53 protein-coding genes, 5 tRNA genes and 1 pseudogene (1 of these 59 cut by a window edge) are annotated in these 56093 nt (G+C 66.6%); 20 read left to right on the top strand and 39 right to left on the bottom strand.

Annotated elements, in window-relative coordinates; genetic code table 11:
* Positions 1 to 481 carry the end of a ribonuclease D gene (gene rnd, locus ACPEH8_RS05675; protein WP_153165167.1) on the top strand. It extends 599 nt beyond the left edge of the window, so the window shows 481 of its 1080 coding nt (coding positions 600-1080); its start codon lies off the left edge, out of view; the stop codon is at positions 479 to 481.
* A gap of 149 nt (positions 482 to 630) precedes the next feature.
* Positions 631 to 1803 carry a serine hydrolase domain-containing protein gene (locus ACPEH8_RS05670; protein ID WP_262072395.1) on the top strand — a complete coding sequence of 391 codons (1173 nt, stop codon included), beginning with the start codon at positions 631 to 633 and terminating at the stop codon, positions 1801 to 1803.
* 144 nt (positions 1804 to 1947) lie between these two features.
* Here ACPEH8_RS05670 and ACPEH8_RS05665 read toward each other — a convergent pair.
* Positions 1948 to 4245, bottom strand: a pseudogene (locus ACPEH8_RS05665) (TonB-dependent receptor); the annotation flags it as partial.
* A gap of 398 nt (positions 4246 to 4643) precedes the next feature.
* On the opposite strand from ACPEH8_RS05665, the gene ACPEH8_RS05660 reads away from it, so the two are divergent.
* Positions 4644 to 4719 (top strand) — tRNA-Ala (locus ACPEH8_RS05660).
* A 72-nt stretch (positions 4720 to 4791) separates the two neighbouring features.
* Here the strand turns inward: ACPEH8_RS05660 and ACPEH8_RS05655 are convergent.
* Positions 4792 to 4959 carry a hypothetical protein gene (locus tag ACPEH8_RS05655; RefSeq protein ID WP_017355238.1) on the bottom strand — a complete coding sequence of 56 codons (168 nt, stop codon included), beginning with the start codon at positions 4957 to 4959 and terminating at the stop codon, positions 4792 to 4794.
* 121 nt (positions 4960 to 5080) lie between these two features.
* Positions 5081 to 5887, bottom strand: coding sequence for a hypothetical protein (locus ACPEH8_RS05650; protein WP_136003237.1), 807 nt, complete (start codon positions 5885 to 5887; stop codon positions 5081 to 5083).
* Positions 5888 to 6115: 228 nt separating this feature from the next.
* Between ACPEH8_RS05650 and ACPEH8_RS05645 the strand changes: the two genes are divergently transcribed.
* Positions 6116 to 6517, top strand: a complete 402-nt coding sequence (locus ACPEH8_RS05645; RefSeq protein ID WP_136003236.1) for a hypothetical protein — start codon at positions 6116 to 6118, stop codon at positions 6515 to 6517.
* 13 nt (positions 6518 to 6530) lie between these two features.
* On the opposite strand, the gene ACPEH8_RS05640 is transcribed toward ACPEH8_RS05645, so the two are convergent.
* The gene (locus ACPEH8_RS05640; protein WP_136003235.1) at positions 6531 to 7355 is read right to left on the bottom strand and encodes an AraC family transcriptional regulator; all 825 of its coding nucleotides are present in this window, start codon (positions 7353 to 7355) and stop codon (positions 6531 to 6533) included.
* Between the two features lie 84 nt (positions 7356 to 7439).
* On the opposite strand from ACPEH8_RS05640, the gene ACPEH8_RS05635 reads away from it, so the two are divergent.
* Complete coding sequence (locus tag ACPEH8_RS05635) at positions 7440 to 8636, top strand: YbfB/YjiJ family MFS transporter (RefSeq protein WP_017355243.1); 1197 nt, start codon at positions 7440 to 7442, stop codon at positions 8634 to 8636.
* Between the two features lie 83 nt (positions 8637 to 8719).
* Positions 8720 to 8795 (top strand) — tRNA-Phe (locus ACPEH8_RS05630).
* Positions 8796 to 8869: 74 nt separating this feature from the next.
* On the opposite strand, the gene ACPEH8_RS05625 is transcribed toward ACPEH8_RS05630, so the two are convergent.
* On the bottom strand, positions 8870 to 9043 hold the full coding sequence (locus tag ACPEH8_RS05625) for a DUF1328 family protein (RefSeq protein ID WP_017355244.1): 174 nt from the start codon (positions 9041 to 9043) through the stop codon (positions 8870 to 8872).
* A 216-nt stretch (positions 9044 to 9259) separates the two neighbouring features.
* Between ACPEH8_RS05625 and ACPEH8_RS05620 the strand changes: the two genes are divergently transcribed.
* From ACPEH8_RS05620 to dxs, 5 genes are all read left to right on the top strand, one after another.
* On the top strand, positions 9260 to 9799 hold the full coding sequence (locus ACPEH8_RS05620; protein ID WP_017355245.1) for a lipocalin family protein: 540 nt from the start codon (positions 9260 to 9262) through the stop codon (positions 9797 to 9799).
* Between the two features lie 136 nt (positions 9800 to 9935).
* Positions 9936 to 10424 (top strand): LEA type 2 family protein, encoded by a 489-nt coding sequence (locus ACPEH8_RS05615; RefSeq protein WP_423666239.1) that lies wholly within the window; start codon positions 9936 to 9938, stop codon positions 10422 to 10424.
* Between the two features lie 45 nt (positions 10425 to 10469).
* Positions 10470 to 12260, top strand: coding sequence for an acyl-CoA dehydrogenase C-terminal domain-containing protein (locus ACPEH8_RS05610; RefSeq protein WP_017355247.1), 1791 nt, complete (start codon positions 10470 to 10472; stop codon positions 12258 to 12260).
* Between the two features lie 104 nt (positions 12261 to 12364).
* Positions 12365 to 13024, top strand: a complete 660-nt coding sequence (locus ACPEH8_RS05605) for an HNH endonuclease (protein ID WP_136003233.1) — start codon at positions 12365 to 12367, stop codon at positions 13022 to 13024.
* Between the two features lie 113 nt (positions 13025 to 13137).
* On the top strand, positions 13138 to 15048 hold the full coding sequence (gene dxs, locus ACPEH8_RS05600; RefSeq protein WP_423666237.1) for a 1-deoxy-D-xylulose-5-phosphate synthase: 1911 nt from the start codon (positions 13138 to 13140) through the stop codon (positions 15046 to 15048).
* A gap of 40 nt (positions 15049 to 15088) precedes the next feature.
* Here the strand turns inward: dxs and ACPEH8_RS05595 are convergent, their stop codons facing one another.
* The 4 genes from ACPEH8_RS05595 to ACPEH8_RS05580 all read right to left on the bottom strand — a co-directional run bounded on the left by ACPEH8_RS05595 (position 15089) and on the right by ACPEH8_RS05580 (position 17830).
* On the bottom strand, positions 15089 to 15292 hold the full coding sequence (locus tag ACPEH8_RS05595) for a hypothetical protein (protein ID WP_017355250.1): 204 nt from the start codon (positions 15290 to 15292) through the stop codon (positions 15089 to 15091).
* A gap of 174 nt (positions 15293 to 15466) precedes the next feature.
* Positions 15467 to 16006 (bottom strand): DUF3011 domain-containing protein, encoded by a 540-nt coding sequence (locus ACPEH8_RS05590; protein ID WP_229296531.1) that lies wholly within the window; start codon positions 16004 to 16006, stop codon positions 15467 to 15469.
* Positions 16007 to 16375: 369 nt separating this feature from the next.
* Positions 16376 to 16579, bottom strand: coding sequence for a hypothetical protein (locus tag ACPEH8_RS05585; RefSeq protein ID WP_017355252.1), 204 nt, complete (start codon positions 16577 to 16579; stop codon positions 16376 to 16378).
* 192 nt (positions 16580 to 16771) lie between these two features.
* Positions 16772 to 17830, bottom strand: a complete 1059-nt coding sequence (locus tag ACPEH8_RS05580; RefSeq protein ID WP_423666336.1) for a linear amide C-N hydrolase — start codon at positions 17828 to 17830, stop codon at positions 16772 to 16774.
* Between the two features lie 193 nt (positions 17831 to 18023).
* On the opposite strand from ACPEH8_RS05580, the gene ACPEH8_RS05575 reads away from it, so the two are divergent.
* Entirely contained in the window at positions 18024 to 18293 is a 270-nt protein-coding gene (locus ACPEH8_RS05575) for a peptidase (protein ID WP_165699822.1), read from the top strand.
* 18 nt (positions 18294 to 18311) lie between these two features.
* Here the strand turns inward: ACPEH8_RS05575 and ACPEH8_RS05570 are convergent, their stop codons facing one another.
* The 3 genes from ACPEH8_RS05570 to ACPEH8_RS05560 all read right to left on the bottom strand — a co-directional run bounded on the left by ACPEH8_RS05570 (position 18312) and on the right by ACPEH8_RS05560 (position 20643).
* Entirely contained in the window at positions 18312 to 18554 is a 243-nt protein-coding gene (locus tag ACPEH8_RS05570) for a hypothetical protein (RefSeq protein WP_153165171.1), read from the bottom strand.
* A gap of 71 nt (positions 18555 to 18625) precedes the next feature.
* Positions 18626 to 19972 carry a sensor histidine kinase gene (locus tag ACPEH8_RS05565; protein WP_153165172.1) on the bottom strand — a complete coding sequence of 449 codons (1347 nt, stop codon included), beginning with the start codon at positions 19970 to 19972 and terminating at the stop codon, positions 18626 to 18628.
* Positions 19969 to 20643 (bottom strand): response regulator transcription factor, encoded by a 675-nt coding sequence (locus ACPEH8_RS05560; protein ID WP_017355257.1) that lies wholly within the window; start codon positions 20641 to 20643, stop codon positions 19969 to 19971. The genes ACPEH8_RS05565 and ACPEH8_RS05560 overlap by 4 nt, the downstream gene beginning before the upstream one ends.
* A gap of 112 nt (positions 20644 to 20755) precedes the next feature.
* Between ACPEH8_RS05560 and ACPEH8_RS05555 the strand changes: the two genes are divergently transcribed.
* From ACPEH8_RS05555 to ACPEH8_RS05545, 3 genes are all read left to right on the top strand, one after another.
* Positions 20756 to 21544, top strand: a complete 789-nt coding sequence (locus ACPEH8_RS05555) for a MipA/OmpV family protein (RefSeq protein ID WP_229296532.1) — start codon at positions 20756 to 20758, stop codon at positions 21542 to 21544.
* A 115-nt stretch (positions 21545 to 21659) separates the two neighbouring features.
* Positions 21660 to 22082, top strand: a complete 423-nt coding sequence (locus ACPEH8_RS05550) for a hypothetical protein (RefSeq protein WP_153165173.1) — start codon at positions 21660 to 21662, stop codon at positions 22080 to 22082.
* Positions 22083 to 22204: 122 nt separating this feature from the next.
* On the top strand, positions 22205 to 22978 hold the full coding sequence (locus ACPEH8_RS05545; RefSeq protein ID WP_262071670.1) for a transporter: 774 nt from the start codon (positions 22205 to 22207) through the stop codon (positions 22976 to 22978).
* 73 nt (positions 22979 to 23051) lie between these two features.
* On the opposite strand, the gene ACPEH8_RS05540 is transcribed toward ACPEH8_RS05545, so the two are convergent.
* From ACPEH8_RS05540 to thrS, 9 genes are all read right to left on the bottom strand, one after another.
* A tRNA-Pro gene (locus tag ACPEH8_RS05540) sits at positions 23052 to 23128 on the bottom strand.
* Positions 23129 to 23195: 67 nt separating this feature from the next.
* Positions 23196 to 23552 carry a MerR family transcriptional regulator gene (locus ACPEH8_RS05535; protein WP_017355261.1) on the bottom strand — a complete coding sequence of 119 codons (357 nt, stop codon included), beginning with the start codon at positions 23550 to 23552 and terminating at the stop codon, positions 23196 to 23198.
* Positions 23533 to 23832, bottom strand: a complete 300-nt coding sequence (locus ACPEH8_RS05530) for an integration host factor subunit alpha (protein WP_005410432.1) — start codon at positions 23830 to 23832, stop codon at positions 23533 to 23535. Before ACPEH8_RS05530 ends, ACPEH8_RS05535 begins: the two co-directional genes overlap by 20 nt.
* Before the next feature lie 25 nt (positions 23833 to 23857).
* Complete coding sequence (gene pheT, locus ACPEH8_RS05525; protein ID WP_423666235.1) at positions 23858 to 26239, bottom strand: phenylalanine--tRNA ligase subunit beta; 2382 nt, start codon at positions 26237 to 26239, stop codon at positions 23858 to 23860.
* Between the two features lie 81 nt (positions 26240 to 26320).
* Entirely contained in the window at positions 26321 to 27316 is a 996-nt protein-coding gene (locus ACPEH8_RS05520; protein WP_017355263.1) for a phenylalanine--tRNA ligase subunit alpha, read from the bottom strand.
* A 195-nt stretch (positions 27317 to 27511) separates the two neighbouring features.
* Positions 27512 to 27871 carry a 50S ribosomal protein L20 gene (gene rplT, locus ACPEH8_RS05515; RefSeq protein WP_017355264.1) on the bottom strand — a complete coding sequence of 120 codons (360 nt, stop codon included), beginning with the start codon at positions 27869 to 27871 and terminating at the stop codon, positions 27512 to 27514.
* A gap of 10 nt (positions 27872 to 27881) precedes the next feature.
* On the bottom strand, positions 27882 to 28079 hold the full coding sequence (gene rpmI, locus ACPEH8_RS05510) for a 50S ribosomal protein L35 (protein WP_017355265.1): 198 nt from the start codon (positions 28077 to 28079) through the stop codon (positions 27882 to 27884).
* A 423-nt stretch (positions 28080 to 28502) separates the two neighbouring features.
* Complete coding sequence (gene infC / locus ACPEH8_RS05505; protein ID WP_026070650.1) at positions 28503 to 29042, bottom strand: translation initiation factor IF-3; 540 nt, start codon at positions 29040 to 29042, stop codon at positions 28503 to 28505.
* A 48-nt stretch (positions 29043 to 29090) separates the two neighbouring features.
* Positions 29091 to 30995, bottom strand: a complete 1905-nt coding sequence (thrS, locus tag ACPEH8_RS05500) for a threonine--tRNA ligase (protein WP_017355267.1) — start codon at positions 30993 to 30995, stop codon at positions 29091 to 29093.
* A 422-nt stretch (positions 30996 to 31417) separates the two neighbouring features.
* On the opposite strand from thrS, the gene ACPEH8_RS05495 reads away from it, so the two are divergent.
* The 4 genes from ACPEH8_RS05495 (at position 31418) to ACPEH8_RS05480 (ending at position 34037) form a co-directional block, all read left to right on the top strand.
* A complete protein-coding gene (locus ACPEH8_RS05495; RefSeq protein WP_136003225.1) occupies positions 31418 to 31717 on the top strand; it encodes a hypothetical protein in 300 nt (99 codons plus the stop codon).
* The gene (locus ACPEH8_RS05490; protein ID WP_136003224.1) at positions 31717 to 31980 is read left to right on the top strand and encodes a hypothetical protein; all 264 of its coding nucleotides are present in this window, start codon (positions 31717 to 31719) and stop codon (positions 31978 to 31980) included. The genes ACPEH8_RS05495 and ACPEH8_RS05490 overlap by 1 nt, the downstream gene beginning before the upstream one ends.
* A 10-nt stretch (positions 31981 to 31990) precedes the next feature.
* The gene (locus tag ACPEH8_RS05485) at positions 31991 to 33577 is read left to right on the top strand and encodes a PepSY-associated TM helix domain-containing protein (RefSeq protein ID WP_153165176.1); all 1587 of its coding nucleotides are present in this window, start codon (positions 31991 to 31993) and stop codon (positions 33575 to 33577) included.
* Between the two features lie 76 nt (positions 33578 to 33653).
* The gene (locus ACPEH8_RS05480; protein WP_026070757.1) at positions 33654 to 34037 is read left to right on the top strand and encodes a VOC family protein; all 384 of its coding nucleotides are present in this window, start codon (positions 33654 to 33656) and stop codon (positions 34035 to 34037) included.
* On the opposite strand, the gene ACPEH8_RS05475 is transcribed toward ACPEH8_RS05480, so the two are convergent.
* Entirely contained in the window at positions 34025 to 35209 is a 1185-nt protein-coding gene (locus ACPEH8_RS05475) for a glycoside hydrolase family 18 protein (RefSeq protein WP_017355944.1), read from the bottom strand. The two genes, ACPEH8_RS05480 and ACPEH8_RS05475, sit on opposite strands and share 13 nt — an antisense overlap.
* 231 nt (positions 35210 to 35440) lie before the next feature.
* On the opposite strand from ACPEH8_RS05475, the gene ACPEH8_RS05470 reads away from it, so the two are divergent.
* A complete protein-coding gene (locus tag ACPEH8_RS05470) occupies positions 35441 to 36460 on the top strand; it encodes a tetratricopeptide repeat protein (protein WP_423666233.1) in 1020 nt (339 codons plus the stop codon).
* Between the two features lie 111 nt (positions 36461 to 36571).
* Here the strand turns inward: ACPEH8_RS05470 and pnp are convergent, their stop codons facing one another.
* From pnp to ACPEH8_RS05385, 17 genes are all read right to left on the bottom strand, one after another.
* Complete coding sequence (gene pnp / locus ACPEH8_RS05465; RefSeq protein ID WP_017355942.1) at positions 36572 to 38680, bottom strand: polyribonucleotide nucleotidyltransferase; 2109 nt, start codon at positions 38678 to 38680, stop codon at positions 36572 to 36574.
* A 150-nt stretch (positions 38681 to 38830) separates the two neighbouring features.
* Entirely contained in the window at positions 38831 to 39091 is a 261-nt protein-coding gene (rpsO, locus tag ACPEH8_RS05460; protein ID WP_017355941.1) for a 30S ribosomal protein S15, read from the bottom strand.
* Between the two features lie 171 nt (positions 39092 to 39262).
* Positions 39263 to 40171: a tRNA pseudouridine(55) synthase TruB gene (gene truB / locus ACPEH8_RS05455; RefSeq protein WP_262071674.1), complete on the bottom strand. Its 909-nt coding sequence runs from the start codon at positions 40169 to 40171 to the stop codon at positions 39263 to 39265.
* A gap of 105 nt (positions 40172 to 40276) precedes the next feature.
* The gene (rbfA, locus tag ACPEH8_RS05450; RefSeq protein ID WP_136003220.1) at positions 40277 to 40702 is read right to left on the bottom strand and encodes a 30S ribosome-binding factor RbfA; all 426 of its coding nucleotides are present in this window, start codon (positions 40700 to 40702) and stop codon (positions 40277 to 40279) included.
* 96 nt (positions 40703 to 40798) lie between these two features.
* Entirely contained in the window at positions 40799 to 43438 is a 2640-nt protein-coding gene (infB, locus tag ACPEH8_RS05445; RefSeq protein WP_017355938.1) for a translation initiation factor IF-2, read from the bottom strand.
* A gap of 95 nt (positions 43439 to 43533) precedes the next feature.
* Complete coding sequence (gene nusA, locus ACPEH8_RS05440) at positions 43534 to 45045, bottom strand: transcription termination factor NusA (protein WP_017355937.1); 1512 nt, start codon at positions 45043 to 45045, stop codon at positions 43534 to 43536.
* A gap of 4 nt (positions 45046 to 45049) precedes the next feature.
* On the bottom strand, positions 45050 to 45640 hold the full coding sequence (rimP, locus tag ACPEH8_RS05435; protein WP_136003219.1) for a ribosome maturation factor RimP: 591 nt from the start codon (positions 45638 to 45640) through the stop codon (positions 45050 to 45052).
* A gap of 530 nt (positions 45641 to 46170) precedes the next feature.
* Positions 46171 to 46247 (bottom strand) — tRNA-Met (locus ACPEH8_RS05430).
* Positions 46248 to 46395: 148 nt separating this feature from the next.
* Positions 46396 to 46472: transfer RNA gene (locus ACPEH8_RS05425), tRNA-Met, on the bottom strand.
* Between the two features lie 126 nt (positions 46473 to 46598).
* The gene (nuoN, locus tag ACPEH8_RS05420) at positions 46599 to 48059 is read right to left on the bottom strand and encodes an NADH-quinone oxidoreductase subunit NuoN (RefSeq protein ID WP_153165180.1); all 1461 of its coding nucleotides are present in this window, start codon (positions 48057 to 48059) and stop codon (positions 46599 to 46601) included.
* 36 nt (positions 48060 to 48095) lie between these two features.
* Positions 48096 to 49604: an NADH-quinone oxidoreductase subunit M gene (locus tag ACPEH8_RS05415; RefSeq protein WP_017355934.1), complete on the bottom strand. Its 1509-nt coding sequence runs from the start codon at positions 49602 to 49604 to the stop codon at positions 48096 to 48098.
* Between the two features lie 23 nt (positions 49605 to 49627).
* Entirely contained in the window at positions 49628 to 51829 is a 2202-nt protein-coding gene (nuoL, locus tag ACPEH8_RS05410) for an NADH-quinone oxidoreductase subunit L (RefSeq protein ID WP_136003218.1), read from the bottom strand.
* Between the two features lie 7 nt (positions 51830 to 51836).
* Complete coding sequence (gene nuoK, locus ACPEH8_RS05405; RefSeq protein ID WP_017355932.1) at positions 51837 to 52142, bottom strand: NADH-quinone oxidoreductase subunit NuoK; 306 nt, start codon at positions 52140 to 52142, stop codon at positions 51837 to 51839.
* A complete protein-coding gene (locus ACPEH8_RS05400; protein WP_017355931.1) occupies positions 52139 to 52798 on the bottom strand; it encodes an NADH-quinone oxidoreductase subunit J in 660 nt (219 codons plus the stop codon). Before ACPEH8_RS05400 ends, nuoK begins: the two co-directional genes overlap by 4 nt.
* Positions 52799 to 52804: 6 nt before the next feature.
* Positions 52805 to 53293: an NADH-quinone oxidoreductase subunit NuoI gene (gene nuoI, locus ACPEH8_RS05395; protein WP_017355930.1), complete on the bottom strand. Its 489-nt coding sequence runs from the start codon at positions 53291 to 53293 to the stop codon at positions 52805 to 52807.
* Positions 53294 to 53296: 3 nt separating this feature from the next.
* Positions 53297 to 54388 carry an NADH-quinone oxidoreductase subunit NuoH gene (gene nuoH / locus ACPEH8_RS05390; RefSeq protein ID WP_017355929.1) on the bottom strand — a complete coding sequence of 364 codons (1092 nt, stop codon included), beginning with the start codon at positions 54386 to 54388 and terminating at the stop codon, positions 53297 to 53299.
* Positions 54385 to 56093 (bottom strand): molybdopterin-dependent oxidoreductase (locus ACPEH8_RS05385; protein ID WP_423666231.1); only part of this gene is annotated, 1709 nt, incomplete at its 5' end. The genes ACPEH8_RS05385 and nuoH, both read right to left, overlap by 4 nt.

Genomic DNA, 56093 nt, shown 5'->3' with positions numbered 1-56093 from the left:
CTCGGCGCAGTTCATGGATACGCCCGCGCAGATGCGCCTGCTGCGGCTGCTGCGCTGGCGCGATGTGCAGGCACGCGTCAGCGACAAGCCGCGCAGCTGGATTCTCGACAACGAACTGGCCGCTGTACTCGCGCGCACGCCGCCGGCCGATGTCGATGCGCTCGGCGCCCTGATGGAGGGCTTCCCCAAGGCGCCGCGCAAGCTGGCCGCACAGGTCTGGCAGGCGCTGGTCACGCCGTTGGATGACGAGGCCGAGGCACCGTTGGCACTGCCGGCCAACGACACCAACAAGCAGGCGCTCAAGCGCCTGCAGGATGCGGTCGCCGCACGCACGGCCGAGCTGGGCCTGCCCGACGGCGTGCTGGCCTCGCGCAAGCATCTGGAAAGCTATCTGGAGAGCCGCCAGTGGCCTGCTGCATTGGCCGGCTGGCGCCAGGCGCAGCTGGAACCGGCGCTGGCTCCGCTGCTGCCGGCAGGCTGACCCCTCTACACGTCTGCGTGTCGGCATGGGCCACGCAGACTGCCACGCTGCAGGCTGAACAGACGGCGCGCGGCCATGACCGCAGACATATGGGAACACGCCGAGGCGCGTGCAAGAGTGGCTTCACCGCCACCCCTGCAAGGATTCCCATGCAATCGATCCGGACACGATGGACCGTGGTTCCCAGTGGCACGCGAGGCCTGCGCGCGTTGCTGGCACTGGGGCTGATCCTGGCGATCGGCAGCGCCGGTGCTGCCGCCACGCTTGATGCGCGCATCACCACCGCCATGCAGGGCACCGCCACCCCCGCGATGGGCGTGCTGGTGATCCGCGATGGCAAGGTCGCCGACCAGGCGGTCAGCGGTGTGCGCCGCAGCGACGCCAAGACCGCAGCCACCCGCGACGACCAGTGGATGATCGGCTCCACCGGCAAACCGATCACCGTGGCGATGATCGCGCGCCTGGTCGAACAGGGCGTGCTGACGTGGGATGCCCCGTTGTCGACGATGCTGCCGGAACTGTCGGCGCAGATGCGCCCGGAGTACCGCAATGTCACTCTGGTACAGCTGCTGTCGCACCGCGCCGGCCTGCCGGAAAACCTGACCGATGCGGCCGCACTGGATGCCTTCTTCACCGACGCCCGGCCGCTGCCGGTGCAGCGTGAGGCGTATATCAAGGCTGCGTTGGCCGACGCGCCGGTGCATGCGCCGGGCACCGAGTTCGCCTACAGCAACAGCGGCTTCCTGATTGCCGCGGTGATTGCCGAGCACGCCACCGGCAAGGATGTGGAAACGCTGATGCAGCGCGAAGTGTTTGATCCGCTGGGCATGACGGGCGCCGGCTTCGGCCCGACGCGCGGCAACCAGCCGCTGGGCCACCGCGCCGGCAAGCCGGTGACCACCGCACCGCGCAAGGCCGATGACGGCGTGCCGCCGATCTACACCGCCGCCGGCAACCTGCACATGCGCCTGCAGGACCTGGCGCTGTTCGCGATCGACCAGCTTGCCGGCAGCCAGGGCAAGGGTGCGCTGCTGACCCCGGCGTCCTACGCACTGATGCAGACCGCGCAGCCGGGTAGCGGATCGGGCCTGGACTGGGGCGTGCAGCCGTCCATCGCCGGGCGCCAGGGGCCCGTGCTCGTGCACGGCGGCTCGGATGGCAACTGGCTGGCGTGGGTGGTGCTGTTCCCCGGCCAGAACAATGCCGTGATCGCCATCGCCAATGCGGCTGAAGACATGGGCGCGGACAAGGCCACGATGGGCGTACTGGGTGGCCTGTTCGCCGAACTGGCACCGCCGCTGGCCGCGCCCGCCGCAAGGTAGAACGGCGTGGGCCGCGGTCCGTGACCCAACGCGGCGGCGATCGACGCACACCGGAAACGACAACGCCCTGCTTGGGCAGGGCGTTGTCGAGGCGTGCGACACGCGACGTCGGCACCGCAGCTGCGCGGCGCCGATGCCCGTCCGTTACCAGTTCATGTTGAGCGAAACACCCACGGTGCGCGGTTCGTTGTACACCGCCGCCATGTAGTTTTCGATCACACCCTTGAGGTTCTTCTCATTGGTGATGTTGCGTGCGAACAACGCCACTTCCCAGGCGCCATAGTTGCCCGAATAGCCCAGCTTCAGGCCACCTTCGAAGCTGCCCTTGGAGTTGAACTCGGCCGAGTCGTACAGCACGAAGCTGGTGTAACCCTGTCTGTTCCAGTCGGTGGACACGAAGAACACATCGCTGTCGTTGACCGGCACGTCATAACGCGCGGCCAGGTTGATGTTGTACTTGGGCGCGTTCGGCAGCGGGTTGCCGTTGATCTGGGCGAAGGTGTTCGCGCCAACCTTGATGGTCGGATCGTTCACCGTACACACCACGGCACCATTGAGGGCACACACCTGCGCATACACGCGGTCGTCCTGGATCTCGCTGTGCAGCAGGCTGACGCCGGCGCTCAGGCTCAGGTTCGGCACCGGGCGCAGTTCCATGTCTGCTTCCAGGCCGTAGGCCTTGGCCTTGTCGGCGTTGAACAGCACGCCGTTGCCGTCCGAGTCGTTGCCGTTGAGCTGGATGTCGTTGACCACGTAGGTGAACGCGGCGGCGTTCACGCGCAGGCGGTTGTCCCACAGGCTGCTCTTGATGCCCGCTTCCCAGGACAGGATGGTTTCCGAGTCCGCGGTGGTGAAGTCGGCATTGAACACGGCCGAGCGGCCCTGGATGGTCGGGCCACGGAAGCCGCGCGCCACGCGCGCATACACGCTCAGCTGCGGGTTGAACGCGTACATCGCGCTGACATCCCAGCTCGGCGTGGTATCGGACATCTCCACGTCGGTGCGACCCTTGTAGGTCACCACGCCGGCGGCGGTATCGGCGGTCTTCAGCAGGCGGGTGTGCTTCTCGTCGCGGGTCTGGCGCAGGCCGGCGGTCAGCGTGAACCTGTCGGTGACGTCATAGCTGATCTGGCCGAAACCGGCCCACGAGGTATTGACGTTGCGCAGGCGCACCCAGTTGTTCGGATTGCGCGCATTGCCCTGCAGGAACCAGGCGCGCTGGTAGAAATCGGTGGTGTCACGGCCATCGAAGTAGAACGCGCCTACCTGCCACTTCAGGCGGTTGTCGTCACCGTTGGCCAAGCGGATTTCCTGGGTCCACTGGTCCAGATCGCGGATCTGGCCCATCGACTGGCCGTAGCCGTTCGGCACGCCGTTGACCGGATAGTTCACCGCCGCGCCGCCGTCGGTATCACCACGGCTGTAGCCGGAAGTGGTTTCGTAGGCGGTGATCGAGGTCAGCGACACGTTGCCGAAATCGTAGACCGCCTTGATCGAGCCGCCGTAGGTCTTGTAGGCCTGCGGGTTGTTGCCGGCTTCGTCATAGGCGACCTTGTCGCGCGGCACGTCGGTCTTGTTGGAGCCCTTGGTCAGCGCGCTGCGCAGGAACAGGGTGGAGGTGCCGTCGTAATCGCGCGCATGCGCCGAGGCCAGCAGCGAGAAGGCATCGCTGGGTTGCAGCAGCAACTGCGCACGCACGTTGCGGTCGTCGAAGCCGCCCATCGCATTCTTCTTCGGCGAGACCGTGCCATCGGCGCTCGGGCCGGTGTAGGTGTTGTCCACGTAATCGTCGCGGTGCTGATACAGCGCCGAGACACGGAACGAGGCAATGTCGTTGATCGGACCGCCGAAGCCGCCGTCCACCGCCACGCTGCCGTAAGTGCCATAGCTGGCCTGCACGCGACCGCTGTAGTCCTGGCTCGGCTTGATGCTGTCGAACTTGACGATGCCGGCGGTGGTGTTGCGGCCGAACAGCGTGCCCTGCGGACCGCGCAGCACTTCGACCTGGTCCACGTCATAGACCGGATTGGACTTGAGCACCACGTGCTCGAGCACCACGTCGTCCTGGATGATCGACACCGGCTGCGAGGCGCCCAGGTAGAAATCGATGTTGCCCAGGCCGCGGATGTAGAAGCGCGGGAAGATGCGGCCGGTGGTGGTTTCGGCATAGAAGCTCGGCACCTTGCCCGACAGCGCCAGCAGCGTGTCGTCGCCACCGGCGGTGTAGTCGCGCATGCGCTCGCCCTGCACCACGCCGACCGACACCGGCACCTCCTGCAGATTGCGCTCGCGGTGATCGGCGGTCACGGTGATCGCGTCGAGCGAGGTCGGGCTCGCGTCCTGGGCCGAGGCGGCGCCGGCCAGGCCAAGCAGCGAGACGGTGGCGCAGGCCAGCGCCAGGGCATGACGGCGCGGCAGCGGTCCGGTTACAGCAACACGGCGCGAAGAATGACGCAGGGACACGGAGGTGGTGCGATTGACAGGCATGCAGGGGTCTCGGGCAGTACTGAACTGGGTGGCGTGCGACGCACGCAGGAAAACAACGACAGCACCGCTGGTTGCGCAGCGATGCGGCACGATATTGCGCGGATGTTGCAGGTTGTTTTCAGGGCGATGCGGGGGACGGCCGTCCATCCCCGACCCTGATCGGTTGGCTGCTGCCAGGATGCGTGGCGCGGATTATGCCCGGCACGCGCCCGGTCCGGAAGGTCAGACCGTGGCCGCAGACGCCCGTGCCGCCCAGGACCGGCCCCCTTTGCAGCCCTGACGTGGCAGCGCTACACTAGGCCTGTCGCGTGGTTCACCGGCTCGGCCGGTACCATGCGGTTCGCACCATCCGTGGGGCCATAGCTCAGCTGGGAGAGCGCGTCGTTCGCAATGACGAGGTCGGGAGTTCGATCCTCCCTGGCTCCACCACTATTCAACAGAAAACCCCGGGAACATGGTTCCCGGGGTTTTTTTTGCGTCCTGCGCAATGCCGCCGGCGGATTACTCCGGCGCCTGGTCCTGCCGCGTCGGGCGCCGTGTGTTGGCGTCGTGCACCTGTTGATCGTGCTGGCCCGGCCGCTGCTTGGCGGTTTCGTCCTGCTTGCGATCCTGCTGGCTTTCCTGGATGCCCTGCTGGTCATCCTTTCGCGGTTGCTGCGTGCTGCTCATGGTCGATGCTCACGGTGGCAGGCCCGGCAGGGCCCGATGGCACCAGCGTGGCGGTTCGGCCGTGACGCGCATGTCACCGCAGGCGCGGCAACCGGATCGACGCCGGTTGCCGCACGCCGGCTTACTGCGCGTGAAGCACGTCCAGCACGTCGCCGGTGGCAGGATCGACCTTGAGTCGCACCTGGTTGGTCACCACGCCGCCGAAGGCATTGGTACCGCGGAAGGTGGTGTCCACCAGCACGAAGGTCTCGGTGGGATCGACCCTGACGCGATGACGCGTGCTCACGTGCTTGTAGGAATCCGGATTCTCCATCGTGGATTTGATGAACGCATCCACCTTGTAGCTGGACCCGTCCCACGCGCTGAACTGGCTGCGCACCTTGAAGTAATCGTAGCGTGACTTCTCGGCCACGAACCTGGCGGGGTCGTGCTTGAAATCGTTCAGGCACCAGCCCAGCACATCGCCTGCCTTGAGCTGGCCATCCTTGCTGCCGATGTAGTCGCCCAGGCACAGGTAGAACGCCTCGCGCGACGCCTCGTCCACGCCATTCATTGCCGCATAGCTTTCGGCGAAGGTGCGCGCCTTGGCAGGACCGGTCTCGGCAATCTCCTTCAACGTCTTGTCCTTGGAGGCCTCGAACGCGCGGCCGGCCTTGCGTGCGTCACGCTCGGCATCCTGCTGCGCCCGTTCGGCCTGGCGCTCCTTGACCTGCTCGGCCTGGGCCGGGGTCAGCTCGACAGGTTCCATTGGTTTGATCAGGCCAGCGATCGCCATCACGATCAACGCGGCCATGAACGCCGCCAGCGCCGCGACCAGGCCCGCGCCGTGGCGGACCGGTACGGACTTGCCTGCCAGCACTTTCCCGGCGATCAGGTACCACGCCGTTGCGCCCAGGCCCAGCGCCACGATGAACATCACAAATCCCATGCTTTCCCCCCGCTCCTTGAGTAATTCGCGGGATCTTCGCATGGTCAGCGCGCGCGGCATAGCAATGCGAGCACCCCACCACCCGACCGCCGGCGCTGCCGCCCCGCGCGGGGATGCGGCGGACCAGCATTCCGTCGATGCCATGCTGGCCACCCGCCGCGCGTCTTGCGCGACGGACATCGACACATCCGGCAACACCACAGCATTGCAGTGGCGCATCATGGCGCCATGACCCCCGTCACCCCCCATCTCCACCGCCACCTGCGCCGCTACCTGCTGCTCGCGCTGATGTCGGCCACCACCGTGTTCGGACTGGCATGCTGGGCCGTGCTGACCACCGAGCCGGGCTGTCTGCTGGCGCAGGGCCACTGGTCTTCCGGTGCGCGGCAGTGCTACACCCGCCTGTGCCTGCTGCAGGGCGATTGCGGCCAGATGGCATCGCCGATCACGCACTGCGGGCGCGTGCAACCCGGCGACAGCCGCCGGCACGTGTACTTCGAACTGGGCAACCCGTTGCGGGACGCCGGCACCACCGCCTGGTGGACAGCCGACAAAGTCGGCGGCGGCGAGATCCGCGCCCGCTTTGAGAACGACCGGCTGGTCAACCTGGCCTGTCCGGTGCAGCCCTGAGCGACGCGCGTCGCTAGCCCGGCGCGTCCGTGCCCTGCCGCGCCCGGCGCCATTGCAGCGGGGTCATGCCGGTTTCGATCCGGAACATGTAATTGAACGCCGATGCCGACGCGTAGCCGAGTTCATGCGCGATGGTGGTCGGCGAGCGCCCCTGCACCAGCCCCTCCATCGCGCGCAGCAGGCGCAGGCGCGCCCGCCATGCACGCACGTTCATGCCGGTCTCTCGTTGGAAGTGACGCGCAAGCGTGCGCGCGGAGATCCCCATCCGCAGCGCCCAGGCCGGCAGGTCGCGCGTATCACCGGGATGGTCGTACAACCGCTGGCACCACCGTTGCAGGCGCGCGTCCTGCGGCCAGGGCAGGTGCCGCACGTGGCGCGTCTGGCGTGGGAGCTGCGTGCAGATCACCGCGCACAGTGCGCTGTAGCAGGCCGCGTCTTGCGCGGGGTCGGTGCGGCCAAGTTCGACGATCAATTCGCGCAGCAGCGGTGACGCATCCACTACCACACAGTGATCGGGCATGCCCGGGGCCGCGTCATCGGCAACATACAGGTTGCGGAACGCGGCGGTACTCAAGGCACCGGTGTGATGCACCGTCGAGGTGGGTACCCACAGCGCCTGCTGCGGTGAGATCACGTAACGCGCATGCGCGGCGGTGACCTGCAGCACGCCTTCGGTCGCGAACACGAGCTGGTTCCAGCCGTGCGCATGCGGGGGGAAGCGCTCCCCGGCGGCCAGCTGCTGGCTGCGTGCCACCACCGGCCAGGCCAGCCGACGCAGCGGCGGCACCGCCACGTCGCGCCACGGCGCCGACCGGGCGGGCAGTGAGAGTCGTTTCATCGACATGATGCGTCATTCTATCGAAAGACAGCCGGCGCGATGTCGCCGAGGATGGGGCTGCCGCCGCCCGCCCCCTCAACCACCATGACCCTGCCCTCCCCGCCGTCCCCGTCGTCGCTGCACCCCTGGCAGGTGATCGGCGCCGGCATCTGCGCCCTGGTACTCACCGTGGGTCTGGCCCGCTTCGCCTACACGCCGCTGTTGCCGCTGATGCGCGCCGATGCCGGGCTGAGCGCCGCGCAGGGCGGCTGGCTGGCAACGTTCAACTACCTGGGCTACCTGCTCGGCACCCTGCTGGTGGCGCGCGTCGGCGACCCGCAGCGCCGGTTCCGCTTCTACCGGGCCGGCCTGCTGCTCGCGGTGGCCGCCACGGCGCTCATGGGCTGCACCACCCGGCCGTGGCTCTGGAGCGTGCTGCGCTTCATCGCCGGCATGTCCAGTACCGCCGGCCTGCTGCTGGCCTCCGGGCTGGTGTTGAACTGGCTGCTGGCGCAGCGCCGACGACCGCGGCTTGGCCTGCATTTCGCCGGGCTCGGCCTGGGTATCGCGGTGTCCGGCCTGGCGACCGCGCTCCTGGCCGGGCACGCCGGTTCGAGCGGACAATGGGTCTGGCTGGGGCTGCTCGGCGTGGTCTTCCTGGTGCCGGCGTGGCGCTGGATGCCGGCACCCGCCGCGCCGTCGGCGGCACACCTGGCCAGCGCGCCGCCACCGCCATCACGGCGCTGGCGCGTGCTCCTGGTCGCTGCCTACTTCTGCGCCGGCTTCGGCTTCGCCATTGGCGCGACCTTCATCGTCGCCATACTCGAACAGACCGCCGTCTTCAGCGGGCATGGCAGTGCGGTATGGGTGCTGGTCGGTCTGGCGGCGGTGCCGTCGACGTTCCTGTGGGATCGGCTGGCTGCGCGCGTGGGCATGATCCGTGCGCTGTGGGTCGCCTTCGCGCTGCAGGCCCTGTCGTTCGTGCTGCCGCTGCTCGACGACGGCCTCGCTGCGGGCGTCGGCAGCGCGTTGCTGTTTGGGATCACCTTCGCCGGCATCGTCAGCCTCACGCTTACCGTGGTGGGCCGCCACTATCCGCAGAACCCTGCTGCGGCGATGGCCACGCTCACTCTGAGCTACGGCGTGGCGCAGATCATCGCGCCGGCGGTGGCCGGCATGCTCGCCCGCGACAGCGGTTCCTACCGCGCGTCGCTGCTGCTGGCGACGATCCTCATGGCAATCGGCATCGTGCTGCTGGCCGGCATGCGCGAGGCCGCGCGGCACCCTCAGCAGCAAATGTGAAATTTTTTTGATGAAAGGCTTGCCGAACCTCTCAGACCTCCGTATTATTCGCGTCCTCGCCAGCGGCAACGCAGCGATGAAGTGGCCGAGTAGCTCAGTTGGTAGAGCAGGGGATTGAAAATCCCCGTGTCGGCGGTTCGATTCCGTCCTCGGCCACCACTATTTGAAAAGACCTGCAGAAATGCAGGTCTTTTTTTTTGCCTCATGCCGTTCGCGGCATCCGCTGGCGGGCGCTAACTCACCTTCTTGGCAACAGTCATGCCGAGCAGGAACAGCACGACGGCGATGATGATGCCGGCCCAGAACAGGAATTTGGCGATGCCGATGGCTGCCCCGCCGATGCCGGCGAAACCGAGGGCACCGGCGATGAGGCCGATGACCAGAAAAATGATGGCCCACTTGATCATGCTGTTTTCCCCTGTCGGGATACCGTTGGAGCATTCAAGCTAGTCATCGCGCCGTCCCGTCGTCGTGAACACATCGCAGCGCATGCGTGAAAACACGACGCATTCCGTGCGTCCGCCTGTCGCCGATGCCCCGGCACGCCACACCGCGATGACGAAACTTTTACACCGGCGCGGCCGCCGCCTCCTAAGCTCGAGCGTCCACCGAGGAGTCCTCCCATGCGTCTGCGTCCTGCCCTGCTTGCCCTCGGCATGCTTCTGTCGGCCACCGTCGCCAGCGCCGCCGCGCCGGTGCGTTCGGTCCCTGCCCTGGACATGGGACGCTATGCCGGCCAGTGGCACGAGATCGCCCATCTGCCGGTGTCGTTCCAGAAGAAGTGCGTGGGCGACATCACCGCCACCTATGCGCTGCGCGCAGACGGTCGCATCAGCGTGCACAACGCGTGCCGCACCGGGGACGGCGGACATATCGCGGCCGAGGGCGTGGCGCGTCCGGTGCCGGATGAGCCTGGCCAGCTGCAGGTGCGCTTCGTACCGGACTGGCTGGCCTGGGTGCCGCTGGTGTGGGCCGACTACTGGGTGATCGCGCTGGACCCGGACTACCAGTGGGCGGTCGTGGGCGATCCGGACCGGAAGTACCTGTGGATCCTGTCGCGCTCGCCGAGCATGGACAAGGCGCAGTTCGCCGACCTCAAGGCCCGGGCCGAGGCGATGGGTTACGACCTGGGCCCATTGCGGGTCATGGCGCCGCTGGACTGAGCGGCGCGACGCGTCCCCCTACCTGAACGACACCGTCTCCGCCTACCCTTGCGGGGAGGCCGCCGCGCGGCCGCACAACCACCATACGCCGTAGTATGCTTTCACCCACGCAGCACCCTGCACGAGGATTGCGCCCATGTTCCACCGCTTCCGTACCGCCGCGATGATCGCCCTGGTGGCCGGCACCACCCTGGCCCTGGCCGCCTGCAACACCGGCGTGGTCAAACGCGTCTCGCCGCCGGCAGCGAGCCTGCAGCAGTTGACCGTGCGCGCCGACGGGGGCTGGGATGTCGCCCTGCGGCTGCAGAATTTCAGCTCGATGCCCATGACCTTCGATGCCGTCGCGCTGTCCCTGAAGGTGGACGACGAAGACGCGGGCACCCTGCAGACCACGCCTGCACTGTCGATCGGCGGCGAGTCCGCCGACGTCGTCACCCTGCGCCTGCAACCTTCCTCCGGCGCCCGCCTGGTAGTGGCCGACGCCCTGGCGGGCAACCGCACCCTGGCTTACAAGCTCACGGGCACCGTCAGTGCCACGCCGCAGGAAAAGAAGCAGCGCAGTTTCGAGATCGACCAACGCAGCACGCTCAACCAGGCCCCCGGCCTGCCCGGCGTGCTGCGCTGACCGGCGGCGTGTCCGCCTTCCCTTGCACCTGATCGAGACCTACCGATGAGCAGCTACACCGCCCCGCTTTCCGATATCCGTTTCGCCCTGCACGACGTCCTCAAGGTGGAATCGCTGTTTGCCCGCCTGGGCTTTGCCGATGCCACCACCGACGTGGTCGATGCCGTGTTGGAAGAAGCCGGCCGTTTCAGCACCACCGTGCTGGCACCGTTGAACAGCGTGGGCGATGAAATCGGCTGCGTGCTCGACCAGGCCACCGGCGAGGTCACCACCCCGCCCGGCTTCAAGCAGGCCTATGCGCAGTTCGTGGAGGGCGGCTGGACCGGCCTTACCGCCGCGCCCGAGCTGGGCGGCCAGGGCCTGCCGCACACGCTGGGCGTGCCGCTCAACGAAATGATCAACGCCGCCAACCTGGCGTGGGGCAACTTCCCGCTGCTCTCGCATGGCGCCATCGAAGCGCTCAAGCAGCACGGTGAAGCCTGGCAGCAGGAGGCCTTCCTGAAGCCGCTGATCGAAGGCCGCTGGACGGGCACCATGTGCCTGACCGAACCGCACTGCGGCACCGATCTGGGCCTGCTCAAGACCAAGGCCGAGCCGAACGCCGATGGCAGCTACGCGATCACCGGCACCAAAATCTTCATCACCGCCGGTGAGCACGACCTCACCGACAACATCGTGCACCTGGTGCTGGCCAAGCTCCCCGACGCCCCGGCCGGCGCCAAGGGCATCTCGCTGTTCGTCACCCCCAAGTTCAAGGTCGACCGCGACGGCAACGTGGGCGAACGCAATGCGCTGCGCTGCGGCTCGATCGAACACAAGATGGGCATCAAGGGCTCGGTCACCTGCGTCATGAACTTCGATGGCGCCCAGGGCTACCTGGTCGGCCAGCCGCACAAGGGCCTGCAGGCGATGTTCACCATGATGAACACCGCGCGCCTCGGTGTCGGCCTGCAGGGCATCGGCCTGTCCGAGCGCGCCTACCAGAACGCCCTGGCGTACGCGCGTGACCGTCTGCAGTCGCGCGCACTGAGCGGTGCCAAGTTCCCCGACAAGCCGGCCGATCCGATCCTGGTACATCCGGACGTCCGACGCATGCTGCTGACGGTCAAGTCCCTGGTCGAGGGCAGCCGCCTGCTCGCGCTGCACGCGGCCACGCTGGTCGATGTTGCCCACCACGCCGACGATGCCGCCGAGCGGGAACGCGCCGATACGCTGGTGAGCTTCCTGACCCCGATCTCCAAGGCCTGCCAGACCGAATGGGGGATCGAGAACACCTACAACGCCCTGCAGTGCTTCGGCGGCCACGGCTACATCCGCGAGCACGGCATGGAGCAGCTTGCCCGCGATGCGCGCATCACCACCCTGTACGAAGGCACCACCGGCATCCAGGCGCTGGACCTGATCGGGCGCAAGACCGCGTCCAGCCAGGGCGCGGGCCTGAAGCTGATGCTGGCCGAGATCGAGGCGTTCGCCAAGGCCAATGAGGGCGACGCGGCGCTGGCCGAGTTCATCACCCCGCTCCGCGCCAAGGCCGACGAGTGGGGCTCGCTGACCCTGGCCACCCTGCAGCGCGCGGCCGGCAACCCCGACGAGCTGGGCGCGGCCAGCTTCGACTACCTGTTCTACTCGGGCTACGTGGTGCTGGCCTACTGGTGGGCGCGCAGCGTCGCCGCCGCCGACGCCTCCGCCCAGAGCGAGGCGTTCAAGCAGGCCAAGCGCGAGACCGCGCGTTTCTACTTCGCCCGTGTGCTGCCGCGCACGCTCAGCCACGCGGCGGCCATCCAGGCCGGGGCGGACTCGCTGATGGCGATGGACGACGCGCGGTTCGGGGCCTGACTGTGCAGGGCCGGTGCCGACCGACCGTCGGCCCGGCCCGGCGCGCACCTCCGTTGCGCGCCTATACACAATTCGTAATGATTCGGGTATAAGCTGTTTTCCCGATGGAGACAGACACTACACGCTTGGGTCTGATCGATACCGGAGCCTCGTCCGCCCCGGTCGCCGAAGCATCGCCCATCGCCACGCTGCACCGGCCCGGCTCGGTCCGCCTGTTGTCGCTGGATGCCCACGGGCGGGTGCTGGACTGGATCACCTGGCAGGATGCGGCCTGCCTTTACGCGCGTGATGCCGTCGCCTGGACCCTCGGCGACCCCTGCGTGCACATCCACGGTGGCATCAGCCGCGATACCGGCCTGCGCAGCGGCATGGACCTGCACCCGATCATCGCCGCGCGCGGCCATGCGCGCTCGCGCGCGCTGGACCCCACCCCGAACCTGTCCAACCCGGCGCTGTTCGCGCGCGATTCGCACCTGTGCCTGTACTGCGGGCAGCAGTTCAATCGCCCGCAATTGACCCGCGACCACGTCATGCCGATTTCCAAGGGCGGCCTGGACGTCTGGGAGAACGTGGTCAGCGCCTGCTTCCACTGCAATTCGCGCAAGAGCAACCGGACCCCGCAGCAGGCCGGCATGCCCCTGCTGGCGGTGCCGTACCGGCCGAGCTGGATCGAGCACATGATCCTCTCCAACCGCAATATTCTGGCCGACCAGATGGCCTTCCTGCGCGCACAGCTGCCCAAGCGCTCCAAACTGGCGGCCTGAACCGCGGCAGACTGACGCAGGCACCCTCACCATTTGGTCACCGACGTGGCGGTTTGCTTGCCCCACCCCGGTTTGGGGGCGAAAATAGGCGCTTGAGAAGAAGCGCGATAAAAATGATCGATTCCGCACGCTATCCCCGCCTCGCGCGCATCCAGTCACCGGATGATCTGCGCAGGTTCGAAGAATCCGAACTGCCCGCCATTGCCGACGAGTTGCGCGCGTACCTGATCGAATCGGTCGGCAAGAGCGGCGGCCACTTCGGCGCAGGCCTGGGCGTGATCGAACTGACTGTCGCGCTTCACTATCTGTACCAGACGCCGGTCGACCAGCTGGTGTGGGACGTGGGGCACCAGACCTACCCGCACAAGATCCTGACCGGCCGCCGCGACCAGATCCACACCGTCAAGCAGAAGGACGGCGTGGCGCCGTTCCCCAAGCGCGAAGAAAGCGAATTCGACACCTTCGGCGTCGGTCATTCCTCGACCTCGATCTCGGCCGCGCTCGGCATGGCCATCGCCCGCCAGCGCGAAGGCGACGACCGCAAGGTAGTGGCGGTGATCGGCGACGGCGCGATGACCGCCGGCATGGCCTATGAGGCGCTGAACCACGCCGGCGGCATGGAGACCGAGCCGAACCTGCTGGTGATCCTCAACGACAACAACATGTCGATCTCCGAGGCCGTCGGCGGACTGACCAAGATGCTCGGCCGCGCCACCGGCAGCCGCACGCTCAATGCGCTGCGCGAGGGTGGCAAGAAGATTCTCGGCGACAAGAAGAACAACCCCACCGCGCGCTTCGTCAAGCGCTGGGAAGAGCACTGGAAAGGCATGTTCGTGCCGTCCACGTTCTTCGAGGAAATGGGCTTCCACTACACCGGGCCGATCGACGGCCACGACATTCCGGCGCTGGTGGCCACGCTGAAGACGCTCCGGAGCCTCAAGGGTCTGAAGCTGCTGCACGTGATGACCACCAAGGGCAAGGGCTACGAACGCGCCGAAGGCGACCAGATCGGCTACCACGCCGTGGGTCCGTTCGATCCGGACAAGGGCCTGATCGCCAAGGGCGGCGCCAAGAAGCCGACCTATACCGACGTCTTCAGCGACTGGCTGTGCGATGCCGCCGCCGCCGAACCGCGCCTGCTCGGCATCACCCCGGCGATGCGCGAAGGGTCCGGCCTGGTGCGTTTCAGCAAGGAGTACCCGGAGCGCTACTTCGACGTGGCCATCGCCGAGCAGCATGCCGTCACCCTCGCCGCCGGCATGGCCACCCAGGGCGCCAAACCCGTCGTGGCGATCTACTCCACGTTCCTGCAGCGCGCGTACGACCAGCTGGTCCATGACGTGGCCGTCCAGCAGCTGGACGTGCTGTTCGCGATCGACCGCGCCGGCGTGGTCGGCCCGGATGGCGCCACGCACGCCGGCAACCTGGACCTGAGCTTCCTGCGCTGCGTGCCCCACATGGTGGTGATGGCGCCGTCGGACGAAGCCGAATGCCGCCAGATGCTGACCACCGGCCTGCGCTACCCCGGCCCGGCCGCTGTGCGCTACCCGCGCGGCAGCGGCACCGGCGTGGCGGCCGGGACCGACCTGTCCACACTGGAGATCGGCAAGGCCGAGGTACGCGTGCTCGGCAGTCGTGTTGCCCTGCTCGCATTCGGCAGCACCCTGCCGGCGGCCGAGGAAGTGGGCCGCGAACTCGGCCTGACGGTCGTCAACATGCGCTTCATCAAGCCGCTCGACCGCGACCTGCTGCTGGAGCTGGCGCAGCGCCATGACGGCTTTGTGACCCTCGAGGACAACGTCGTGGCCGGCGGCGCCGGCTCCGGCGTGGCCGAACTGCTCAATGCCGAGGACGTGCTGCGGCCGTTCCTGCACCTGGGCCTGCCCGACAGCTTCCAGCACCACGCCAGCCGCGAGGATCTGCTGGCCGAAGCCGGTATCGATGCCGCCGGCATCCGTGCCGCCGTGCTCAAGCGCTGGCCGACCCTGGCCACCCTCGGCCAGCCGCTCAGCGCGGCAGGCTGAGTCCCGCCGCGCGTGCCGGGCGTTGCCCGGTACCGCGCGCTCAGCCGTAGCTCACAGCTTCCACGCAGGCACCGCTGGCTTCCACACGCACCGCGCTGCGCTGGCCGGTATCGGCGTGGTGGAGGCGCGCCAACGCGTCGGCGAAATCAAAGGCGATGGCACTGTTGCGGAAACGCAGCCCGTCGGGCTTGTCCGGGTGGACCACGCGCCACAGGCGCTCGTCCAGTTGCAGGCGGATCAACATGCGTTGCTCTCTCCTTGAGGCGGCATATCGGGCCAGAGCGCGACCGCGGCCAGCGTGGCGCGGTCACTCTGGCGCGTCGGGGCCGCATTCGGCCCACGACGCGCACAGTAATCCATCGAAACTGTGATCTGTATCAGATTTTTCTGACGCCCGAGGCACGGGGCCCGGGTGGAATCAGTTGACCAGGAACTGGCCGCGGCAACCGCCGGTCACCCACACGCCATTGCGGTCCCAACCCCACGTCTGCCCCTCGATGCACGCCGTGCCCGAGGTCTGGCGTACCAGCCGCACATCGCGGCGGATAGTGACGTTGCAGCGGCGATCGCGACGGTCCTTGGAGTCGCAGCTGATGATCTCGCCACGGCCGCCGCCGTTGTTCCAGCCGCCGCCGCCATTCCAGTGGCCACCGCCATGCGAGGGACGCCCACGCTCGGCGATGAACTCCGCACGGCAGCCCCGGGTCACCCACACGCCATTGCGTGCCTGGCCCCAGGTCTCGCCTTCGATGCACGGCGAGCCGGAAATCTGCCGCACCAGCCGCGCGCGGCCGTCCAGCGGACACTGCTGGGTGCGGTTCTTGTTCGACTCGCAGCGCACCGGGCCACTGTTGTAGCCGTCGTCATAGCGTTCGTACTGCTGCGCGTGCGCGGTGGCGCCCAGCACCAGCATCGAGGGCAGCAACGCCCACAGCCATCGCTGCTTTCCCTGCCTCATCCCATTGCTCCTCATGCCTGCCTCGAAACCGTGTGTGGTGGTGGCGAACAGGATGTGGCAAAGCGGCCGTAGGCGACATAGGCCGGAAGTCGTCGATTTCATGCCCTATTTAGGTAACCGACGCCTGCCTGACTGACGCACGCGAGGTGCTGTCACGTCTGCCACTGCAGACCATCACCTCCAGCATGCGCTGCGGCGGCGGCGTGTGGAACAGCCGTCGATGGCGCAGACCCGGCGCGGCTGGAGCGCGATCAGCGGATCCGACGCTTCCCGGACCCGCATCGGCCACGTCCCCAGCGTATCCAGCGGACGCCGCGGGCACTGCGGCGGCTGGCGCTGGCACGGGGAACCCTCCGCCCGCGGTCGCGGTTACCCGTAACGCACCGCTTCCACTGCCGCGTCCTGCACTTCCACGCGCACGGCGCTGGCGCCGCCGGTACTGGCGTGATGCTCGCGCGCCATCGCATCGGCGAAATCAAACGCCACTGCACCATTTGGGAAATCGATGGCGTCCGGGCGCGACGGATGAACCACGCGCCATTGGCGCTCCTGGCATTGCACGGTGATCAACATGATGGGCATTCCTATCGTTTCCGTGGCGGGGGCACGCGGCGACCCTCCAGTTCCCTGGAACCGGTGGCACACGCGGGGGCATCGGGAGAGCGTCCAGCTCTCGGGAACCACGATAGATCGCCCCTTCCGTTTGGAACATCGGAATAGTCTGAATTTTCGACTCCGACCGGCCGGCGTGATCCGGCCAGCCGCTCAGTCCGGCGTGCCCAGGAACGCGAACGGTGCCGACGGCCGGAACTGCGGCAGCGCGTCGCCGGCGAACACATTGCGCTGGTCCGGTCCAAGGTCCAGCGTGAGAACCCTGCCGGTCGCCCGCGAGAAGTCGATCCTGTTGAGGTCCACCCAGAAGGTGTTCGGCGTCAGCGCGGATTCGAAGAAGTACAGCCGGCGCTTGTGGTCGGCCACAGTACGCCAGCGCGTGGATGAAATGTTCGGTTCGCCCGGCGTGGCGATGCCGTAGGGCACCGAGACGTTGCGGATCACGCTGAACACGCTGGCCAGCGCGACCACCGGGTCCTCGCTTTTGGGAATGGCGTTGACGTAGAACGACGCGCGCGCGAACCGGTCGGCCGATCGGTTCGTTCCCGGCAGCATCACCGTGCCACCGATCTGCTGCCAGTAGCTGTTGAGCGCCAGCTGCTGTTCGAACACCGGCGAGTTGGTCATCACCTGGTAGGCCCGGTCATGGTGGATGACCTGGCGGCCGCCGATGTACTCGACGATGGCACTGTCGCCGGTGGCATCGGACATGGACAGGTGCAGCGTGGCCAGCCGTGCTTCGCCGGGCACCGCATCGGTGACGATCGAGAACGGCTCGCGCTCCAGCGCGGCGACCGCCTCGGCCACGGTAGCGAAATTGTCGAGTACATACTGCGCCCACAGCGAGATCGCCAGGCCCGGCTTGCCGCTGCGCTGCTGCGGATACTCCGATTCGACCAGCCACAGCAGGTTCGCCGACAGGCCGGCCTCGTTGAGGCCGTCGGTGGTGGAGATGTCATAGCCGCTGGCAATCACGCTGCCGTAGCGCGAGGTCCAGCGGATCGAATTGCGCCCGGCCTGTCCCTCGCGTGCGATACCCTGCGGAAACACCCACAGGTTGGTGGCGACGTCGGTCTTCCAGTCCATCGAGCGGGCGGTGATCACGTCCTTGTTGTCGCCCAGATACACCAGGCGGGTGCAGGCCTGCGCCGGTGGCGGCACGCACGCGGCGGCAAGCGCAATCAGGGCCCAACGCACGGCGGAAACAGGCATCATGCGGATTCTCCCGGGGCAACGCGCGGGGCTGTGCGGATGCCAGCCTCCCTGCCGTGCCCGGGCCATCACACCCAAGCGGTGGTGATGGACAGGTGAACCCAAGGCGCATCGGCGCCAGGTGAGGACGCCGTCAGGATCGCGGGCCCGCAGGGCGTTACCCTGCGGCCATCGCCCCCCGGACACCGCCCCGATGAGGACTGCCCTGTCGCTTCTGTTGTCCTGCGGCCTGCTGGCCGCCTGCTCGCCCGCGGTGCCGTCAGCGCCGCCCTCGCCCCCTGTTGTCGGCGGCGACCGCGACAGCCACGGCTGCATCGGCTCGGCCGGCTATCGCTGGTGCGCGCGCAGCGGCCAGTGCGAGCGGCCGTGGGAGCTGGCCAAGGCACAAGGCCTGGACAACACGCCTGCGGCGATCGACGCCTACTGCGCCAGCCCGGCAGCGAAAACGCCGCAACCGCGCTGAGCGGTCACGGCCTACGGCTCAATCGCCCTTGTTCTTGCCGCTGAAGTCCAGCGGCTGGTCACTGCCGCGCTTCTCGCTGGACCACACCTGGATGCTGTCGCGGCACCGGCTTTCGCGCCGGGCCACCTGGTCGGGCAGTTCCTTGACCAGCGGCGAGTCCTCGCACTGCGGCGGGCCGGCAACGTCATCGGTGGTCGCACAGGCTGACAGCGACAGCACGGCGGCAACGGCCGCAGTACGTACACACAGGGACAGATTCATGCAGCCTCGCCAGGAAAGGGGGAACCCGACCGATTCTTCGCCCCCACGCCGGGCGCTTCGCCTGCCATAGGTCATGGCAGCGCGCTGTCCAGCGGCAGCCGCATGCGGAACCGCGCGCCGCCGGTGGCCGCCTCCACCACGGCGATGGTGCCGCCGTGGCGATGCACGATCTCGCGTGCCAGGTGCAGGCCCAGCCCGCTGCCGCTGCCGCTGGGACGCAGCCGGTGGAACGGTTCGAAGATCGATTCACGCTCGGCCAGCGGCACCCCGGGGCCGTCATCGCTGACACACAGCTCGGCGGCGGGGTCCAGCGCGATCTCGATGGTGCCGCGGCCGCCGCCATGCGCGATGGCGTTCTGCACCAGGCTGGCCACCACGCGGTGCAGTGCATGGGGGTCGCCACGGACCCACACCGGCTGCGACGGCGCGTCCACCGAGAACGCATAGCCGGCGTCGACCACCAGCGGCGCCACGTCGCCGGCCACGTCGCCGGTCAGTGCGGCCAGGTCCACCCGCTGCGACTGGCTGGCATGGTGGTCCAAGCGCTGCAGGTCCAACAGCTGTTCGGTGATGTTGCCCAGCCGGCTCAGGTCCAGCTGCAGGCGTGCGCGCTCGGCACCTGCGGGCAGGTTGGCGATGCGCGTGGCCAGAATCGCAATCGGCATGCGCAGTTCGTGCGCGGCGCCGGCCAGGAAACGGTCCTGCGCGTCGTAGCTTTCGCCGATCCGCCGCACGGCTGCGTTGAAGGCGTCCACCAGCGGGTAGATCTCGGCCGGCACCGCACGCGTGTCCAGCCCGGTGCCGCGCTCGGTGACCTGGATCGCGGCGGCCTGCGCGGCCACGCGGTTCACCCCGCGCAGCGAACGATGGATTACCCAGGGCGCGGCCACCAGCGTGATCACGATCAGCGGGCCGGCGATCCAGCCCCCGAGATAGCGCATCACCACCAGCATCTGCCGCCACAATCCGTGCTGCGGCATGCCGCCCATCATCACGTGCACGCGGTCGTCGCCATGCTCGCCCACCATCACCCGCACGGCGAGTTCATCGCCACGGGTGCGGGTGCGGACGTCGGTGGGTTCTATGTGCTGAAGCTGCTGCACCAGCGACCGGTAGACCGGCGGCACGGTGCCGTGGGTCAAGCGCCGTCCCTGCTCATCGGCGGCCACGAACCAGAAGCCCGCCGGGCGATCACGGCTCACCGCATTCACCGCCACCCAGTCCACGCGCAGCGCGTCGTCGTGGACCTGGATCGCATCGGCCAGGGTCTGGCTCAGGTTCCAGTCGATGTAGGCCGCGCTGCGGTCGCCGTACGCCAGCACCAGCGCGCCCAGTGCGATGGCCACCATCGTGATCTGGATCAGGCAGATCTTCCAGGCCAGGCTGAAGGACAGCGAGCCGGGCTTGAGGAACTTCATGACGCCTCCTTCAACAGATAGCCGATGCCGCGCATCACGTGCACCTCCACGCGCGCATCGGCTTCGGCCAGTGCCTTGCGCAGCTTGGACACGTGCGCGTCCAGCGCGTTGGATTGGATCGCATCGTCGAAGCCGTACACCGCTTCGAGCAGCGCCGCGCGCGCCACCGTGCGTCCCTGGCGCAGCGCCAGCGCTTCAAGCACCAGCAACTGCCGTCGCGGCAGCGCGAGCAGTACACCGTCCACGCTGGCCTGGCGCGCCACGAAATCAAACTGCAGCCGCCCCAGCGCCAGTTCAGGCAATGCGATCTGCGAGGGCCGCCGCGAGATCGCACGGATGCGCGCCAGCAGCTCCTCGACTGCGAACGGCTTGGTCAGGTAATCGTCCGCACCGACGTCCAGCCCGGTCACCCGGTCGGCGACCGATCCGCGCGCGGTCAGCATGATCACCGGCAGGTTGGCGATCAGTCCGCGCGCCACCTGCACGAAGCCGGCACCGTCGCCATCGGGCAGTTGCCGGTCCAGCAGCAGGATCTGGTGCACGCCGGCGCGCAGCGCTTCGGCGGCCTGGGCCATGCTGCCCACCACGTCCACGACCATGCCGTGCCGGCCCAGGCTCACCTGGATAGCGCCGGCCATTTCCGGGTCGTCTTCGAGCAGGAGGATGCGCATGCGGGATACGGGGGGCGAGCGGGGGGCTCGATGGTACCGCGCGATCCAGCGCAACGTTCCGACAATGTAGCCCGTCCATCCTGTCCGCTGATCCTCCCCCCGCGACAGGTACATGCAGCTCCGTCTTCCCGCTCTCCCGCGTCATCCGGCCGCCACCCTGCTGGCACTGCTGCCCTTGGTGGCCGTTCCCGCCGCCCAGGCCGGGGACACCGCCCCGGCTCCCAAACGCACCAGCGTCGGAGTGGCCGTGGTGGCCCTGAAGTCGCCCTACGCCGGCTACGACACCGATACCATCCCCGCGCCGCTGATCAGCTATGAAGGCAGATCGTTCTACTTCCGCGGCGGCGCGGTGGGCTACCGCCTGGTCAATCAGGGTGGCACGGAGCTGTCGGCCACGCTGTCGCCGTACATGATGCGCTTCAAGCACCGCGACACCGACAACCCGCAGCTGCGTCAGCTCTCCAACCGCAGCCTGTCCGGCATGGCCGGTCTGGCCTGGCGCCACAGCGCCGACTGGGGCGTGGTGCAGGCCAGCGCCGAGGCCGAGGTCACCGGCCACGGCGGCGGCGTCGCTGCCGATGCGCGCTACAGCTACCCGCTGCCGGTGGGCAAGGTGCGGCTGATTCCGGGCGTGGGCGTCAACTACGCCAGCAGCAAACTCAACGATTACTACTTCGGTGTCAGCCAAGCCGAAGCGCTGCGCAGCGGCCTGGCCCGCTACGAGGCCGGCAGCGGCGCGTCGCCGTACATGGATGTCACCGTGGTGATGCCGCTGGGCACGCACTGGACCGGCACCGCCTCGCTGCGCCGCAGCCGGCTGTCCGATGCGGTGCGCGACAGCCCGATGACGCGCGGCGACCATATGGATTCGGCGGCCGTCTCCCTCAGTTACGGCTTCTGACCATGCCCGGGGGACCCGTACGTCGTATCACCGGACGCGCTCTGCAGATCGAGCCGGACCGCCGCGCCGTCATTGAATGGATTCTGTATTCCCCCGCCCGCCACGGAGTCGACCGATGAACCCGAGCAGCAAGATCACGCATGCGCCCCACCCGGGCGTACCCGTTCCCGCGACGGAGGCCAGCGCGGCCGCGGTGTTGCGCTTCGACGACGCCGTGCGCCAACGCATGGCCATCGACCCGATGGCCTACGGCCGCTTCTCGCGCGCCTACATCGCCACGCTGCTGGACGCGTCGCGCTCGGCGGCCACCGGCGCGCACACCCGCTGCGTTGAACCGGACTGGATCAGCGCCCGCCGTCGCTGGCTGCACGAGCGCCTGCAGCAGCATCCCGAAGAAGGCCGCGACCCACGCCTGATCGCGGCCCGCTACGCCGCCGACGGCGTATGGCTGCAAAGCGCCTGCACGGGACGGCCCGCCGCCGGCGACACCGACCGCGTCCTGCACGCCCTGATGGCAATGACGCGACCGGCACACTGAGCGAGGCGGCCGCATCGCCGCCGCGCCCTGCACATCCGCGCGCGGCCGGAGTGTGCATACTCCCGGCCGTGTCCGCCGCCGGCGGACGGTCCGTGGTTCCGCTGCCTGTCCGGAAGTTGTCGATGCGCCTGCCTGTTGCTGCATGCCTGCTGTTGTTCGCCGCCACCGCCCATGCCCAAGGCAGCGACGACACGCAACCGCCGTCGTTCGATCGTCCCGGCATCGGCTTCTCCACCGACACTGTGCCGCGTGGCGCGCTCGCGCTGGAACTGGGCCTGCCCAGCCTGGAACGTGATCGCGACGCCGACGGCGTGCTGAGCACGCAGTACAGCAGCGACATCACCCTGCGCATGGGCCTGGCCGAACGGCTGGAGCTGCAGGCCTTCGCCACGCCGTGGAACCGGCTGCAGCTGCGTCCGCGCGGCGGCCCCACCCACACCGAACGCGGTGCGGGCGATGCCGGCCTGGCGCTCAAATTCGCCCTGCCCACGGGATCGGACCGGCACAGTGTGGCCCTGCTCGCCAGCAGCACATTCGCCACCGGCGACCGCGACTTCTCCGAGGGCGGCACACAGTACGCGCTCGGGGCCAGCTACGAATACATCTTCAACGACCGGTGGAGCGGCGCGCTGTACGCCAACGCAGTGCGCGGCGCGGGCGCGGACGAATTCACCTGGTCGCCCAGCCTCAGCGTGGCGCTCACCGACACGGTCAGCAGCTATGTCGAACTGGGCTTCACCGACAGCGACGGCGATCCCTCCACCGCCATCGCCGGTGCCGGCGTGACCTGGATGCTGCGCCCGCGCGTGCAGCTGGATGCCTCGTTCGATGTCGGCCTGGACAACGCCAGCCCCGATCTGCAGGCCGGGCTGGGTGTGTCGTTCTACTTCGACTAGGCAGGTTGGAACAGCGTGCAACGAAAAAGGGCCCGCACATCGCTGTGCAAGCCCTTGTTCTGATCGCCAACAATGGTCGGGACGGCCGGATTTGAACCGACGACCCTCTGCCCCCCAGGCAGATGCGCTACCAGGCTGCGCTACGCCCCGATGATGCTGGCAATGTCCCCGCCTTGCAGCGGGCCGACGAGTATAAACGATCCGATCGAAAAAGGGTTCAGCGGCGCAGCAATTGCAGCACTTCTTCCAGTTCCATCCGCGTCTGCCTGATGATCTGGTTGCTCAGTGCCGATTCGTCGCGCGCGCCGGCGCCTTCCAGGCGCAGCCGCGCGCCGCCGATCGTGTAGCCCTGTTCGTAGAGCAGGCCGCGGATCTGGCGCACCATCAGCACGTCGTGGCGCTGGTAGTAGCGACGGTTGCCGCGCCGCTTGGCCGGCTCGAGACTGGGAAACTCGGTTTCCCAGTAGCGCAGCACGTGCGGTTTGACATCGCACAGCTCGCTGACCTCACCGATGGTGAAGTAGCGCTTGGCCGGTATCGGCGGAAGTTCGCGGTTACTGCCCGGATCCAGCATATGCCTCCACCCTTTCCTTGAGCTTCTGGCCCGGACGGAAGGTGACCACCGTGCGGGCGGAAATAGGAATTTCCTCGCCGGTCTTGGGATTGCGACCCGGGCGCTGGTTCTTGCGCCGCAGGTCGAAATTGCCGAAGCCGGAGAGCTTCACCTGACGTCCCTGTTCCAATGCCTCTCGCAACACATCGAAGAACGCGTCGACAAATTCCTTGGCTTCACGCTTGTTCAGACCGACTTCGTCGAACAGCTTTTCGGCCATCTCAGCCTTGGTCAATGCCATTGCCTGCTACCCCCATGCTTCCCGCTCAACCACGGATCCGGGCGTGGTGTTCACGCTCCATGACAGTGACCGCCTCGGCCACTACCGAATCCACGTCGCGGTCCGTCAGAGTGCGCGACTTGTCCTGCAAAATCAAGCCCATAGCGAGACTCTTGAAGCCTGGCTCGACCCCCTGCCCGACGTACCGGTCGAACAGGATGACTTCCCGCAGCAGCGGCCCGACGGCCCGGCGCAGGGTTGCCTCCAGGTCCTTCCAGGCGGCCGCTTCGGGCACCTGGAAGGCCAGGTCGCGGCGCACCGAGGGGTAACGCGACAGCTCGTTGGCACGCGGCAGGGCGCGGGCGGCCAACAGCGCCAGGTCCAGCTCGAAGGCGTACACGTCCACGTCGATGTCCAGCGCCTTGGCCAGGCGCGGGTGGACCTGGCCGATCCAGCCCAGGTTGACGCCGTCGCGCAGCACCTCGGCTGACCGTGCCGGGTGGCCGTAGGGGCGCTGCGACGGCTGGAAGGTCAGTACCGCGCCACTGGCGGCGGCCAGCGACTCTAGGTCGCCCTTGAGGTCGTGGAAGTCCACCTTGCGCGAAGCGATGCCCCACTGCTGGGTATCGGCGTCGCCACAGATGGCTGCAGCCACGCGCTGGGTTTCCAGCGGTGCCGGCTGGCCCTCGCCGGCCTGGCGGTGGAAGACGCGGCCCAGCTCGAACAGGCGCACGCGGCCCAGCTGGCGGGCGGCATTGCGCCCCAGCGTGGCGACCAGGCCCGGCAGCAGCGACGGGCGCATCACGGCCAGTTCGGCCGACAGCGGGTTGGCCAGCGGCACCAGCGCCTCGGCGAGCTGCCACTGCGCGAGCAGGTTGGCGTCGACGAAGGCGTAATTGATGGTTTCCTGCAGGTCGCGGGCCACCAGCTGCCGGCGGGTGCTGAGGTCGTCCAGTCGGGTCTCACTGGGCATCGCCACGCGCGAGGCACCGCCCGGCAGCGTGGTCGGGATGCGCTCGTAGCCGTGAATACGGGCCAGTTCCTCGATCAGGTCTTCTTCAATGGCGATGTCGAAGCGACGGCTCGGCGCGGTGACCTGCCAGCCCTCGGCCGCGGCGGTCACGTCCATGCCCAGCGCGCCCAGGATCCGCTCCACGTCGGCATCGGCGATCTGGATGCCCAGCACACGGGCGATGCGCGCACGGCGCAGGGTGATGGCAGCGGTTGCCGGCAGGTCGCCGGCATTGACGGCTTCGGTCACCGGTGCCGGCGTGCCGCCGGCCAGGTCCAGGATCAGACGGGTAGCGTACTCGACCGCCGTACGCGGCAACGCCGGGTCCACGCCCCGCTCAAAGCGGTGTCCGGCATCGGTATGAAGGCCCAGCTTGCGGCCGCGGCCCATGATGGCGGCCGGCGCGAAGTGCGCCGCCTCCAGGAACACGGCAGTGGTGTCGTCGGTGACACGGGTATCGAAGCCGCCCATCAGGCCGGCCAGCGCGACCGGACGGTCCGCGTCGGTCACCACCAGGAAGCTGTCGTCCAGCGCGGCGTCGCGGCCGTCGAGCAGTTTCACGGATTCGCCGGCGCGCGAACGGCGCACGCCGATGCTGCCCTGCAGGGTGTCCAGGTCGTAGGCGTGCATCGGCTGGCCCAGTTCCAGCATCACGTACTGGGTGATGTCCACCAGCAGCGACACCGGCCGCACGCCGCTGCGGCGCAGGCGCTCGGCCATCCACAGCGGGGTTGCCGCGCGCGGGTTGACGCCTTCGATGACGCGGCCAACGAAACGCGGTGCCTCGGCGCCGGCCTGCAGCGCAATGGTCAGCTCACGGCTGCCCACGGCCGCGACCGGTGCGGCATCGAACGGCACCACTTCGCTGGCGCACGCGGCGGCCACGTCGAAGGCGATGCCGCGGATGCTGAAGCAGTCGGCGCGGTTGGGGGTCAGCTTGATCTCGATGCTGGCGTCGGGCAGGCCGAGGTACTCCACCAGCGACTGGCCGACCGGCGCATCGTCGGGCAGCTCGAACAGACCCGAGGCATCGCTGTCCAGGCCCAGTTCCCTGGCCGAGCACAGCATGCCGTTGGAGGCCACGCCGCGCAGCTGCGCCGGCTTGATCTTCAGCTCGCCGATCTGCGCACCAACCATCGCCAGCGGTGCAACCAGCCCGGCGCGCGCGTTCGGGGCACCGCAGACGATCTGCAGGTGCTCGCCCTGCCCTGCGTCGACCTGGCAGATCTGCAGGCGGTCGGCTTCCGGATGGCGTTCGGCGGACACGATCCGCGCCACTACCACATGCTGCAGGCCCTCGCCCAATGCATCGACCTCTTCCACTTCGAGGCCGATGGCGGTCAGCACCGCGCCGAGTTCATCGCGCGAAACGGTGGTCGGGACGTGGCTGCGCAGCCAGTTTTCAGAGAATTTCATGGTGTCACCCTGGTGGGCCGGCGCATGCGCCTGGCCGTAATTCAACAATCGTGGTGCCGGGCGCTGCCCGGCATGCCGTCATCAGGCGAATTGCTTCAGGAACCGCACATCGTTCTCGAAGAACGCGCGCAGGTCGTTGACCCCGTAGCGCAGCATCGCGAAACGCTCCACGCCCAAGCCGAACGCGAAGCCGGTGTAGCGCTCCGGATCGATGCCCACGTTGCGCAGCACGTTCGGGTGGACCATGCCGCAACCGAGCACTTCCAGCCAGCGGGTGCTGCCGTCGGGCTGCTGCCAGGCGATGTCCACTTCGGCGCCGGGTTCGACGAACGGGAAGTAGCTGGGGCGGAAGCGCATCTCGAAGTCGCGCTCGAAGAAGGCGCGCACGAACTCGGACAGCGTGCCCTTCAGGTCGGCGAAGGTGGAATGCTCGTCGACCAGCAGGCCTTCGACCTGGTGGAACATCGGCGAGTGGGTCTGGTCGCTGTCGCTGCGATAGACCTTGCCGGCGGCGATCATGCGCAGCGGCGGCGCGTGGTCGCCCATGTAGCGCACCTGCACACCGGAGGTATGCGTGCGCAGCAGGCGGCCATCGCCGAAATAGAAGGTGTCGTGCATCGCACGCGCCGGGTGGTGCGGCGGGAAGTTCAGGGCTTCGAAGTTGTGCCAGTCGTCTTCGATTTCCGGGCCTTCGGACAGTTCATACCCGAGGCGGCCGAAGATCTCGGTGATGCGCTCCAGGGTGCGGGTGACCGGATGCAGGCCACCACGTTCGTCGCGGCGCCCCGGCAGGGTGATGTCGATCGCTTCGGCGGCCAGGCGCGCGTCCAGCGCAGCGTCTTCCAGCACGGCCTTGCGTTCGCCCAGCGCGGTGGTCAGCGCGTCGCGGGCACGGTTGATCGCCTCACCGGCGGCCTTGCGCTCGTCGGCGGGCAGTGCGCCGAGCTGCTTGAGCTGGGCGGTGATGCTGCCGCTCTTGCCGAGCAGTGCCACGCGCAGGGCTTCCAGCGCGTCCGGGCTCTGGGCAGCAGCCACGTCGGCCAGCGCCTGGGTGGTCAGGGATTGGATGTCACTCATGGATAGCCGGAGCCTCGCGTCGGTATGCCATCGCGATGCGCGTCGGGCCGACCCCCGTCGCCACCGCTGTCGAGCGATGGCACCGGGAGGGCCATCGCCAACACAAAAAAGAATGGGGAAGGACTTGCGCCCTTCCCCATGCATTTGCCTTACCCACAGCCGTTGCGCGTGAACGGCAACGGCAGGGGAATGGACTTATGCCGCCAGTGCGCCCTTGGCCTTTTCGGCCAGTGCAGCAAAACCGGCTGCGTCGTGCACGGCGATGTCAGCCAGAACCTTGCGGTCCAGGGTGATGCCGGACTTGAGCAGGCCATTCATGAAACGGCTGTAGCTCAGGCCGTTGATGCGGGCAGCCGCGTTGATGCGGGTGATCCACAGCGAACGGAAATTGCGCTTCTTCTGCTTACGACCGATGTAGGCGTACTGCTGTGCCTTGATCACGGCCTGCTTGGCAACGCGGAAGACCTTGCGGCGAGCGTTGTAATAACCCTTCGCCAGGGTCAGGATTTTCTTGTGACGGCGACGCGCCTGTACGCCACGCTTTACTCGTGCCATGGGTCAGTCCTCAGAGGTAGGGAAGCATACGGTTCAAACGGCCTGCGTCTTCTGCACGAACATGGTTCGTCTGACGCAGATTGCGCTTCCGCTTGGTCGACTTCTTCGTGAGGATGTGGCTACGGTTGGCGTGGCCAGCCTTGAACTTGCCGGAGGCGGTCTTGCGGAAACGCTTGGCCGCCGCCCGGTTGGTCTTGATCTTGGGCATTGCAATGTCCTTGATGGTGTTTTGTCACTGACCAGGGCGGTGGCATTGCCACACTTTCCGTCCGTGCCCTTGCCTGCTTGTAAGCCCGGGATCCCCACTGGGAACCAGGCCGGTCCTGTTGCCGTTGAAAAGCGTGAAACCGTTCAAAACAGCACCCCCGCAATACGGGGCCGCCCATTATGCCCGCGCAGACAGGCACTTGCAACCGATTGATTGAACGGGCGTTTGGCGCGGGTGCGCGAACCTGAAGGGTGTGGACACCGCGCAGGGGGCGGCATCCCGCCCTGTCTGCACAGAGCGGCTGAAGGCGCCGTTGGCGCCCCCTGCCTTTCACGCGAACCGACTCTGCCGGCAGCGGCGGCGGGTTCAGCCGGGCATGGCCCGGCGTCCACCCACGCGGTCGGGCGCAGGCCCGACAGCCGGTTACTTCTTCTTCGGCGCGATCATCATCACCATCTGCCGGCCTTCCAGGCGCGGACGGGACTCAATCACGATGTCCTCACCCAGATCGGCTTCGATCCGGTTGGCCATTTCGCGACCCAGTTCCTGATGGCTCATTTCACGACCACGGAAGCGGATGTTGACCTTGATCTTGTCGCCCTCTTCCAGGAACCCGCGCATCTTGCGCAGCTTGATCTGGTAGTCGCCTTCATCGGTGACCGGGCGGAACTTCACTTCCTTGATCTCGACCTGCTTGGTCTTCTTCTTGGCCTCGTTGGCCTTCTTCTGCGCTTCGAACTTGAACTTGCCGAAGTCCATGATCTTGCACACCGGCGGATCAGCCTGCGGCTGAATCTCGACCAGGTCCAGACCTTCGTCTTCGGCCATCGACAGCGCTTCGTCACGCGTCAACACGCCAATCATTTCTCCGTCGCTGCCGATCACGCGTACGCGCGGCACCCGGATTTCCTGATTCTTGCGGTTCTGTTTGTTGTCAGGGGTACTGATATTGCAATCTCCCAGAGGAATCAAACCGGCCCTGAGCGGATCATCCGCAGGGCCGGGACTTTCTTACACGGACTGTTCTGCCTGCAACCGCTCGATGAAGGCCTGGACGGACATGCTGCCCAGATCTTCGCCAGAGCGCGTACGCACGGCCACGGCGCCATTTTCCTTCTCACGGTCGCCAACCACCAGCAGGTACGGGACCCGCTGCAGCGTATGCTCGCGAATCTTATAACCGATCTTCTCGTTGCGCAAATCGGCGTTTACCCGGAAGCCTTGATCTGCAAGGGTTTTCCGGACCTCGGACACGTATTCAGCCTGCGCATCGGTGATATTGGCCACCACCACCTGGATCGGGGCCAGCCAGGACGGGAAGGCGCCGGCGTGGTGTTCGATCAGGATGCCGATGAAGCGCTCCATCGAGCCCACGATGGCCCGGTGCAGCATGACCGGGTGCTTCTTCTGGCTGTTTTCGTCCACGTACTCGGCGCCAAGGCGGCCGGGCATCATGAAATCGACCTGCATCGTGCCCAGCTGCCAGGTGCGGCCGATGGCGTCCTTGAGGTGGTACTCGATCTTCGGGCCATAGAAGGCGCCCTCACCCGGCAGTTCCTGCCATTCCACGCCGCAGCTGCCCAGCGCCGAGCGCAGCGCGCCCTCGGCCTTGTCCCAGGTGGCGTCATCACCGAGGCGCTTTTCCGGGCGCAGCGCGATCTTGATCTGGATGTCCTCGAAACCGAAGGTCGTGTACACCGCCAGCGCCTGCTGGTGGAACGCGGTCACTTCGGCTTCGATCTGCGACTCGGTGCAGAACACGTGGCCGTCGTCCTGCGTGAAACCACGCACGCGCAGGATGCCGTGCAGCGCGCCGGACGGCTCGTTGCGATGGCACGACCCGAACTCGCCGTAGCGGATCGGCAGGTCGCGGTAGCTGTGCAGGCCCTGGTTGAACACCTGGATGTGACCCGGGCAGTTCATCGGCTTGACCGCGTACGTGCGCTTCTCCGACTCGGTGAAGAACATGTTTTCCTGGTAGTTGTCCCAGTGGCCGGACTTCTGCCACAGCGAGACATCCAGGATCTGCGGGCAGCGCACTTCGCCATAGCCGCTGTCGCGGTACACCTTGCGCATGTGCTGCTCGACCACCTGCCACAGCGCCCAGCCCTTGGGGTGCCAGAACACCAGGCCCGGCGCCTCTTCCTGCAGGTGGAACAGTTCCTGCTGCCTGCCGATGCGGCGGTGATCGCGCATCTCGGCTTCCTCGATGCGCTTGATATACGCCTCGAGCTGCTTCTTGTCGGCCCACGCGGTGCCGTAGATGCGCTGCAGCTGCTCGTTCTTGGCATCGCCGCGCCAGTACGCACCGGAAATGCGGGTCAGCTTGAAGGCCTTGAGGAAGCGCGTGTTCGGCACGTGCGGACCACGGCACATGTCCACGTATTCCTGGTGGTAGTACATGCCCATCGCCTGGATGTCATCGGACATGTCCTCGATCAGGCGCAGCTTGTAGTCCTCGCCACGCGCCTTGAAGATCTCGATGACCTCCGCACGCGGGGTCACCTTCTTGATCACGTCGTAGTCCTGCGCGATCAGCTCGCCCATGCGCTTTTCGATCGCGGCCATGTCCTCCGGCGTGAACGGGCGCTCGGCGTAGATGTCGTAGTAGAAGCCTTCGGCGATGACCGGGCCGATCACCATCTTGACGTCGGGGTAGAGCTGCTTGACCGCATGACCGACCAGGTGGGCACAGGAGTGGCGGATGATCTCCACCCCCTCCTCGTCCTTGGCGGTGATGATGCGCAGGCTGGCATCGTGGTCGATGACGTCGCTGGCATCGACCAGCACGCCATCCACCGAACCGGCGATGGTGGCCTTGGCCAGGCCGGCGCCGATCGACTGGGCGACGTCCATGACACTGACGGGGTTTTCGAACTCACGGCGGCTGCCGTCGGGGAGCGTGATGGCGATCATGAATAGGCTTTGGCTGGTGGGCCCGCCGCGCGGGCCGAAGGTACGGAATCAGGGAAATCGGCAATAAAAAAGCGCCACGAAGGCGCCTGCGTCAGGGGCCGTCGGGACGTTCAGCGGTGGGCGGTGGTAGTGCTCATGTCACACGCTAGACCGGCGCCGGGCGCGGGCCACCTTGTTGCCATCAGTAGAGATGGCTTGATCTTAAACCAATCCGGGTCGCGATGCCGCTCCGCCTGCCCGGGCAGCGCCTGAACGTGGCGCTGTGGCGCCCGGAAACCGCAATGATTACCATGCGCGGATCGCCGTGCCACGTCCGGCGACGCCTTCCCCCAAGGATCCGCCATGACACTCGCCGTCCGCCGGGCCCGGCCTGCCCGGCCCCGTCTTCCGCGCCAGGGCTGGCCCGCCCCGCCGTCGTACCCGTGACAGGTACCGACTTCGCTGCGGCGCTGTACTGCGTGCTCGGTGGCATCGCCTCGGCGTTCTCCGCGCTGGCCTTCTACGCCGCCTCGCCACATTGCCGCTGGCCGCGCCTGCGACGCGCCGGCCGACTCGGCCGCCACATCGGCCTGGTGGCGTTTGCGACCGGACTGTGGCTGTGGATGGGGCAGCTCGGGCTGGCCGCAGGCCTGTGCGTGACCCTGGCCGGCTGGATGCTTGCCGCGATGGCCCTGCCCTACCTGGCCGCGTGGACGCGCCCGTACGCCGCGGAGCGCGGCTGATGTGGCCGCGCGCCTTCGCCGCGCTGCTGGCCGGTTTCCTGGTCGCCGCGGCGGCCACCGGCCTGGTGGCCTGGCTGCCGCCCGGCCCCTGGGAACGGGCCGTGGTGCCGAGCCTGATCGCTTTCGTCCCGCTGTGGATGCTGGCGGCGGTGTGGGCCTTCAGCTTCCGCACCGGCCTGCGTGCATGGACCGGAATGGGGGTGGCTGCCGCTCTCGGTTTCGCGCTGTTGTGGCTGCTGCGCAGCACCCAGTGGGTGCAATGACGGAGTCCCGATGAAGTTCAGCTCGTTTACGCTCCGTACGTTCACCACGCTCCACACCTGGGTCGGCCTGGTGGCTGGCTTCGCGCTGTTCGTGGCCTTCTATGCCGGTGCCATCACCGTGTTCCACCACGACCTGCCGCTGTGGCAGGCGCCGCATGCGATGGAGCAACCGGCACAGACCCTGGACGATGCCCAGCACCTGCTCGACGGCGTCCTCGCGCGGCACCCGGAGGCGCGCCGGCACATCGGCATGACCTTCCCCGGCGCGGAAACCCCGCAGACCGTGGCGTACTGGCAGGACGCCAAGGGCACCTGGCTGTTCGCCTGGGCCGACCACGTGGACGGCAGCCCCACGCCGCCCCAGGCCGGGCTGGCCGAGCTGGTCAATGAGCTGCACTACACCCTGGGCTTGCCGGTGGCCGGAATCTACCTGATGGGCGTGGTCAGCCTGCTGTATGGCGTAGCGCTGCTGTCGGGGCTGGTCATCCACCTGCCTCGACTGGCCGGCGACCTGTTCGCGCTGCGCCCGGGCCGCAACCTCAAACAGATGTGGCAGGACGCGCACAACGTCATCGGTGTGCTCAGCCTGCCCTTCCACCTGCTGTTCGCGGTGACCGGCGCGCTGCTGTGCCTGATGTTCCTGCAGATGGCCGCGCTCAACCCGCTGGTCTACCAGGGCAAGCTGATGGCGGCGCTGCCGACGGCGATGGACACTGCCCCGATCCGTGCCGCCGCCGGCGAGCCGGTGCGACCGGGCAGCCTGGCCATGCTGCATGCGCGTGCGATCGCGGTGGCCACCGACCAGGGCCTGCCGCACTTCGAGCCGGCATACCTGAAGCTGGCCAACGCCGGCGATGCCAACGCGGTCATCGAGATCACCGGCGAAGGCGGCGCCTCGCTCGGCCCGCTCGGCGCGGTGGCGATGGATGCCAACACCGGCCAAGTGCTGCACACGCAGTTGCCTGGCCGTCGCGATGCCAACCACGCCACGCTGGCCGCCGCGTACGCGCTGCACTTCGGCGAGTTCGGCAACGGCGCGGTGCCGTGGCTCTATTTCGCGCTCGGCCTGGGCGGCGCCTTCCTGTTCTATTCGGGCAACCTGCTGTGGATCGAATCGCGCCGCAAGCGTCGGCAGATCGAGCAGGGCCGCGCCCAGGTGAACATGGCACGGGCCACGGTCGGGATCTGCATCGGGCTGTGCGTGGCCATTTCGGCCGCGTTCGTCAGCGTCCAGCTGCTGGAACACCTGGCCCCGTCGTACGCGGACACCGGGATGCGCTGGACCTGCTTCCTGGTCTGGGGCGGCTGCGCCCTGTGGGCGGCCCTGCGGGCGCCGTCACGCGCCGCACAGGAGCTGCTCTGGGCGGCGGCGATGGTGACCGCACTGGTGCCGGTGGCCCACGGCGCCATGACCGGGCAATGGCTGTGGACCAGCGCGCTGCGCGGCTACTGGCCGTTGTTCTGGGTGGACGGTGTCGCCCTGGCAATGGCAGTGGGCTTTGCCGCGATGGCTCGCGCCACGCGACGCCGCGCCCACCACGGCGACCCCAACAGCGTGTGGGCCGATAACCGCAGGGCCACCGCGCGCGTCCCGTAGCCCATCACCGTTTGCTGCCGCGACCGTGTTTACAGTGCAGCGGTTCCTGCCCACCTGCGCAACGCCCATGACCGACCTGCACATCGACCGCCTCGACCATCTCGTACTGACCGTGGCCGACATTGATGCCACCTGCAGGTTCTACCAGCGCGTGCTGGGCATGCAGGTGGAAACCTTCGGCAGCGGGCGCACCGCACTGCGTTTTGGACTGCAGAAGATCAACCTGCACGCGCACGGGCGCGAGTTCGAACCGAAGGCCGCGCGCCCCACACCGGGGTCGGCAGACCTGTGCCTGATCACCTACGCCACGATCGATGAGATCCTCGCCCATCTGCACGCGCAGGACGTGCGCATCGAGGATGGCCCGGTGCAGCGCACCGGGGCCACCGGGCCGATCCTGTCGGTGTACTTCCGCGATCCGGACGGCAACCTGATCGAGGTATCGCGCTACCTGGCGTGAGGCAGGAACGGCGCGGCCATCGCCTGCAGCAGGCTGCCCTGCGGGTCGTCGCCGGTCAGCTCCCAGGTGAACACCCCGCGCAGCTGGCGATCCCTGGCGAACTCGGCGCGCAGGCCGATCGAGGTCGGATCTTCATAACTGATGAACACGCGCTCGGCGGCGTTGTACAGCCACGGCGACTGCGCTACCGGGTGCCAATGCCGCTGCCACCCGGGCTGATCGAGGAACGCGGTCTTGATGTGGCGCCAGTCGCCCGCGTCGAACGGGGCGCTGTACGGCTGGTACAGGCCGTCGCCGCTCTGCGTGGTGACCTGGAAGCCGCGCCCGTAGAACGGCACGCCGAGCACCAGCTTGTCGGCCGGTACGCCGTGCTGCTGGTAGTAGGCCACCGCCCCCTCGACGCTGTTCCAGCGCCGCAGCGCCGGGTCCAGCGGATCGGCCGGCACCTCGCGCAGCGGCGCGTTGAACGTGGAGACTCTGGAGAAGCCGGTGCCCATGTCATAGCTCATCAGCGTGATGAAATCGAGCGCCTGCCCGAGCGCCTTGAGCTCGTAGCTCAGGGCGGGATCGTACGGACCGTCGGTCTGCACGCGGCCGGCCGGCAGCGCAGCGGTCAGCAGCCGGTGCGGACCGTGGCCGCCGTCGAGCGCATCGAGCTGGCGGCGGAATTCCTGCACCAGCAGGGTCATGTTGCGCCGGTCTTCCGGGCGGTCGGTGATCTCCACCGGGCCACCGGACACGGGAAACTCCCAGTCGATATCGACGCCATCGAAGCTACCGCGGTGCTGCTGGAAGAACAACGCCACGCAGGAGCGCACGAACTGCTGCCGGCGTTCGGCGGTGAGCGCCGCGTCGGAGAAGCCGCCGGCATTCCAGCCGCCGATGGAGATCAGGGTGTGCAGTGTCGGATGTGCTCGCTTGAGCGTGGCCAGCGCCTTGAAGTGCCCATCGGCCTGCGCATCGACCACGCAGCGACCGTCCTCGATGCGGGCGAATGCATAGAACAGATGGGTCAGCGTATCGGCCGGAATGGACGCCACCGGATAGCGCTCCGCAGAACCGCCGGGATAGTAGGCTCCGATCACCTTCGGCAATGGGTCGGCGGCGGAGGCGGCGATCGGCAGGCAGCCGGCGATGAGCACAGCAAGTACAGCCACGGTCTGGCGGAACATGGGATCTCCCGGGTCGAAGGCCGGGCCACGTTAGCAGACACCACGCGCGGAACAGCCCCCTTGAACGCGATGTCCGGCAATCCCGTCCGGCGGACAGACCGCACGCCCGCGCCCAGGTCAGCGCAGGGTCGGGACCGGACATGTCGACAGCGCACAATGCCATGCGATGGCATGCGCGACCGACGGGCGCAGCGGCTACAGTGCGCATGAATACCAACGATATGCCGACGCATGACCGACATCGCCGACACCACCGACACCTCACTTTCCACACCGGACAACGACACCCTCGCGGCGCTCGAAGCGGAGGCCTACGCCGCGTTCGACGCTGGCCACCTGCAGCGGGCCAGCGACCTGTTCGGTGAACTCAGCGGGCATGCCCCGCACGTGCCGTACCTGCATTACATGCGCGGCCTGGCGCACAAGTATCTGCGCGACTGGCCCGCCTCGCTGCAGCACAACCTGCGCGCGCAGACCCTGCAGGACGCGTTCGACCAGGCCTCGGCCTGGAATGCAGGGATTGCCGCCACGGCATTGGGCGACTGGGCCGAAGCGCGCCGCCAGTGGGCGAAGTGCGGCATCAACATACCGGACGGCGACGGTCCGATCGACACCGATTTCGGCATGATCTGCGTCCGGCTTGATCCGTGGGGCAGTGGTGAGACAGTGTTCGCGCGGCGCATCGACGTGGTGCGCGCGCGGGTGCTGAACGTGCCATTCGGCAGCAGCGGGCATCGCCTGTTCGATATCGTCCTGCACGATGGTGCCAAGACCGGCGAGCGCGCGTTGAACGGCGGCACGGTGCCCGTGTTCAACGCGCTGCAGACCCTGCAGGCATCGGACCACGCCACCTTCGTGGCGTTCATCCGGTGTCCGTCAGCGGACGACATGGCGGCACTGGAGGACGCCCGGCTGCCCGGTATCGGCTATGTCGAGGACTGGAGTGCGTCGGTCCGGTCGCTGTGCCTGCGCTGCAGCTACGGCGTGCCGCACGCGCGGGACGCCCCGGCACCTCATGATGAGCGAGCCGCTGGCAACGACGATTGGCAGGTGGAGCGCAGCCTGGGTATCGGTGCACAGGGCAAGGCCGCGGTCGAGCGCCTGCTCGCCGACTGGGTCGCTGCGGGGCCCGGGCGCGTGATCGATGCGATCGAACGCCGCGAAGGCACCCCCAGCGCGCCTGCCGAAGGGCAGGTGTGGTGGTGCGATCCCACCGAGGTGGAACACGCCGGGGAAGACGACCTGGTCTAGGCGCGTCGACAGCACAGCGGACATAACGAAAAAGCGGGCCGAAGCCCGCTTTTTCGTTGTGCGAAGGTGTGAGGACCTGCGGTCCTCACGTTCCGCGAACGCGTGCGCCGATTACTCGGCCGCCACGCCCTCGCCTTCTTCGACGGCCTTCATCGACAGGCGGATACGGCCCTGCTTGTCGACTTCCAGCACCTTGACCTTGACCACATCGCCTTCCTTCAGCTTGTCGCCGACCTTCTCGACGCGCTCGCTAGAAATCTGCGACACGTGGACCAGGCCGTCCTTGCCCGGCAGGATGGTGACGAACGCACCGAAGTCCATGATCTTGGCGACCTTGCCTTCGTAGATGCGGCCCGGCTCGACGTCCGAGGTGATCTGCTCGATGCGCGACTTGGCAGCCTGCGCCGCGATCGCGTTCACCGAGGCGATGACGATGGTGCCGTCGTCCTGGATGTCGATCTGGGTGCCGGTTTCCTTGGTGATGGCCTGGATGGTGGAACCCCCCTTGCCGATCACTTCGCGGATCTTGTCCGGGTGGATCTTGATGGTCAGCAGACGCGGCGCATAGTCCGACAGCTCCTGACGCGGTGCGGTCAGGCCGTGGGCCATTTCACCGAGGATGTGCAGACGGCCAGCCTTTGCCTGCTGCAGTGCCTGCTTCATGATCTCTTCGGTGATGCCTTCGATCTTGATGTCCATCTGCAGGGCGGAGATGCCCTCAGCGGTACCGGCCACCTTGAAGTCCATGTCGCCCAGGTGATCTTCGTCACCCAGGATGTCGGACAGGACGACGAAGCGCTCGCCTTCCTTGACCAGACCCATCGCGATACCCGCAACCGGCGACTTGACCGGCACGCCGGCGTCCATCAGGGCCAGCGAGGAACCGCAGACCGAAGCCATCGACGAGGAACCGTTGGATTCGGTGATTTCCGACACCACGCGAATGGTGTACGGGAAGGCTTCCAGCGACGGCATCACTGCCAGCACGCCGCGCTTGGCGAGGCGGCCGTGGCCGATTTCGCGACGCTTGGGGCCCATCATGCGGCCGGTCTCACCCACCGAGTACGGGGGGAAGTTGTAATGGAACAGGAAGTTGTCCTTGTACTCACCGGACACGGCGTCGATGACCTGGCCATCACGGGCAGTGCCCAGGGTGATGGTCACGATGGCCTGCGTTTCACCGCGGGTGAACAGCGAGGAACCGTGGGTACGCGGCAGGATGCCGGTCTGCACGGCGATCGGGCGGACGGTGTCCAGCGCACGGCCGTCGATGCGGACCTTGGTGTCCAGCACCGAGTTGCGCATGGTGCTGTATTCCAGCTCGCCGAATTCCTTCGACAGCTCGGCCGGGTTCCAGCCGTCGGCGGCCACGCGGCCAGCCAGCGACTCGGTCACGTCCTTCTTGATCGCGGCGATCGCGTCGCGGCGCTGCAGCTTGTCGCGCACCTGGAAAGCTTCAGCCAGACGCGGGCCGACGGCTTCCTGCAGGGCGCTGATCAGCGCCTCGTTCTTGGCCGGGGCAACCCAGGTCGACGGCTTGGTGCCGGCTTCCACGGTCAGCTCGTTGATGGCGTTGATGACCTTCTGCATTTCGCGGTGACCGAAGGTCACGGCGCCCAGCATCACGTCCTCGGACAGCAGCGCGGCTTCGGATTCAACCATCAGCACGGCGTTGGCGGTACCGGCGACAACCAGTTCCAGCTCCGAATCCTTCAGCTCGGTCACGGTCGGGTTGAGGATGTACTCACCGTTCTTGTAACCCACCTTGGCAGCGGCGATCGGACCCTTGAACGGGGTACCCGCCAGCGACAGCGCGGCCGAGGCACCGATCAGCGCCGGGATGTCACCGTCGATGTCCGGGTTCAGCGACATCACCGTGGCGATGATCTGCACTTCGTTCTTGTAGTCTTCCGGGAACAGCGGACGGATCGGGCGATCGATCAGACGCGAGATCAGCGTCTCCTTTTCGGTCGCGCGGCCTTCGCGCTTGAAGAAGCCACCCGGGATACGGCCACCGGCGTAGAACTTCTCCTGATAGTCACAGGTCAGCGGGAAGAAGTCCTGGCCCTCACGCGCGCTCTTGGCAGCCACGGCGGAGACCAGCAGCACGGTGTCGTCGAACTTGACGATGACGGCGCCACCGGCCTGACGGGCGATTTCGCCGGTTTCAAGCGTGACGGTGTGCTTGCCGTACTGGAAGGTTTTGGTGATTTTTGCCACGGGGGATGTCCTTGGGATGATGCTTTCTTCGAATGGACCGCGGGCGACCCTTGCCGCCGACGGGTGACCGGTGGTCCGGTCCAGGCGTTTGATGCGGTACTACCAAAACAAAACCGCGGCGCATTCCTGCGCCGCGGTTGGGATTCCTGCTTAGCGACGCAGGCCGAGCTTTTCGATCAGGGCCTTGTAACGCACGCCATCCTTCTTCTTCAGGTAGTCGAGCAGGCTGCGGCGACGGTTGACCATCTGCAGCAGACCACGACGGCTGTGGTGATCCTTCTTGTGGGTCTTGAAGTGGCCGGTCAGCAGTTCGATGCGGGCGGTCAGCAGGGCAACCTGGACTTCCGGGGAGCCGGTGTCAGCCGAGCTGCGCTTGTTGTCTTCAATGACCTTCTGGGTGTCGATCGACATTGTATTTTCTCTTGGATGCGTGGCCCGCAGAAACGTCCCATTGACGTACCGCGCGACTCGCCGTGAACGAAAGGATGAACCCGCGCAAGGCGGGAAGCCTGAAAAGGCCGCGAAATTGTAACGGTCGCGGCCGTCCGGGACAAGGACCAGGGTGGGCTGGCGGACGGGCGGTCAGAGGTTGAAACGGCGCTGGGAGGCCAGCAGTCCACTGGCATCAACCTGTCCCAGACCCTGAATGGCGTCCTCCGGGCCGTACACGACTACCAGCCCGGTTGGCCAGCCTTCGCCACGCTGGCGCTGGCCCACGCAGAAGCGGGCCGCCTGTTCAGCATCCAGCGTCACCCGGGGGTAATGCGCCAGACCGTCGGCCAGCGGCAGCAGCAGGCGCTCCATGCCGGCTTCATCCCCCTGGGCGGCCATCGCCCGCAGGGTGTCCAGGGTCACCATCGGCGCCTCGCGGAACGGGTCCACCCACAGGCGCCGCAGACCGGCGATATGTGCCCCGCACCCCAGGGTTTCGCCCAGGTCGCGGGCCAGGCTGCGGATGTACGTACCCGAGCCGCAGGTCACGCGCAGGGTCAACCGGGTCGGCTGCTGCGCCAGCACGTCGATGGCATGCACCTCCACCTCACGCTCGGGCGCTTCGATCGCGTCGCCACGGCGCGCCTTCACATACAGCGGCTCGCCCCCCTGCTTGAGTGCGGAGTAGATCGGGGCACGCTGACGGATGCGTCCACGCAGCGGCGCCAGCGCGGCGTCCAGCGCCTCGGCGCTGATGGGCGGTACCGGCCGCTCACGCAGCACGACGCCATCGGCATCGTCGGTGTCGGTGGTCTGGCCCAGCACGACCTCGGCGTCATACGCCTTGGCCGAACCAAGCAGCAACCCCGCGATCTTGGTCGCCTCGCCGAAGCACAGCGGCAGCAGCCCGGTGGCCAGTGGATCCAGGCTGCCGGTATGGCCGCCCTTCTCGGCACGGAACAGGCGTCGTGCGATCTGCAGCGCCGCGTTGGAGCTCATGCCACCCGGTTTGTCGAGCAGCAGGAGGCCGTCCAGGCGACGGAACGTAATTCGGGTCATGGAATATCACCGTAGAGCCAGGCGTTGCCCGGCTGCTCGTGTCGTCGATCATTGCCGCGCGCAACGCGGCCCACCGGGCGTGGCCCGGGGCTGTATCGGGTGGCGTCAGGCCTTGTCGGCCGGCGCGGCGTCATCCGCGTCATCGGCGTCGTCGCCCTGCACGTCGCGGCTCTTCTCGGCCGCCAGCGTATCGGGCAGATCACGCAGGATGTTGTCGATGCGCTCGCCGCGGTCCACCGAATCGTCGTAGTGGAAGTGCAGCTCGGGAACGTGGCGCAGCTTCATGGCCTTGGCCAGATCCATGCGCAGCTCCCAGGCCAGCTCCTTCAGACCCTTCATCGCCTCTGCCGAACGTTCGGGCATCAGCGCGGTGACGAAGATCTTGGCATGGGCCATGTCACGGGTGATTTCGACGTCGGAAACGCTCACCGAGGGCAAGCCGTGCACACGCACCAGATTGTGCACGAGCGTACCCAGCTCACGGCGGATCTGGGCGGAAACACGGTCGGTTCGATGGAAGGTTTTTGGCACGAGACGCTCTTCAATGTTCGGATAAGCGGGTCACGACCCACGGTCGCCACCCGGAAATTTGACAGGGCCCGACCGTTGGCCGGGCCCTGTTCCCCATTACAGGGTACGCGGCACTTCGATACGCTCGAAGCACTCGATCTGGTCGCCCGGCTTGACGTCGTTGTAAGCCTTCACGCCGATACCGCATTCGGTACCGTTGCGGACTTCCTCGACGTTCTCCTTGAAGCGACGCAGCGATTCCAGCTCGCCTTCGAACACCACCACGCTGTCGCGCAGGACGCGGATCGGCTTGCTGCGCTTGACCGTACCTTCGATGACCATGCAACCGGCCACCGCACCGAACTTGGAACTGCGGAACACGTCGCGCACCTGGGCGATACCGATGATCTCTTCGCGGATTTCCACGCCGAGCAGACCGGACGCCACCTGCTTCACCTGATCGATCACGTCATAGATGATCGAGAAGTAACGCAGGTCCACACCGTTGGATTCGATGATGCGACGCGCGGAGGCGTCGGCACGCACGTTGAAGCCGATCACGGTGGCCTTCGAAGCGACCGCCGAGTTGGCGTCCGACTCGGTGATGCCGCCCACACCGGAGTGGATCACGTTGATGCGGATGTCTTCGTTGGACAGCGCCACCAGTGCCTGGCTCAGCGCCTGCACCGAACCCTGCACGTCGGCCTTGATCACCAGGTTCAGCACCTGCTGGCCATCGCCCTTGCCCAGGGTCGCCATGATGTCTTCCATGCGGCTGCCGGCCGACTGCACCAGGCGCGATTCACGGCGCTTGGTTTCGCGCTGCTGCGCGACGTCCTTGGCCAGACGCTCGTCCTCGACCACGACGAAGTCGTCGCCTGCATCCGGCACGCCGGACAGACCCAGCACCTGCACCGGAATCGACGGACCCGCCTGGTCCGGCTGCTTGCCGGTTTCGTCGAACAGGGCGCGCACGCGGCCATACTGGATACCGCAGACCAGGTAGTCGCCCTTCTTCAGCGAACCCTGCTGCACCAGCACGGTGGCGATCGGGCCACGACCCTTGTCCAGCGAGGACTCGATGACCACGCCGCTGGCGCGGCCATCGGCCACGGCCTTCAGCTCCAGCAGTTCGGCCTGGATCGAAATCGCGTCGAGCAGGTCGTCGATGCCCAGGCCCGCCTTGGCCGAAATCTCGACCATCTGGGTGTCGCCACCGAAGTCTTCGGACACGACCTGCTCGGTGAGCAGCTCGTTCTTGACACGCATCGGATCGGCGCCGGACTTGTCGATCTTGTTGATCGCCACGATCAACGGCACACCCGCCGAACGGGCGTGCTGGATGGCTTCCTTGGTCTGCGGCATGACACCGTCGTCGGCCGCCACCACCAGCACCACGATGTCGGTCAGCTTGGCACCGCGGGCACGCATGGACGTAAACGCCGCGTGGCCCGGGGTATCCAGGAAGCTGATCACGCCCTTCGGCGTTTCAACGTGGTAAGCACCGATGTGCTGGGTGATGCCACCGGCTTCGCCCGTGGCGACCTTGGTGCGGCGGATGTAATCCAGCAGCGAGGTCTTGCCGTGGTCGACGTGGCCCATGATGGTGACCACCGGCGGACGTGCCACCGGCTCGCCCTGGTTGCCGCCGGCCAGCGCCAGCAGCGCGTCCTCGGCGTCGTTGGTGTTGGCACGGATCACGTTGTGGCCGAGTTCCTCGGTCACCAGCGCAGCGGTATCGTGGTCGATGGTCTGGGTGATGGTCGCCATGACGCCCATCTTGAACAGCGCCTTGACCACGTCGCCGCCCTTGACCGCCAGCTTCTGGGCCAGATCGGCCACGGTGATGGTGTCGCCGATGGTGACGTCACGCACGATCGGGGCGACCGGACGTTCGAAACCATGTGCACCACCGCCGCTGCGCGACTGGTTGCTGTCGCGACGGCCACCGTGCTGCACGCGCCCGGTCGGACGACCGCGCGAGTTGCTGTTGTTGCCGCGGCGGGCACGATCGGCGGCCGACAGATGCAGCTGGCCGGCAAAGCGGTTGCCGCCATCGTCGTCGCGCTTGGCGCCCGGGCGATTGTTGTTGTTCGAGTTGCGGTCGTCCGCACGCGGTGCCGGACGCGCAGCCGACGGAGCGGACGGACGCGGACCACGGGCCGGCGCATCGGCGGCGGCAGGCTTGGCTGCAGCCGGGGCCGGTGCGGGCGGTGCATTCCTGGCCGCTTCGGCAGCGGCTTCGGCCGCCTTGCGCTCGGCTTCGGCACGTTCCTTGGCGTCGATTTCTTCCTGACGCTTGCGGGCGATTTCTTCGTCGCGCGCACGGTCCTTCTCGGCCAGTGCGCGCTGCTCGTCCAGATTGCGCTGGCGGGATTCCTCCAGCTTGCGCAGGATGTCGGCGCGCTCCTCATCCGGCGTCATCGCCTTGCCACTGCTGTCCTTGGTGTAGGTGCGCTTCTGGCGCACTTCAACATTGACGGTGGTCTTGCTGCGGCCGGCGCTGACGGTCACTTCCTGCAACTTGCGACGGTTGAGGGTGATCTTCTTGGCGGCCTCGTCGGTGCTCTCGACGGGCTGCTCGGTCTTGCCGTGCGAACGACGAAGGAAGCCCAGGAGCTTCACTTTCTCGGTGCTGGTCACGACCTGGTCGGGACCGCTGAACTTCATGCCGGCTTCGGCAAGCTGTACAAGCAGTTTATCGACCGGAGTGTTGACCAGTTCGGCAAGCTTGCGGATGGTGGTTTGCTGCGACATTCGGATCCTATGATCTGGTTGGCGCTCCCTCGAAACGTGCGAAGGCAGCGCGGAGTCTAAGCCCTGATCGGGTCAGGGCACTGTTCATCGCTGGCTCATTCGCCGCGCTCCAAGCGGGCGATCTCCTCGGCTCGGGCGGCCAGGATCAGAGCGGCGGCGCGCTCCTGGTCCAGGTCCTCGATACCGAACTCGAGGATCTCGTCGGCGGCCAGGTCCGACAGGTCCTCACTGGTTCGCACGCCATGACCGGCCAGGGCGTAGGCAGTCGCCTCGTCCATGCCTTCCAGGGCGAGCAGGTCTTCGGACGGCGAACCATCTTCCAGACCCTCTTCCACCGCCAGCGCTTCGTTGAGCAGCGCATCGCGGGCACGGGCACGCAGCTCTTCGACGATGTCTTCGTCGAAGCCTTCCACGGCCAGCAGTTCGCCGACCGGGACGTAGGCGATTTCTTCCACGGTGTTGAAGCCTTCGGTCACCAGGATGGCGGCGATTTCTTCATCCACTTCCAGCTTGTCCATGAACAGCTGGCGGGCAACGCCCTGCTCTGCCTCGGACTTGGCGGTCACCTGGTCCTGGGTCATCACATTGAGCTGCCAACCGGTCAGGCGGCTGGCAAGGCGCACGTTCTGGCCGCCCTTGCCGATCGCCTGGGCCAGGCGCTCTTCCGCCACGGCCAGGTCCATCGAGTGCTTTTCTTCATCGACGATGATCGACTGCACTTCCGCCGGCGCCATCGCGTTGATGACGAAGTTGGCGGGGTTTTCGTTCCACAGCACGATGTCCACGCGCTCACCGTTGAGCTCGTTGGACACGGCCTGCACGCGCGAACCGCGCATGCCGATGCAGGCGCCGATCGGATCGGTGCGCGCGTCGTGGGCCAGCACGGCGATCTTGGCGCGGTCGCCCGGATCGCGGGCGCAGGCCTTGATCTCGACCAGGCCCTGGCCGACTTCCGGCACTTCGAGCTTGAACAGCTCGATCATGAATTCCGGCGCGGCGCGGCTGATGAACAGCTGCGGGCCACGCGGTTCCGAACGGACCTCGGCCAGGTAACCGCGCACGCGGTCGCCAGCGCGCAGCACGTCGCGCGGAATGCCCTTGTCCTTCGGAATGAAGGCCTCGGCGTTGCCGCCCAGGTCCACATAGATGTTGCCGCGCTCGGCGCGCTTGACCACACCGGTGACCAGCTCGCCAACGCGATCCTTCCACGCATCGACGACCTGCTGGCGTTCGGCTTCGCGCACGCGCTGGACGATGACCTGCTTGGCAGCCTGTGCGGCGATACGGCCGAAGTCCGGGTTCTCGATCTGCTCTTCGATGTAGTCGCCGACTTCAACGCCGTCGGCTTCGTCGATGGCATCCATCAGGCGGATCTGGCGATCCGGGGACTCCATCACCACGTCATCGGCCACCACTTCCCAGCGGCGGAAGGTTTCGTAGTTGCCGTCCTTGTGGTCGATCGACACACGGGCCAGCACTTCCTGGTCCGGATAACGCTTCTTCGCGGCCGACGCCAGTGCAGCCTCGATGGCCTCGAAGATCACTTCACGCGGAACGCCCTTTTCATTGGCGACCGCATCCACTACCAGCAAAAGTTCCTTGCTCATTGGCTCACTCCGCGCGCGGCTTCTTGGCCGCCGGCTCGTTGGATGGTTTCTTGTTCGCCTTGCCACCCTGCTTGGGCGCCGGGCCAGTCGGTTTGGTCGGAGCGAGGCCGAGGGCGGCCCAGTCCGGCATGATGCGTGCCTTGTCGATGTTCTCGACATCGGCGGTGAACGGGGCATTGTCGACCTTGAAGGTGACCGTACCCTGTTCCAGATCCACGGCGAGAATCTCGCCCTGCAGACGGCGACGGCCGTCCTGCGGCAGCTTCAGCGTCACCTTGGCGGATTCGCCGATGGCGCGTTCGAACTGCTCACCCGTGAACAACGGACGATCCACGCCCGGCGAGGAGACTTCCAGCGTGTAGTTGGCGCTGATCGGGTCTTCCACGTCCAGCTGCGCGGACACTTCACGGCTGACGCGCTCGCAGTCGTCGATGTTGACGACGCGCTCAGGCTGTTCGGCCAGCGGCACGTCGATGTACAGGCGCAGGGTCGCACCGCCCGGGGCAGTCAGATACTCCACGCCCAGCAGCTCGAGACCCAGCGACTGAACGGTGGGGGCGAGCAGATTCGCGATTTCGGTTGCCTTGTCGCTCACAGTCTGCCTTGATTCGTTGAAAGAGATACTGGCGTGGCCAGTCGCGCCGGCCCAACACCCCTGGCCACATTCCGGAAACAACAAAGGGCCCGCTGGGCCCCTTGTCCGGTACAACTCCGGTCATGCTGGATTCCGGTAGCGGGAACACACGCGGTGCATGTTCCTGCGAGCCCAGCCTTCCGGGGGGTCACGGCGACCTGGTTACAGGGTGCCGTTCCTGGAAGCCGGTAGCGGGCCACATTCACGTCCGTTGAAAGGATGCGCATGAACAGTCCGCCAAGCCACTGATGATAGCCGGTGCACCGCGCTGGTGCAATGGCCTGGGGCGGTTGCAGGGTGGCCATTGCGGAACCTGAACCGGGCAACAGACGAAAGAAGGTCGATGCACAGCCGGCCTCGGGTCATCGACGCACCCGTCCGGCTCCTGCGCCCCTGTGCCGCCCCAAAGAAGCGGATTCCAGCAACGAAAAAAGCGACCCCGTTCCCGGAATCGCTTTTTCGTCTACTGCACCTGCACTGCAGATTTTCTGTGGTAGCGGGGGCAGGATTTGAACCTGCGACCTTCGGGTTATGAGCCCGACGAGCTGCCAGACTGCTCCACCCCGCAGCAGAAGCGAAATTGTAAGGGAGTTTTCACTCCCGCGCAACCCCTTTTAAAACACCAGGGCATCGCTGCCGATCCCTGCAACGAAAAAGGCGACCTCGTTGCCGGGATCGCCTGATTCGTCCACCACCCGATTCTCACCGGGTCGATATGGTAGCGGGGGCAGGATTTGAACCTGCGACCTTCGGGTTATGAGCCCGACGAGCTGCCAGACTGCTCCACCCCGCAGCAGTAGCGGATGAGTTGGCTGGTCACCAAGAACGGGAACCTACCGCAACGATATTCTGGCGAAACCGCTGCATCAACAACTCAGGAAACGAATATTACACTAATTGCGCAGTTTTGTATCGTTTTTTACGCAAGATGTGCAAATGCCTGCTGGCACCAGACCATGATCGGGTTCCAGGCCAGGCCGAGCGCCAGCAGCGCCAAGGCATTCACGCCCAGCACCACGCCCAGCACACGGTCGTTGTTGGCCGGCAGCGGCTCGCCCACCGGCTCATCGAAGTACATGACCTTGATGACGCGCAGGTAATAGAAGCAGCCCACCACCGCGCACAACACACCCAGGATCGCCAGCCACAGCATGCCACCGTTGATCGCTGCGCCTAGCACGGCCAACTTGGTCCAGAAGCCCAGGAACGGAGGAATGCCGGCCATCGACGCCATGATGCACAGCACCAGGCCGGCCATCCACGGGTTGCGCGCGTTCAGACCCTTGAAGTCATTGATGTTCTCGGCCTCGAAGCCGCTGCGGGACAGCGCGATGATCGCGCCGAAGCCGGCGGTCGACATGATCGCGTAGCTCAGGGCATAGAACAGCGCCGCCGCGTAGCCCTCCTCGCCACCGCCGGCGATGCCGAGCAGCAGGAAGCCGATGTGCGACACGGTCGAGTACGCCAGCATGCGCTTGAGGTTGGTCTGGGCGATCGCCATCAGGTTGCCGACCACCAGCGACAGTGCGGCCAGGCCACCGATCAGGTACTTCCACTCGTCGGACAGCGGGCCCACGCCCACTTCCAGCAGACGGTAGGCCATGCCGAACGCGGCCAGCTTCGGGGCCGAGCTGATGAACAGCGCGACCGGGGCCGGAGCGCCCTGGTACACGTCGGGCAGCCACATGTGGAACGGGGCCGCGCCCAGCTTGAACGCCACGCCGGCAATCATGAAGACCGCGCCGGTCAGCAGCAGCATCTTCTCTTCCGAATGCGGAATCGCCGCGTGGATCACGTCCAGGTGCAGCGAGCCGGTGGCACCGTAGATCAGCGACATGCCGTACAGCAGCAGACCGGAGGCCAGCGAGCCCAGCACGATGTACTTCATCGCCGCTTCGGAGGCCAGGCCGTTCTCACGGTTGCTGGCCACCAGTGCGTAGGAGCACAGCGCCAGCAGTTCCAGGCCCAGGTAGACCATCAGCAGGCTGCCCGCCGAGACCAGGATCATCATGCCGGCGGTGCCGAACAGGATCAGCACCGGAATCTCACCCTGGAACAGCTTGCGCTCGCGCAGGTAGCTCCAGCCGTAGACCAGGGTCAGGCCACTGCAGAGCACGATCACGGTCTTCATCACGTCGGCCGCGGTGTCGCGGACAAACATGCCGTGGAACACCTCGCCCTGCCCGCCCACGCCGGTGGCGAGCATGAACAGCACCACGCCCAGCGCGGCGACCGAGAACAGGTGGGTCCAGATCTTGTTCTTTTCGCTGATGAACAGATCCAGGATCAACAAGGTGAAGGCGCTGCCAATCAGCACCAGCTCGGGAGCGAGCGGCGGCAGGTCGGCGGCGGTCAGTGGCAACAGCGGCGAGGTGGTCATCATCAAATCCTGGAATCAATACTCTCGACGGCCCGATTACAGCAGCTTGCTGGATGCGATCTGCATCGCCAGCTTCGCGATCGAGGGCTCCATCAGGTCGGTCAGCGGCTTGGGGTACAGGCCCAGGGCAAGCGTGCCCACGGCAAACACACCCAGCACCAGCCACTCGCGACCGTTGATGTCCTTCAGTTCGGCGACATGGGCATTGGCCACTTCACCGAAGAACACGCGCTTGTACAGCCACAGCGTATAGGCCGCGGTGATCACCAACGTGGTGGCCGCGCCCAGTGCCAGCCACGGATTGCGCTGGAAACTGGCCATGATGATCATGAACTCGCCGACGAAACCGCTGGTACCCGGCAGGCCCGCATTGGCCATGAAGAACAGCATGGCAAAGGTGGCGAACCACGGCATCACGTTGACCACGCCGCCGTAATCGGCGATGCGGCGGCTGTGCATGCGGTCGTACAGGACGCCGACGCAGGAGAACATCGCACCCGACACGAAACCGTGCGAGACCATCTGCACCATCGCGCCCTGCAGGCCCAGACGCGCGGCGTCCGGGTTGCCGGCGTCGCGCACCAGCCACAGGGCGATGAAGGTGCCCAGCGTGACAAAGCCCATGTGCGCGATCGACGAATACGCGATCAGCTTCTTCATGTCGTCCTGCACCAGGGCAACCAGGCCGACGTAGATCACGGCGATCAGCGACAGGGCGATGACCAGCCACGCCCATTCCTGCGACGCGTCCGGGACGATCGGCAGGTTGAAGCGGAGGAAACCGTACCCGCCAATCTTCAGCGCGATGGCGGCCAGGATCACCGAACCGGCGGTCGGCGCTTCCACGTGGGCATCCGGCAGCCAGGTGTGCACCGGGAACATCGGCACCTTGACCGCGAAGGCGATCAGGAAGGCGAAGAAGATCCAGGTCTGCTCGGCAGCCGACAGCTGCAGCTGGTACAGGTCGGCCAGCTGGAAGCTGCCGCCCTTCAGGTACAGGTAGATCAGCGCCACCAGCATCAGCACCGAGCCGAGGAAGGTGTACAGGAAGAACTTCATCGCCGCGTAGATGCGACGCGGGCCGCCCCAGACGCCGATGATCAGGAACATCGGGATCAGCATCGCTTCGAAGAACACGTAGAACAGCATCGCGTCGGTCGCGGCGAAGATGCCGACCGTGACGCCTTCCAGGATCAGGAAGGCGGCCACGTACTGGTTGACGCGCTTGTCGATCGCGCTCCAGGCACCGATCAGCGCGAGCACCGAGACCAGCGTGGTCAACAGGATCAGCGCGATGGCGATGCCGTCGACGCCAAGGTTGTAGCCGATCTTGTAGGACGGGATCCAGGCGCGGGTTTCGACGAACTGCAGCGCGTCGTTGGCCACGTCGTAGCCGCTGAGCAGCGACAGGCTGGCCACGAAGGTCAGCACCGCCACGCCCAGCGACGCCCAGCGGGCGGTTTGGGCGTCACGGATGGCAAGGATCAGGGCACCGCCGATGATCGGCAGCCAGATGAGAACACTGAGTAGGGGCCAGTTCGACACGTCTTCTTATTCCGTACAGGTCATCAACGCAGGTAATGCATCAGGACGCCCAGGAGGGCAATCAGGCCGATGATCATCGCGAAGGCGTAGTGATAGAGGAAACCGGATTGGGTGCGACGCAGCAGGTTGGCCGCCAGATCGATCAGGCGTGCCGAACCGTTGACCACCACACCATCGACGACATTCGTGTCGATCGCGCGCGAAACCTTGCCCAGCTTGATGCCGCCACCGGCGAAACCGCCGATCCAGAGCTTGTCGAAACCGTACTTGTTCTCCAGCACCGACACCAGCGGCGCGAAGGTCGTGCGGGCCTTGCCCGCCAGCTCCGGCTTCCACAGGTAGAACAGCACCGCCAGCAGGAAACCGGCCACGGTCAGGAAGAACGCAGGCGCCATCATGCCGTGGATCGCGAAGGCGACCGGACCGTGGAACTCTTCGGCCAGCGCACCGATGGTGTCGCGCGCCGGGTTGTAGAAGTCGACGATGCCGGTGAAGAACGAATGCACCTGGCCCGGGATGGCATGCTCGGCGTGGTCGCCCGACCAGCCGGTGCCGTACAGCATCGGACCGATGCTGAAGAAGCCGATCACGATCGAGGGAATCGCCAGCAGGATCAGCGGCAGCGTGACCACCCACGGAGCCTCGTGCGGCTCGTGCGGACCGTGGCCGTGACCGTGGTCGTCATGGTGTGCATCGGCAGCGTGCGCGTCGGCGGCAGCGTGATGGTCGGCATGGGCCGCATGATGATCGTCATGGCCGTGACCGTGGTCGTCATGCGCATCGCGGAAGCGTTCCTTGCCGTGGAAGGTCAGGAACAGCAGACGGAAGCTGTAGAAGCTGGTGACGATCACGCCACCCAGCACCGCCCAGTAACCGTAGGTCGCCACCCAGCTCGACGACACGTGCGCGTGGTGCTGCGCGGCCTCGATGATGGTGTCCTTGGAGTAGAAGCCGGAGAAGAACGGCGTACCGACCAGGGCCAGGGTGCCGATCCACATGGTCACGAACGTGACCGGCAGGTACTTGCGCAGCCCGCCCATCCTGCGCATGTCCTGCTCGTGGTGCATGGCGATGATCACCGAACCCGCGCCGAGGAACAGCAGCGCCTTGAAGAAGGCGTGGGTCATCAGATGGAACACGGCGGCCGAGTAAGCCGACACGCCCAGCGCCACGGTCATGTAGCCCAGCTGGGACAGCGTGGAGTACGCGACAACGCGCTTGATGTCGTTCTGCACGATGCCGATCAGGCCGGTGAAGAACGCGGTGGTGGCACCGATGAACAGCACGAAGTTCAGCGCGGTCTGCGACAGCTCGAACAGCGGCGACATGCGGGTGACCATGAAGATGCCCGCCGTGACCATCGTGGCGGCATGGATCAGCGCCGAGATCGGGGTCGGGCCTTCCATAGAGTCCGGCAGCCAGACGTGCAGCGGCACCTGGGCCGACTTGCCCATCGCACCGATGAACAGGCAGATGCAGATGATGGTGGCGATCGACCAGATGACCGGCTCGTTCATCAGCTGGTAGCTCTGGCCGAACAGGCTGATCGAACCCGACCATACCTGCAGCGCCATCTCCGGCTGTGCCAGCAGCGGGGCATTGGCGAACACCGTGGCGTAGTCCAGGGTGCCGAACACCCACATCACACCGGCGATGCCGAGGATGAAGCCGAAGTCGCCGACGCGGTTGACCAGGAACGCCTTCATGTTGGCGAAGATCGCCGTCGGGCGCTTGAACCAGAAGCCGATCAGCAGGTACGACACCAGACCCACCGCTTCCCAGCCGAAGAACAGCTGCAGGAAGTTGTTGCTCATCACCAGGGTGAGCATCGAGAAGGTGAACAGCGAGATGTAGCTGAAGAACCGCTGGTAGCCCGGGTCATCCTGCATGTAGCCGATGGTGTACACGTGCACCAGGAACGACACGAAGGTCACCACGACCATCATCATGGCGGTCAGCTTGTCGACCATGAAGCCGACATGGGCGGAATAGCGGCCCACTTCGAAGAACGTGTAGACGTTTTCGTTGTACGGCTGGGCGCCGCCCCACAGCAGCATGTACAGGACATAGCTGGAAAGGACGCAGCTCACTGCGACGCCGAGGATCGTGACCGCCTGCGCGCCAGCGCGACCCACCTGGCGACCGAACAGGCCAGCGATGATGCTGCCGAACAGCGGTGCAAGCACCACTGCGATCAACAGACTCTTGGAGAGAGTGATTTCCATCTACGGATCAGCCCTTCAGCGAATCGACTTCGCCGACATTGATGGTGCGGCGGTTACGGAACAGGGTTACCAGGATCGCGAGGCCGATGGCGGCCTCGGCCGCGGCCACGGTGAGGATGAAGAAGACGAACAGCTGTCCGGCCGTGTCACCCAGTTCCCGCGAGAACCCGACGAAATTGATGTTGACCGACAGCAGCATCAGCTCGACCGACATCAACAGCACGATGATGTTCTTGCGGTTGAGGAAGATGCCGGCAAGGCTGATGCAGAACAGCAGCGCGCCCAGCGCCAGAATATGGCCGAGGGTAATCATGGCTTGGCCTCCTCGTCGCTCGACGGCTTGGTAACGGTGTGCACCAGCGGCTTTTCCGCGTCCATCTTGACGATGCGCAGGCGATCGCTGCCCTTCACCATCGTCTGCAGGGACGGGTTCTGGGTCTTCAGGCCGCTGCGACGACGCAGAGTCAGCATCACGGCGGCAACCACGGCCACGGTAAGGATGACGGCAGCGAACTCGAACGGCAGCAGGTACTCGGTGAACAGGCTGCGGGCCAGCCAGGTGATGTTGGAGGTGTCGGCGGCCAGCGCGGCGGCGTTGTCGGCCGGGAACGGATTGACCGCCCTGCCCTTCACCCCGATCAGCACCAGCATCTGCACCAGCATGGTCACCGCGACCACCAGCCCGATCGGCAGGTAACGCACCCAGCCCTCACGCAGGTTGGAGGCGTCGATGTCCAGCATCATCACCACGAACAGGAACAACACCATGACCGCGCCGACGTACACCAGCACCAGGGCCACGCCCAGGAACTCGGCGCCCACCAGAATCCAGATGCAGGCCACGGAGAAGAAGGTCAGGATCAGGCACAACACGGCATACACCGGATTGCGCACGCTGATCACCGCCGCAGCGGAGATGCCCGCCACGATGGAGAAGACCCAGAAAGCGATATTTACCCAATCCATCATTCGACCTCAGCGGAAAGCGGCATCGGCGGCGCGACGCTCGGCGATCTCGGCTTCAAGCCGATCACCGATGGCCAGCAGCTGCGGCTTGGTAACGATGTTCTCGCCACGATTCTCGAAGTGGTACTCGAGGATGTGGGTCTCGACGATCGAGTCCACCGGGCAGCTTTCCTCACAGAAGCCGCAGAAGATGCACTTGAACAGATCGATGTCGTAGCGGGTGGTGCGGCGGGTGCCGTCCTCGCGCTTGGCCGAGTCGATGGTGATCGCCAACGCCGGGCACACCGCTTCGCACAGCTTGCATGCGATGCAGCGCTCTTCGCCGTTGGGGTAACGGCGCAGCGCGTGCAGGCCGCGGAAACGCGGCGACTGCGGGAACTTCTCCATCGGGTACATCAGGGTGTACTTCGGCTTGAACGCGTACTTCAGGGTCAGCCACAGCCCCCCGAGCAGCTCGAGGAGCAGCAGGCTTTTGAAGTAATGGGTAATTCGATTCATCACTTAGACGCCCTTCTGGATCACGCCGTAGAACACCATCAACGCCGTCACTGCAATCCACGCGATGGTGAGCGGGATGAAGACCTTCCAGCCCAGACGCATGATCTGGTCGTAACGGAAGCGCGGGAAGCTGGCACGGAACCAGATGTACGAGCTGGCGAAGAAGAACACCTTCAGCAGCAGCCACGGCCAGCCGCCCTTCCAGATCCAGTCGATCCACGGGGAGATGTCCGCAGTGACCCAGCCCTGGATCGGGCTCAGCCAGCCGCCGAGGAAGAAGATCGAGATCAGGAAGCTGATCAGGATCATGTTGGCGTATTCGGCCAGGAAGAACAGCGCGAACGCACCACCGGAGTACTCGACCATGTGGCCGGCGACGATTTCCGACTCGCCTTCCACCACGTCGAACGGCGCGCGATTGGTTTCGGCCACGCCGGACACCCAGTACACGACGAACAGCGGGAACAGCGGCAGCAGGAACCAGTCGAACAGACCGGCGTTGCCGGCCTGGGCCAGCACGATGTTGCTCAGGTTGAGGCTGCCCGAGGCGATCATCACACCGACCAGGGCAAAGCCCATCGCGATTTCGTAGCTGATCATCTGCGCCGAGGCGCGCATCGCACCCAGGAAGGCGTACTTCGAGTTGGAGGCCCAACCGGCGAGGATGATGCCGTACACGCCCAGCGAGGTCATCGCCAGCAGATACAGCAGGCCGGCGTTGGCATTGGACAGCACGATCTTCGCATCGAAGGGAATCACCGACCACGCCGCGAAGGCCGGCGCCAGGGTGATCAGCGGTGCCAGCACGAACATGGCCTTGTGCGAGCTGGCCGGCTGGATGATTTCCTTGAACAGCAGTTTGAAGACGTCGGCGAAGGCCTGGAAGATGCCCATGCCCACGTACATCGGGCCGTGGCGGACGTGCATCCAGCCGATCAGCTTGCGCTCCCAGACCACGTAGAAGGCCACCGAGATGATCACCGGCATGGTGATCACTAGGATCTTCAGGATGATCCAGGCCAGCGCGCCGATCTCGCCCAGCGACAGCAGCCACTGGTGCAGCGGGTCGACCGCGTTCAACAGCAATTCGTTCATGCAGCCACCACCGTTACGCGTGCGGCACCCAGCGGCGCGGTAGCACCGTGGCCCGATTCAATCCAGACCGACCCCGCGGCGACGCGGGCGTCGACCACCACCGGCAGCGTGGCGCGACCGGCATCGGTGCCGACCTTGGCCATCTGCCCTTCAACCAGCTGCAGGCGGGCTGCGTCGTCGGCGTTGAGCACGATGCGCGGCGCGTTGTTGAGCGGGTGCGACTGCAGCGCCTGGGCGCGACGGACCACCGCATCGGTGCGGTAGATCGCGGCGGTCGAGGCCACTTCCAGGCCTTCCACAGCGACCGGCGCGGCGGCGGACGGCGCAACGGTGACGCTGACCGGCGCGAGGCTGGCGCGCAGGCCGGCCAGATCGATGAACTCGAAACCGGCCAGCGACAGCTCGCCGCCCAACGCACGCAGCACGCGCCAGCCTTCACGCGCCTCGCCCGGCAGCTTGCCGCCGGCACGGGCCGTCTGCTCGCGACCATCGAGGTTGGTCAGGGTGGCGTCGACTTCCGGCAGTGCGCCGATCGGCAGGATCACGTCGGCCACATCGCGGGTCGAGGCGCAGGCGAACTGGCTGAAGGCCACCACCTGTGCACCGGCCAGCGCCTTGCGGGCAGCAGCGGCGTCGGCAAAGTCCAGGCCCGGCTCGATGCCGTACAGGACATAGGCCTTGCGCGGCTGGGCCAGCATGGCGTTGACGTCCTTGCCGGTCGGCAGCACGCCGGCGCGGGCCAGGCCCACGGCGTTGGCGCCCTGCGGGATGCGGCACAGCCTGGCACCGGTAGCGGCGGCGAAATCGCGCGCGGCGGCGCGGATGGCGGCGGCCTGCGGGTGGTTCTCGGCGATCGCGCCGACGATGAGGACGGCGTTGTTGGCAGCCTTCACGGCCTCGCGCAGCTCGGCATTGCCCAGCGCGTCGATGAACTTCGACGGTGCAACGATCTGCTTGCCGGCCAGCTTGAAGGCGAAGTCGAAGTCGACCGGGTTGACCGCGTGGATCTTCGCGTTGCGCGTGGTCTGTGCCTTGCGCAGGCGGGCGTGCAGCAACGGCAGCTCGTGGCGGATGTTGCTGCCGAGCACGACGATGCTGTCCGCGCCTTCGATCTCGGCCAGCGGGAGGCCGAACACCTCGGCCACGGCAGCGTCGGAGAAGTCGCGGTTGTTGATGCGGTGGTCGATGTTGGGGGTGCCCAGGCCCTTGGCCAGTCGCGCCAGCAGCGCGCCTTCCTCGTTGGAGGCCGACGGGTGCACCAGCACGCCGAGGTCGTCGCCCTGATGGGCGGCGAAGATCTCCTTGGCGGCGGCCAGGCCTTCAGCCCAGCTCACTTCCTTCCACTCGCCGTTGACCTTGCGCAGCGGTTTGACCGCACGGTCGTCGCTGTACAGGCCCTGGTGGGAGTAGCGGTCGCGATCGGACAGCCAGCATTCGTTGACCGACTCGTTGTCGCGCGGCACCGCGCGCAGCACTTCGCCGCGACGCACGTGCAGGAACAGGTTCGAGCCCATCGCGTCGTGATAGCCCAGCGATTCGCGCGCGGTCAGTTCCCACGGACGGGCGCGGAACTGGAACACCTTGTTGGTCAGCGCACCGACCGGGCACACGTCGACGACGTTGCCGGACAGCTCAGTGGTCAGCGGCTTGCCGTCGTAGGTGCCGATCTGCAGGTTCTCACCGCGGTACATGCCACCCAGTTCAT

Origin of the sequence: Stenotrophomonas sp. NPDC077461, assembly GCF_049545475.1 — a bacterium.
GTDB lineage: Bacteria > Pseudomonadota > Gammaproteobacteria > Xanthomonadales > Xanthomonadaceae > Stenotrophomonas > Stenotrophomonas nematodicola.
This window is presented reverse-complemented; position numbering and strand designations above follow the sequence as displayed.

Bases quoted from the DNA above. Each gene is read 5' to 3' on its own strand.
- ACPEH8_RS05485 (WP_153165176.1), top strand. From the start codon at position 31,991: ATGAAGTTCAGCTCGTTTACGCTCCGTACGTTCACCACGCTCCACACC.
- ACPEH8_RS05645 (WP_136003236.1), top strand. From the start codon at position 6,116: ATGACCCCCGTCACCCCCCATCTCCACCGCCACCTGCGCCGCTACCTG.
- ACPEH8_RS05585 (WP_017355252.1), bottom strand. From the start codon at position 16,579: ATGTTGATCACCGTGCAATGCCAGGAGCGCCAATGGCGCGTGGTTCAT.
- truB (WP_262071674.1), bottom strand. From the start codon at position 40,171: ATGACCCGAATTACGTTCCGTCGCCTGGACGGCCTCCTGCTGCTCGAC.
- nuoH (WP_017355929.1), bottom strand. From the start codon at position 54,388: ATGAACGAATTGCTGTTGAACGCGGTCGACCCGCTGCACCAGTGGCTG.
- ACPEH8_RS05570 (WP_153165171.1), bottom strand. From the start codon at position 18,554: ATGAATCTGTCCCTGTGTGTACGTACTGCGGCCGTTGCCGCCGTGCTG.
- rpmI (WP_017355265.1), bottom strand. From the start codon at position 28,079: ATGCCCAAGATCAAGACCAACCGGGCGGCGGCCAAGCGTTTCCGCAAG.
- ACPEH8_RS05555 (WP_229296532.1), top strand. From the start codon at position 20,756: ATGCAGCTCCGTCTTCCCGCTCTCCCGCGTCATCCGGCCGCCACCCTG.
- ACPEH8_RS05520 (WP_017355263.1), bottom strand. From the start codon at position 27,316: ATGAGTGACATCCAATCCCTGACCACCCAGGCGCTGGCCGACGTGGCT.
- ACPEH8_RS05475 (WP_017355944.1), bottom strand. From the start codon at position 35,209: ATGTTCCGCCAGACCGTGGCTGTACTTGCTGTGCTCATCGCCGGCTGC.
- ACPEH8_RS05580 (WP_423666336.1), bottom strand. From the start codon at position 17,830: ATGCCTGTTTCCGCCGTGCGTTGGGCCCTGATTGCGCTTGCCGCCGCG.
- ACPEH8_RS05605 (WP_136003233.1), top strand. From the start codon at position 12,365: ATGGAGACAGACACTACACGCTTGGGTCTGATCGATACCGGAGCCTCG.
- ACPEH8_RS05550 (WP_153165173.1), top strand. From the start codon at position 21,660: ATGAACCCGAGCAGCAAGATCACGCATGCGCCCCACCCGGGCGTACCC.
- nuoK (WP_017355932.1), bottom strand. From the start codon at position 52,142: ATGATTACCCTCGGCCATATTCTGGCGCTGGGCGCGCTGCTGTTCTGC.
- ACPEH8_RS05655 (WP_017355238.1), bottom strand. From the start codon at position 4,959: ATGAGCAGCACGCAGCAACCGCGAAAGGATGACCAGCAGGGCATCCAG.
- thrS (WP_017355267.1), bottom strand. From the start codon at position 30,995: ATGATCGCCATCACGCTCCCCGACGGCAGCCGCCGTGAGTTCGAAAAC.
- ACPEH8_RS05595 (WP_017355250.1), bottom strand. From the start codon at position 15,292: ATGTTGATCCGCCTGCAACTGGACGAGCGCCTGTGGCGCGTGGTCCAC.
- ACPEH8_RS05400 (WP_017355931.1), bottom strand. From the start codon at position 52,798: ATGATGGATTGGGTAAATATCGCTTTCTGGGTCTTCTCCATCGTGGCG.
- rplT (WP_017355264.1), bottom strand. From the start codon at position 27,871: ATGGCACGAGTAAAGCGTGGCGTACAGGCGCGTCGCCGTCACAAGAAA.
- pheT (WP_423666235.1), bottom strand. From the start codon at position 26,239: ATGAAATTCTCTGAAAACTGGCTGCGCAGCCACGTCCCGACCACCGTT.
- ACPEH8_RS05490 (WP_136003224.1), top strand. From the start codon at position 31,717: ATGTGGCCGCGCGCCTTCGCCGCGCTGCTGGCCGGTTTCCTGGTCGCC.
- ACPEH8_RS05635 (WP_017355243.1), top strand. From the start codon at position 7,440: ATGACCCTGCCCTCCCCGCCGTCCCCGTCGTCGCTGCACCCCTGGCAG.
- ACPEH8_RS05530 (WP_005410432.1), bottom strand. From the start codon at position 23,832: ATGGCATTGACCAAGGCTGAGATGGCCGAAAAGCTGTTCGACGAAGTC.
- ACPEH8_RS05560 (WP_017355257.1), bottom strand. From the start codon at position 20,643: ATGCGCATCCTCCTGCTCGAAGACGACCCGGAAATGGCCGGCGCTATC.
- nuoI (WP_017355930.1), bottom strand. From the start codon at position 53,293: ATGAATCGAATTACCCATTACTTCAAAAGCCTGCTGCTCCTCGAGCTG.
- ACPEH8_RS05590 (WP_229296531.1), bottom strand. From the start codon at position 16,006: ATGAGGCAGGGAAAGCAGCGATGGCTGTGGGCGTTGCTGCCCTCGATG.
- ACPEH8_RS05575 (WP_165699822.1), top strand. From the start codon at position 18,024: ATGAGGACTGCCCTGTCGCTTCTGTTGTCCTGCGGCCTGCTGGCCGCC.
- dxs (WP_423666237.1), top strand. From the start codon at position 13,138: ATGATCGATTCCGCACGCTATCCCCGCCTCGCGCGCATCCAGTCACCG.
- infB (WP_017355938.1), bottom strand. From the start codon at position 43,438: ATGTCGCAGCAAACCACCATCCGCAAGCTTGCCGAACTGGTCAACACT.
- ACPEH8_RS05565 (WP_153165172.1), bottom strand. From the start codon at position 19,972: ATGAAGTTCCTCAAGCCCGGCTCGCTGTCCTTCAGCCTGGCCTGGAAG.
- nuoL (WP_136003218.1), bottom strand. From the start codon at position 51,829: ATGGAAATCACTCTCTCCAAGAGTCTGTTGATCGCAGTGGTGCTTGCA.
- ACPEH8_RS05640 (WP_136003235.1), bottom strand. From the start codon at position 7,355: ATGAAACGACTCTCACTGCCCGCCCGGTCGGCGCCGTGGCGCGACGTG.
- ACPEH8_RS05470 (WP_423666233.1), top strand. From the start codon at position 35,441: ATGACCGACATCGCCGACACCACCGACACCTCACTTTCCACACCGGAC.
- ACPEH8_RS05625 (WP_017355244.1), bottom strand. From the start codon at position 9,043: ATGATCAAGTGGGCCATCATTTTTCTGGTCATCGGCCTCATCGCCGGT.
- ACPEH8_RS05615 (WP_423666239.1), top strand. From the start codon at position 9,936: ATGTTCCACCGCTTCCGTACCGCCGCGATGATCGCCCTGGTGGCCGGC.
- nuoN (WP_153165180.1), bottom strand. From the start codon at position 48,059: ATGACCACCTCGCCGCTGTTGCCACTGACCGCCGCCGACCTGCCGCCG.
- rpsO (WP_017355941.1), bottom strand. From the start codon at position 39,091: ATGTCGATCGACACCCAGAAGGTCATTGAAGACAACAAGCGCAGCTCG.
- ACPEH8_RS05670 (WP_262072395.1), top strand. From the start codon at position 631: ATGCAATCGATCCGGACACGATGGACCGTGGTTCCCAGTGGCACGCGA.
- ACPEH8_RS05620 (WP_017355245.1), top strand. From the start codon at position 9,260: ATGCGTCTGCGTCCTGCCCTGCTTGCCCTCGGCATGCTTCTGTCGGCC.
- ACPEH8_RS05610 (WP_017355247.1), top strand. From the start codon at position 10,470: ATGAGCAGCTACACCGCCCCGCTTTCCGATATCCGTTTCGCCCTGCAC.
- nusA (WP_017355937.1), bottom strand. From the start codon at position 45,045: ATGAGCAAGGAACTTTTGCTGGTAGTGGATGCGGTCGCCAATGAAAAG.
- ACPEH8_RS05545 (WP_262071670.1), top strand. From the start codon at position 22,205: ATGCGCCTGCCTGTTGCTGCATGCCTGCTGTTGTTCGCCGCCACCGCC.
- ACPEH8_RS05535 (WP_017355261.1), bottom strand. From the start codon at position 23,552: ATGCTGGATCCGGGCAGTAACCGCGAACTTCCGCCGATACCGGCCAAG.
- ACPEH8_RS05650 (WP_136003237.1), bottom strand. From the start codon at position 5,887: ATGGGATTTGTGATGTTCATCGTGGCGCTGGGCCTGGGCGCAACGGCG.